Origin of the sequence: Rhizobium lentis (genome assembly GCF_014200175.1) — a bacterium.
In the GTDB taxonomy this organism is placed as follows: Bacteria; Pseudomonadota; Alphaproteobacteria; order Rhizobiales; family Rhizobiaceae; genus Rhizobium; species Rhizobium mulingense.
In genome coordinates this window covers 1-55,726 of the sequence record NZ_JACHBD010000012.1, presented here as the reverse complement: position 1 = coordinate 55,726, position 55,726 = coordinate 1, and the positions used below count along the sequence as shown (strand labels likewise).

The 55,726-nt window shown below is 61.9% G+C and carries 58 protein-coding genes, 1 tRNA gene and 1 pseudogene (1 of these 60 cut by a window edge); 26 read left to right on the top strand and 34 right to left on the bottom strand.

The window, feature by feature from the left end; all coding sequences use genetic code 11:
* The 6 genes from GGI60_RS25160 to deoA form a co-directional block, all read left to right on the top strand.
* Positions 1 to 2, top strand: partial view of an ABC transporter permease gene (locus GGI60_RS25160; RefSeq protein WP_183919214.1) — a 2-nt sliver only. Its footprint begins 1,102 nt before the window's first position; just 2 of its 1,104 coding nucleotides fall inside the window; the start codon falls outside the window, past its left edge; the stop codon is cut by the window's left edge — 2 of its three bases fall inside, at positions 1 to 2.
* A gap of 10 nt (positions 3 to 12) precedes the next feature.
* Entirely contained in the window at positions 13 to 984 is a 972-nt protein-coding gene (locus GGI60_RS25155) for an ABC transporter permease (protein ID WP_183919215.1), read from the top strand.
* A 2-nt stretch (positions 985 to 986) separates the two neighbouring features.
* Positions 987 to 1,376, top strand: coding sequence for a cytidine deaminase (locus GGI60_RS25150; RefSeq protein ID WP_183919216.1), 390 nt, complete (start codon positions 987 to 989; stop codon positions 1,374 to 1,376).
* Entirely contained in the window at positions 1,373 to 2,173 is an 801-nt protein-coding gene (locus tag GGI60_RS25145; protein WP_183919217.1) for a purine-nucleoside phosphorylase, read from the top strand. The genes GGI60_RS25150 and GGI60_RS25145 overlap by 4 nt, the downstream gene beginning before the upstream one ends.
* Positions 2,174 to 2,286: 113 nt before the next feature.
* A complete protein-coding gene (gene deoC, locus GGI60_RS25140) occupies positions 2,287 to 3,063 on the top strand; it encodes a deoxyribose-phosphate aldolase (protein ID WP_183919218.1) in 777 nt (258 codons plus the stop codon).
* Between the two features lies 1 nt (position 3,064).
* A complete protein-coding gene (gene deoA, locus GGI60_RS25135; protein ID WP_183919219.1) occupies positions 3,065 to 4,372 on the top strand; it encodes a thymidine phosphorylase in 1,308 nt (435 codons plus the stop codon).
* 6 nt (positions 4,373 to 4,378) lie between these two features.
* Here the strand turns inward: deoA and GGI60_RS25130 are convergent, their stop codons facing one another.
* The 7 genes from GGI60_RS25130 to GGI60_RS25100 all read right to left on the bottom strand — a co-directional run bounded on the left by GGI60_RS25130 (position 4,379) and on the right by GGI60_RS25100 (position 9,863).
* The gene (locus GGI60_RS25130; protein WP_183919220.1) at positions 4,379 to 4,948 is read right to left on the bottom strand and encodes a TIGR02281 family clan AA aspartic protease; all 570 of its coding nucleotides are present in this window, start codon (positions 4,946 to 4,948) and stop codon (positions 4,379 to 4,381) included.
* 127 nt (positions 4,949 to 5,075) lie between these two features.
* Positions 5,076 to 5,705, bottom strand: coding sequence for a uracil phosphoribosyltransferase (gene upp, locus GGI60_RS25125; RefSeq protein WP_097608133.1), 630 nt, complete (start codon positions 5,703 to 5,705; stop codon positions 5,076 to 5,078).
* Between the two features lie 131 nt (positions 5,706 to 5,836).
* A complete protein-coding gene (locus GGI60_RS25120; protein WP_183919221.1) occupies positions 5,837 to 6,805 on the bottom strand; it encodes an adenosine deaminase in 969 nt (322 codons plus the stop codon).
* Positions 6,802 to 8,022 (bottom strand): phosphopentomutase, encoded by a 1,221-nt coding sequence (locus GGI60_RS25115; protein WP_183919222.1) that lies wholly within the window; start codon positions 8,020 to 8,022, stop codon positions 6,802 to 6,804. Before GGI60_RS25115 ends, GGI60_RS25120 begins: the two co-directional genes overlap by 4 nt.
* A gap of 104 nt (positions 8,023 to 8,126) precedes the next feature.
* Positions 8,127 to 8,708 carry a TadE/TadG family type IV pilus assembly protein gene (locus tag GGI60_RS25110; RefSeq protein ID WP_183919223.1) on the bottom strand — a complete coding sequence of 194 codons (582 nt, stop codon included), beginning with the start codon at positions 8,706 to 8,708 and terminating at the stop codon, positions 8,127 to 8,129.
* Positions 8,708 to 9,343, bottom strand: a complete 636-nt coding sequence (locus GGI60_RS25105) for a TadE/TadG family type IV pilus assembly protein (protein ID WP_183919224.1) — start codon at positions 9,341 to 9,343, stop codon at positions 8,708 to 8,710. The genes GGI60_RS25110 and GGI60_RS25105 overlap by 1 nt, the downstream gene beginning before the upstream one ends.
* Positions 9,344 to 9,452: 109 nt before the next feature.
* Entirely contained in the window at positions 9,453 to 9,863 is a 411-nt protein-coding gene (locus GGI60_RS25100; RefSeq protein ID WP_183919225.1) for a pilus assembly protein N-terminal domain-containing protein, read from the bottom strand.
* A gap of 377 nt (positions 9,864 to 10,240) precedes the next feature.
* Here GGI60_RS25100 and GGI60_RS25095 point away from each other — a divergent pair, with 377 nt between their 5' ends.
* The 10 genes from GGI60_RS25095 to GGI60_RS25050 all read left to right on the top strand — a co-directional run bounded on the left by GGI60_RS25095 (position 10,241) and on the right by GGI60_RS25050 (position 19,873).
* Complete coding sequence (locus tag GGI60_RS25095; RefSeq protein ID WP_183919226.1) at positions 10,241 to 10,426, top strand: Flp family type IVb pilin; 186 nt, start codon at positions 10,241 to 10,243, stop codon at positions 10,424 to 10,426.
* A 108-nt stretch (positions 10,427 to 10,534) separates the two neighbouring features.
* A complete protein-coding gene (locus GGI60_RS25090; RefSeq protein WP_183919227.1) occupies positions 10,535 to 11,047 on the top strand; it encodes a prepilin peptidase in 513 nt (170 codons plus the stop codon).
* 110 nt (positions 11,048 to 11,157) lie between these two features.
* Positions 11,158 to 11,973, top strand: coding sequence for a Flp pilus assembly protein CpaB (cpaB, locus tag GGI60_RS25085; RefSeq protein ID WP_183919228.1), 816 nt, complete (start codon positions 11,158 to 11,160; stop codon positions 11,971 to 11,973).
* A gap of 12 nt (positions 11,974 to 11,985) precedes the next feature.
* Positions 11,986 to 13,485, top strand: a complete 1,500-nt coding sequence (locus tag GGI60_RS25080; protein WP_183919229.1) for a type II and III secretion system protein family protein — start codon at positions 11,986 to 11,988, stop codon at positions 13,483 to 13,485.
* Complete coding sequence (locus tag GGI60_RS25075) at positions 13,482 to 14,237, top strand: CpaD family pilus assembly protein (protein WP_183919230.1); 756 nt, start codon at positions 13,482 to 13,484, stop codon at positions 14,235 to 14,237. Before GGI60_RS25080 ends, GGI60_RS25075 begins: the two co-directional genes overlap by 4 nt.
* Before the next feature lie 14 nt (positions 14,238 to 14,251).
* Positions 14,252 to 15,529: a CpaE family protein gene (locus GGI60_RS25070; protein ID WP_183919231.1), complete on the top strand. Its 1,278-nt coding sequence runs from the start codon at positions 14,252 to 14,254 to the stop codon at positions 15,527 to 15,529.
* A gap of 89 nt (positions 15,530 to 15,618) precedes the next feature.
* A complete protein-coding gene (locus tag GGI60_RS25065; RefSeq protein WP_183919232.1) occupies positions 15,619 to 17,097 on the top strand; it encodes a CpaF family protein in 1,479 nt (492 codons plus the stop codon).
* A 4-nt stretch (positions 17,098 to 17,101) separates the two neighbouring features.
* Positions 17,102 to 18,109, top strand: coding sequence for a type II secretion system F family protein (locus GGI60_RS25060; protein ID WP_183919233.1), 1,008 nt, complete (start codon positions 17,102 to 17,104; stop codon positions 18,107 to 18,109).
* 14 nt (positions 18,110 to 18,123) lie between these two features.
* Positions 18,124 to 19,110, top strand: a complete 987-nt coding sequence (locus GGI60_RS25055; RefSeq protein WP_183919234.1) for a type II secretion system F family protein — start codon at positions 18,124 to 18,126, stop codon at positions 19,108 to 19,110.
* A gap of 130 nt (positions 19,111 to 19,240) precedes the next feature.
* A complete protein-coding gene (locus GGI60_RS25050; RefSeq protein ID WP_183919235.1) occupies positions 19,241 to 19,873 on the top strand; it encodes a LysE family translocator in 633 nt (210 codons plus the stop codon).
* 6 nt (positions 19,874 to 19,879) lie between these two features.
* Here GGI60_RS25050 and GGI60_RS25045 read toward each other — a convergent pair whose 3' ends face one another.
* Positions 19,880 to 20,719, bottom strand: a complete 840-nt coding sequence (locus GGI60_RS25045) for a tetratricopeptide repeat protein (RefSeq protein ID WP_183919236.1) — start codon at positions 20,717 to 20,719, stop codon at positions 19,880 to 19,882.
* Positions 20,720 to 20,861: 142 nt separating this feature from the next.
* Here GGI60_RS25045 and GGI60_RS25040 point away from each other — a divergent pair, with 142 nt between their 5' ends.
* The 3 genes from GGI60_RS25040 (at position 20,862) to GGI60_RS25030 (ending at position 23,628) form a co-directional block, all read left to right on the top strand.
* Entirely contained in the window at positions 20,862 to 22,253 is a 1,392-nt protein-coding gene (locus GGI60_RS25040; protein WP_183919237.1) for a leucyl aminopeptidase family protein, read from the top strand.
* Between the two features lie 142 nt (positions 22,254 to 22,395).
* Positions 22,396 to 22,746 (top strand): MarR family winged helix-turn-helix transcriptional regulator, encoded by a 351-nt coding sequence (locus GGI60_RS25035; protein WP_010032039.1) that lies wholly within the window; start codon positions 22,396 to 22,398, stop codon positions 22,744 to 22,746.
* Positions 22,747 to 22,770: 24 nt separating this feature from the next.
* A complete protein-coding gene (locus tag GGI60_RS25030; protein ID WP_183919238.1) occupies positions 22,771 to 23,628 on the top strand; it encodes an NlpC/P60 family protein in 858 nt (285 codons plus the stop codon).
* Here the strand turns inward: GGI60_RS25030 and GGI60_RS25025 are convergent.
* The 12 genes from GGI60_RS25025 to GGI60_RS24970 form a co-directional block, all read right to left on the bottom strand.
* Entirely contained in the window at positions 23,621 to 25,012 is a 1,392-nt protein-coding gene (locus GGI60_RS25025; RefSeq protein ID WP_183919239.1) for an amidase, read from the bottom strand. The two genes, GGI60_RS25030 and GGI60_RS25025, sit on opposite strands and share 8 nt — an antisense overlap.
* 35 nt (positions 25,013 to 25,047) lie before the next feature.
* Positions 25,048 to 25,911 (bottom strand): ABC transporter permease, encoded by an 864-nt coding sequence (locus tag GGI60_RS25020; protein WP_183919240.1) that lies wholly within the window; start codon positions 25,909 to 25,911, stop codon positions 25,048 to 25,050.
* A 2-nt stretch (positions 25,912 to 25,913) separates the two neighbouring features.
* Entirely contained in the window at positions 25,914 to 26,861 is a 948-nt protein-coding gene (locus GGI60_RS25015; protein WP_183919241.1) for an ABC transporter permease, read from the bottom strand.
* 358 nt (positions 26,862 to 27,219) lie between these two features.
* Entirely contained in the window at positions 27,220 to 28,749 is a 1,530-nt protein-coding gene (locus GGI60_RS25010) for an ABC transporter substrate-binding protein (RefSeq protein WP_183919266.1), read from the bottom strand.
* Between the two features lie 150 nt (positions 28,750 to 28,899).
* Positions 28,900 to 29,820 (bottom strand): LysR substrate-binding domain-containing protein, encoded by a 921-nt coding sequence (locus tag GGI60_RS25005; RefSeq protein WP_183919242.1) that lies wholly within the window; start codon positions 29,818 to 29,820, stop codon positions 28,900 to 28,902.
* Positions 29,821 to 29,864: 44 nt separating this feature from the next.
* Positions 29,865 to 30,860, bottom strand: a complete 996-nt coding sequence (locus GGI60_RS25000; protein ID WP_183919243.1) for a P1 family peptidase — start codon at positions 30,858 to 30,860, stop codon at positions 29,865 to 29,867.
* Positions 30,861 to 30,982: 122 nt separating this feature from the next.
* The gene (locus tag GGI60_RS24995; protein WP_010033580.1) at positions 30,983 to 31,177 is read right to left on the bottom strand and encodes a hypothetical protein; all 195 of its coding nucleotides are present in this window, start codon (positions 31,175 to 31,177) and stop codon (positions 30,983 to 30,985) included.
* Positions 31,178 to 31,700: 523 nt separating this feature from the next.
* Positions 31,701 to 34,640: an aminotransferase gene (locus tag GGI60_RS24990; RefSeq protein ID WP_183919244.1), complete on the bottom strand. Its 2,940-nt coding sequence runs from the start codon at positions 34,638 to 34,640 to the stop codon at positions 31,701 to 31,703.
* A 120-nt stretch (positions 34,641 to 34,760) separates the two neighbouring features.
* Positions 34,761 to 35,645 carry a formyltetrahydrofolate deformylase gene (purU, locus tag GGI60_RS24985; protein WP_183919245.1) on the bottom strand — a complete coding sequence of 295 codons (885 nt, stop codon included), beginning with the start codon at positions 35,643 to 35,645 and terminating at the stop codon, positions 34,761 to 34,763.
* Between the two features lie 308 nt (positions 35,646 to 35,953).
* The gene (locus GGI60_RS24980) at positions 35,954 to 36,970 is read right to left on the bottom strand and encodes an acyltransferase family protein (protein WP_183919246.1); all 1,017 of its coding nucleotides are present in this window, start codon (positions 36,968 to 36,970) and stop codon (positions 35,954 to 35,956) included.
* 53 nt (positions 36,971 to 37,023) lie between these two features.
* Entirely contained in the window at positions 37,024 to 38,304 is a 1,281-nt protein-coding gene (locus GGI60_RS24975) for a hypothetical protein (protein ID WP_183919247.1), read from the bottom strand.
* A 2-nt stretch (positions 38,305 to 38,306) separates the two neighbouring features.
* Positions 38,307 to 39,356: a glycoside hydrolase family 5 protein gene (locus GGI60_RS24970; RefSeq protein WP_183919248.1), complete on the bottom strand. Its 1,050-nt coding sequence runs from the start codon at positions 39,354 to 39,356 to the stop codon at positions 38,307 to 38,309.
* A gap of 136 nt (positions 39,357 to 39,492) precedes the next feature.
* On the opposite strand from GGI60_RS24970, the gene GGI60_RS24965 reads away from it, so the two are divergent.
* Positions 39,493 to 41,103 carry a GumC family protein gene (locus tag GGI60_RS24965; protein ID WP_183919249.1) on the top strand — a complete coding sequence of 537 codons (1,611 nt, stop codon included), beginning with the start codon at positions 39,493 to 39,495 and terminating at the stop codon, positions 41,101 to 41,103.
* Positions 41,104 to 41,165: 62 nt separating this feature from the next.
* Positions 41,166 to 41,498 (top strand): hypothetical protein, encoded by a 333-nt coding sequence (locus tag GGI60_RS24960; RefSeq protein ID WP_183919250.1) that lies wholly within the window; start codon positions 41,166 to 41,168, stop codon positions 41,496 to 41,498.
* Positions 41,499 to 41,529: 31 nt separating this feature from the next.
* Here the strand turns inward: GGI60_RS24960 and GGI60_RS24955 are convergent, their stop codons facing one another.
* From GGI60_RS24955 to rfbF, 11 genes are all read right to left on the bottom strand, one after another.
* On the bottom strand, positions 41,530 to 42,687 hold the full coding sequence (locus tag GGI60_RS24955) for a class I SAM-dependent methyltransferase (protein ID WP_183919251.1): 1,158 nt from the start codon (positions 42,685 to 42,687) through the stop codon (positions 41,530 to 41,532).
* Positions 42,684 to 43,538, bottom strand: a complete 855-nt coding sequence (locus GGI60_RS24950; RefSeq protein ID WP_183919252.1) for a phytanoyl-CoA dioxygenase family protein — start codon at positions 43,536 to 43,538, stop codon at positions 42,684 to 42,686. Before GGI60_RS24950 ends, GGI60_RS24955 begins: the two co-directional genes overlap by 4 nt.
* Complete coding sequence (locus GGI60_RS24945) at positions 43,535 to 44,260, bottom strand: WbqC family protein (protein ID WP_183919253.1); 726 nt, start codon at positions 44,258 to 44,260, stop codon at positions 43,535 to 43,537. The genes GGI60_RS24950 and GGI60_RS24945 overlap by 4 nt, the downstream gene beginning before the upstream one ends.
* Position 44,261: 1 nt before the next feature.
* Positions 44,262 to 44,816, bottom strand: a complete 555-nt coding sequence (locus tag GGI60_RS24940) for a GNAT family N-acetyltransferase (RefSeq protein WP_246720482.1) — start codon at positions 44,814 to 44,816, stop codon at positions 44,262 to 44,264.
* Entirely contained in the window at positions 44,801 to 45,553 is a 753-nt protein-coding gene (locus GGI60_RS24935; protein ID WP_183919254.1) for a cephalosporin hydroxylase family protein, read from the bottom strand. The genes GGI60_RS24940 and GGI60_RS24935 overlap by 16 nt, the downstream gene beginning before the upstream one ends.
* Positions 45,554 to 45,584: 31 nt before the next feature.
* Positions 45,585 to 46,733, bottom strand: coding sequence for a DegT/DnrJ/EryC1/StrS family aminotransferase (locus tag GGI60_RS24930; protein ID WP_183919255.1), 1,149 nt, complete (start codon positions 46,731 to 46,733; stop codon positions 45,585 to 45,587).
* A 115-nt stretch (positions 46,734 to 46,848) separates the two neighbouring features.
* A complete protein-coding gene (locus tag GGI60_RS24925) occupies positions 46,849 to 48,093 on the bottom strand; it encodes a glycosyltransferase family 2 protein (RefSeq protein ID WP_183919256.1) in 1,245 nt (414 codons plus the stop codon).
* Positions 48,090 to 48,632, bottom strand: a complete 543-nt coding sequence (gene rfbC / locus GGI60_RS24920) for a dTDP-4-dehydrorhamnose 3,5-epimerase (protein ID WP_183919257.1) — start codon at positions 48,630 to 48,632, stop codon at positions 48,090 to 48,092. The genes GGI60_RS24925 and rfbC overlap by 4 nt, the downstream gene beginning before the upstream one ends.
* Positions 48,629 to 49,864: a class I SAM-dependent methyltransferase gene (locus GGI60_RS24915; RefSeq protein ID WP_183919258.1), complete on the bottom strand. Its 1,236-nt coding sequence runs from the start codon at positions 49,862 to 49,864 to the stop codon at positions 48,629 to 48,631. The genes rfbC and GGI60_RS24915 overlap by 4 nt, the downstream gene beginning before the upstream one ends.
* Positions 49,861 to 50,925, bottom strand: coding sequence for a CDP-glucose 4,6-dehydratase (gene rfbG / locus GGI60_RS24910; RefSeq protein WP_183919259.1), 1,065 nt, complete (start codon positions 50,923 to 50,925; stop codon positions 49,861 to 49,863). The genes GGI60_RS24915 and rfbG overlap by 4 nt, the downstream gene beginning before the upstream one ends.
* Positions 50,916 to 51,689: a glucose-1-phosphate cytidylyltransferase gene (gene rfbF, locus GGI60_RS24905; protein ID WP_183919260.1), complete on the bottom strand. Its 774-nt coding sequence runs from the start codon at positions 51,687 to 51,689 to the stop codon at positions 50,916 to 50,918. The genes rfbG and rfbF overlap by 10 nt, the downstream gene beginning before the upstream one ends.
* A gap of 342 nt (positions 51,690 to 52,031) precedes the next feature.
* Here rfbF and GGI60_RS24900 point away from each other — a divergent pair, with 342 nt between their 5' ends.
* Positions 52,032 to 52,328, top strand: coding sequence for a DUF982 domain-containing protein (locus tag GGI60_RS24900; RefSeq protein ID WP_183919261.1), 297 nt, complete (start codon positions 52,032 to 52,034; stop codon positions 52,326 to 52,328).
* A gap of 165 nt (positions 52,329 to 52,493) precedes the next feature.
* Here GGI60_RS24900 and GGI60_RS24895 read toward each other — a convergent pair.
* Positions 52,494 to 52,578: transfer RNA gene (locus tag GGI60_RS24895), tRNA-Leu, on the bottom strand.
* A gap of 168 nt (positions 52,579 to 52,746) precedes the next feature.
* Between GGI60_RS24895 and GGI60_RS24890 the strand changes: the two genes are divergently transcribed.
* On the top strand, positions 52,747 to 53,157 hold the full coding sequence (locus tag GGI60_RS24890; protein ID WP_183919262.1) for a BA14K family protein: 411 nt from the start codon (positions 52,747 to 52,749) through the stop codon (positions 53,155 to 53,157).
* A 2-nt stretch (positions 53,158 to 53,159) separates the two neighbouring features.
* Here GGI60_RS24890 and GGI60_RS24885 read toward each other — a convergent pair whose 3' ends face one another.
* Positions 53,160 to 53,453, bottom strand: a complete 294-nt coding sequence (locus GGI60_RS24885; RefSeq protein WP_009990553.1) for a SelT/SelW/SelH family protein — start codon at positions 53,451 to 53,453, stop codon at positions 53,160 to 53,162.
* A 127-nt stretch (positions 53,454 to 53,580) separates the two neighbouring features.
* Here GGI60_RS24885 and GGI60_RS24880 point away from each other — a divergent pair, with 127 nt between their 5' ends.
* The 3 genes from GGI60_RS24880 to GGI60_RS24870 all read left to right on the top strand — a co-directional run bounded on the left by GGI60_RS24880 (position 53,581) and on the right by GGI60_RS24870 (position 55,413).
* Positions 53,581 to 54,318 carry a type 1 glutamine amidotransferase gene (locus GGI60_RS24880; RefSeq protein ID WP_183919263.1) on the top strand — a complete coding sequence of 246 codons (738 nt, stop codon included), beginning with the start codon at positions 53,581 to 53,583 and terminating at the stop codon, positions 54,316 to 54,318.
* Between the two features lie 11 nt (positions 54,319 to 54,329).
* Entirely contained in the window at positions 54,330 to 54,887 is a 558-nt protein-coding gene (locus GGI60_RS24875; RefSeq protein ID WP_183919264.1) for a sugar O-acetyltransferase, read from the top strand.
* 73 nt (positions 54,888 to 54,960) lie between these two features.
* The gene (locus tag GGI60_RS24870; protein WP_183919268.1) at positions 54,961 to 55,413 is read left to right on the top strand and encodes a GFA family protein; all 453 of its coding nucleotides are present in this window, start codon (positions 54,961 to 54,963) and stop codon (positions 55,411 to 55,413) included.
* A 3-nt stretch (positions 55,414 to 55,416) separates the two neighbouring features.
* Here GGI60_RS24870 and GGI60_RS24865 read toward each other — a convergent pair.
* Positions 55,417 to 55,521 (bottom strand): annotated as a pseudogene (locus tag GGI60_RS24865) (type II toxin-antitoxin system CcdA family antitoxin); the annotation flags it as partial.
* Positions 55,522 to 55,726: the final 205 nt, after the last annotated feature.

Sequence of the window (55,726 nt, the reverse complement as noted above, 5' to 3'; positions counted from 1 at the left end):
GAGGAGCGGACGATGGATTATTATGACATCTTCATCAACGTCCTAAGCTCGACGGTCCGTCTCTCCATTCCGCTGATCTTTACGGCGCTGGCGGGATTGTTTTCCGAGCGCGCGGGCGTTTTCGATATAGGTCTTGAAGGCAAGATGCTGGGCTCGGCCTTCGCCGCGGCCTGTGTGGCCTATCTCACCGGCTCTGCCTGGCTCGGACTCGGTGCCGGCATCGTCTGCTCCGTGGCGCTCAGCCTGGTGCACGGCTTCGCCTCGATCACCAATCGCGGCAATCAGATCGTCTCAGGTGTCGCGATCAACTTCTTCATCGCCGGCATTACCATCGTGCTCGGCCAGGCCTGGTTCGGCCAGGGCGGGCGCACGCCGCAGCTGCCGGCGGACGCACGTTTCGCACCGATCATCTTGCCGGGCGCCGATGCCCTTCGTGATGTGCCGATCCTCGGCCCGCTCTATGCCAACGTCATATCGGGCAACAATATCCTCACCTATCTCGCCTTCCTCGCCGTGCCCTTCTCCTGGTGGGTGCTTTACCGCACCCGCTTCGGCCTGCGCCTTCGCGCCGTCGGCGAAAATCCGGGTGCGGTCGATACCGCCGGCATCTCGGTCGCCTGGCTGCGTTACCGCGCCGTCATGTGCGCCGGCATCCTTTGCGGCTTTTCCGGCACCTATCTGGCGATCGCCCAGTCCGCCGCCTTCATCAAGGACATGTCGGCCGGCAAGGGCTATATCGCGCTCGCCGCCCTCGTCTTCGCCAAGTGGAAGCCGGTGCCTGTCATGTTTGCCTGCCTGCTCTTCGGCTTCCTCGATGCGCTGGCGAATTTCATGCAGGGCAAGGAGGTGCCGCTGATCGGCACCGTGCCTGTTCAGGTCTTTCAGGCACTGCCTTATGTCCTCACCTGCATTCTGCTCGCTGGCTTCATCGGCGTCGCGATCCCGCCGAAGGCCGGCGGCGTGCCCTATACGAAGGAACGTTGATCATGTCCCACGACCTGTTCGAAGCCGCGCGCGGCGCCATGGCCTTTGCTCATGCGCCCTATTCGAAATTTCCCGTCGGCGCGGCGATCCGCGCTGAGGACGGCAAGGTTTATACCGGCGCCAACATCGAAAACCTCTCTTTTCCGCAAGGATGGTGCGCCGAGCCGACGGCAATCAGCGCCATGATCATGGGCGGGGCGAAGAAGATCGTCGAAATGGCGGTCATCGCCGAGAAGCTGCCGCTCTGCCCGCCCTGCGGCGGCTGCCGCCAGAAGATTTCCGAATTCGCCGCAAAGGACACGAAGATCTATCTCTGCGATGAGGCGGGCGTGCAAAAGACCATGACGATGGAAGAGCTTCTTCCCTTCAGTTTTGAGACGGAACTCGGATGAAGGCGACGGTTGACCTGCTCGCCGCCTTGCTCGGCGCGATCAAGCCGCGCCATGGCATCGTGCTCGGCTCCGGCCTCGGCTCCCTCGTCGGTCAGCTGGACGGCGCCGTCCGTATTCCCTATCGCGACCTGCCGGGCTTTCCCGTCAGCGCCGTCTCCGGCCATGCTGGCGAAGTTGTTGCCGGCCGGCTCGGCGGCGTGCCCGTTGTCATGCTTTCCGGCCGCGTCCATTATTATGAGAAGGGCGATCCCAACGCCATGCGCCTGCCGATCGAGGTCTTGAAGGCGCTTGGCGTCGAGGCGCTGATCCTGACCAATTCGGCAGGATCGCTGCGTGACGACATGCCGCCCGGCTCAGTGATGCAGATCACCGATCACATCAACTATTCTGGCATGAACCCGCTGATCGGTGAGGAGAGCGACCATCGCTTCGTCGGCATGACCAATGCCTATGACGCCGGCCTCGCCGCGGCGATGCGGAAGGCTGCGGCAAAGCTCAAGATCGAACTCGCGCAGGGTGTCTATATGTGGTTCTCCGGTCCGAGCTTCGAAACGCCGGCCGAAATCCGCATGGCGCGCATCCTCGGCGCCGATGCCGTCGGCATGTCGACGGTGCCCGAGGTCATCATCGCAAGAATGCTCGGCCTGAGGGTTGCAGCCGCCTCCGTCATCACCAACTATGGGGCAGGCATGACCGGCAATGAGCTCAGCCATGAAGAAACCAAGGACATGGCGCCTGTCGGTGGCGCCCGTCTCGCCGCCATACTGAAAGACATGATTGCGGCCAGAACAGGATGACTTTAGGCCGGTCGGCCTAAAATCTGAATCCTGTTCTACATTAAATAGTGAGAGCATGATGTCGTCCGAAAACCGCTCACACTTTTCGGCATCATGCTGTAGAGGAAGTGAAGATGAATAGCCATTCCATCCGGGAAACGGCGGCGGTCGCCCTTTCCCTTCTCGATCTCACCAATCTGAAGGACGATTGCACCGAGGCGCAGATCGAAGCGCTCTGCGCCCGCGCGCAGACGCCCTATGGCAACAGCGCTGCGATCTGCATCTGGCCGCGCTTCGTCGGCCAGGCCCGCAATATCCTCGGCACCGGCCATGCCGTGCGGATCGCGACCGTCGTCAATTTCCCGACGGGCGAGATGGAATTGGCCGATGTCGCCGCCGAAACCCGTGAGGCGATTGCCGACGGCGCCGACGAGATCGATCTGGTCATCCCCTACCGCAAGTTCATGTCGGGCAACGAGAAGGCAGTGACCGACATGGTCAAGGCGGTGCGCGCCGAATGCGCCGACCCCGTTCTGCTGAAGGTCATTATCGAGACCGGCGAATTGAAGGAGGCGGCATTGATCCGCCGCGCCTCCGAACTTGCGATCGATGCTGGCGCCGATTTCATCAAGACCTCCACCGGCAAGGTCGCCGTCAACGCAACGCTCGAAGCCGCCGACATCATGATCCGGGCCATTCGCGAAAGCGGACGCAAGGTCGGCTTCAAACCGGCCGGCGGCATCGGCTCGGTGGCCGATGCGGCGCTCTATCTCAGCCTCGCCGAAACCATCATGGCGCCGGATTGGGCCATGCCTTCGACCTTCCGCTTCGGCGCTTCCGGCCTGCTCGACGATATACTGGCGGTTCTAAGCGGAGCGCAGCCGGCATCGGCCGCGGCGTCGGGCTATTGAGATGATCCCGCAGGAGATCATCCGGCGTAAGCGCGACGGCGGCGAACTCGACGCTGCCGATATCCGGTCTTTCATCGACGCGCTTGCCGCCGGTCGATTGTCCGAAGGCCAGATCGGCGCCTTCGCCATGGCCGTCTGGTTCAAGGGCATGTCGCGCGAGGAAATCGTGGCCTTGACGCTGGCGATGGCCGATTCCGGCAATCGGCTGCAATGGGCCGATATCGACCGTCCGATTGCCGACAAACACTCGACCGGAGGCGTCGGCGATAATGTCTCGCTGATGCTGGCGCCGATCGCTGCAGCCTGCGGCCTTGCCGTTCCGATGATATCGGGCCGCGGCCTCGGCCATACCGGCGGCACGCTCGATAAGCTCGAATCCATTCCCGGCTATATGATCACCCCGGATGCAGATCTGTTTCACCAAGTGGTCAAACAGGCAGGATGCGCCATCATCGGCCAGACCGGCGCCTTGGCGCCCGCCGACGGCAGGCTCTATGCCGTGCGCGATGTGACCGCCACCGTTGATTCCATTCCCTTGATCACCGCCTCCATCCTCTCAAAAAAACTTGCCGCCGGTCTTCAGACGCTGGTGCTCGATGTCAAGGTCGGCAACGGCGCCTTCATGGCCGACCGCGATCAGGCGGAAATTCTGGCACGGTCGCTGGTCGAAGTGGCAAATGGCGCGGGTGTGAAGACTTCGGCAATGATCACCGACATGAACGAGCCGCTCGCCGATAGCGCCGGCAATGCCGTCGAGATGCGCAACTGCCTGGATTTCCTTGCGGGCAGGAAAGGGAATACGCGGCTCGATACTGTCGTTCTTGCCTTCGCCGCCGAGATGTTGGAGAAATCGGGCATCGCCGCTTCGCTTGAGGAAGGCGAGGCAATGGCGCGCCGGGCTCTGTCGTCTGGCAAGGCAGTCGAGGCTTTTGCGCGCATGGTATCCATGCTCGGCGGCCCGGCCGATCTCGTCGAGAACCCGGACAAATACCTGGCCAGAGCGCCGGTCGAAAAGCCTGTCCCGGCGGCCCGCTCCGGCTGGCTTGCCGCCTGCGACGCCCGTGGCATCGGTGTCAGCGTCATCGATCTCGGTGGCGGAAGACGCCATCCCGCGGATCGGATCGATCACCGCGTTGGCTTCTCCGAACTCCTGCCGCTCGGCACCCGCGTGAACGCCGGCGAACCCATCGCCCTCGTTCACGCCGCCGACGAAGCTGCGGCGGAGAGGGCAGCCACAGCAATTGCCGAGCACTATCGCATCACCGAGGACGAGCCGGTGCTGAATCCCGTTATTGCGGGTCTTGTCTGACGCCGTCTATTGCTTGAGGCTGAGCGAGCCGTCAGCGACGGAATAGGAGGCGAGCTTCTGCAGGAAGCTCATGCCGACCAGCGTCGCCGTCAGCGCTTCATCCTTGAGGACAAAGGCTTCGACATCACGGACGCGGATGCCGCCGATTTCGATCCGGTCGAGCGTCACATGCGCGGCCTTGGTCTGGCCGTTCGCGGTGTTCACGCCATAGCGGAAATCGAGCTGGTTGGCGGTGAAGCCCAGCCGGCGCGCGAGCGTCTCGTTGAGTGCTACGTAGGTGGCGCCGGTATCGATCAGGCCTTGCACCGGCTTGCCGTTGATCTTGAAACTGCCGGTATAGTGGCCCTGCGCATCCGCCTGCAGCCGGATCGCATTGCTGCCGGAGACGGGTGCGGGGGCTGCGGGCGTACCGCTTTCGGTCGAGATGTAATTGGCGGAAGGAGTGTCGGCGGGCTGTTGGCCGGTGCCGGCGAAGAAGGACGGCGCCTGTGTGGCGAGCACGGCGGCGATGCTGGCGAATATGATTGTACGCACGAGCATGACACAGAAATCCTTCCTGTATAAACCCCGCTTCATGCGAGGCCTCATGCTTTCAGACTGCTAAGCGGCAAGTGCTGATAAGTTGCTAATATCGGCAGGAAAACGGCCCGGGGAGAACCGCCGGGCCGTTAAACTCTTTCGATTTGGTAAAGGAAGGCTGAAATTACTTGGTGCCGTACATGCGGTCGCCAGCGTCGCCGAGGCCGGGCACGATATAGCCCTTCTCGTTAAGGTGGCTGTCGATCGCCGCGGTGAAGACGGGAACGTCGGGATGCGCGGCGCGGAAATTGCGGATGCCTTCCGGGGCGGCAAGCAGGCAGAGGAAGCGGATATTGTGGGCGCCGCGTTCCTTCAGCTTGTCGATCGCCGCGATCGAGGAGTTGCCGGTCGCCAGCATCGGGTCGACGACGATGATCAGGCGCTCGGCCACATCTTCCGGCGCTTTGAAGTAATATTCGACCGGCTGCAGCGTTTCGTGATCGCGGTAGACGCCGATATGAGAAACGCGGGCGGAAGGCACCAGGTCGAGCATGCCCTCAAGCAGCCCGTTGCCGGCGCGCAGGATCGAGGCGAAAACCAGCTTCTTGCCTTCCAGGATCGGCGATTCCATCGTCTGCAGCGGCGTCTCTATCGTTGCCATCGTCAATTCGAGATCACGGGTAACCTCGTAACAGAGCAGCGTGGAGATTTCGCGCAGCAGCCGCCGGAAACTTCCCGTCGATGTCTCCTTGCGCCGCATGATGGTGAGCTTGTGCTGCACAAGCGGGTGATCGATGACCGTGACGCCGTCCATGGGGAAGCCTTTCATTCTTTCTATCGAATGTTTCTTTCACGGAAATCGGCCCGACCGCAAGAGTGCAGCCGAATTTGCGCCGATCTTCCCCAACCTCCGAAGCCTTACCCGGTAAGCACAGGCTCTCACCCTCAAAGGCGGGCGAGCAGAGCCCTCCGCGTCTCCTCGTCGACAAAGGCCGCTTCGATTGCGGTGCGCGTCATGGCGTCGATCTCCGCATCGCCGAAGCCGAAAGCTTCAGCGGCAAGTGCATATTCGCGCTCGAGCGACGTATGGAAGAAAGGCGGGTCATCCGAGCTGATCGTCACCTGCACGCCCGCTTCCTTCAGCCGGCGCAGCGGATGCGAAGCGAAATCGGGAAAGACCCGCAGTGCAATATTGGAGCCGGGGCAGACCTCGAGCACGGTGCCGAGATCGGCAAGCCGCTTCACCAGATCGAGATCTTCGACGGCGCGTACGCCATGACCGATGCGCGCGGGGCGCACGGCATCAAGTGCATCGGCGACGCTGAAGGCGCCGCAAACCTCGCCGGCATGGATGGTGAGCCCCAGGCCGGCATCGCGAGCGATATCGAAGGCTCTGATATAATCGGCGACGCGGCCCATGCGCTCTTCGCCGGCCAGGTTGAAGCCTGTTATCAACGGGTTGCCGGCCTTGGCCGCATATTCGGCCGCCCCGATCACGCTCTCCGGGCCGAAATGCCGCTCTCCGGTGACGATCAGCCGCGCCTCGATGCCGCTCTTTTCCCGAGCGCGCCGGATGCCTTCGCAGACACCCGCTATATAGGCATCGGCGCCGAGCCCGATGCGTTTTCCGTGATCGGGTGAGACGATGAGTTCGCTATAGATCGTGTTGATGGCGGCCAGTTCATCGAGATAGGTTTCGGTCAGAAGCGCATAGTCCTCCTCGGTCTTGTAGACCTCCGAAACCTTGTCGTAGCATTCGAGGAAACTTGCGAAATCATGCCAGATATAGGCGCCGTCGCGAAGCTGCCCGCTGATGTCGATGCCGTATTTCTGCGCCTGCGCCTCAGTCAGGGCAGGGGGTGCCGCGCCCTCCAGATGGCAGTGCAGCTCGACCTTCTTCAAATGCGATGTCACAGAAAACTCCTCCCATGCGGCCCGGCCGGAATGCCGAGATGGCGCGCAATGCTTTCGCCGATATCGGCATAGGTGCGGCGCACGCCGATCGATCGCGACCGGATGCCGGGGCCAAAGGCGATAACAGGCACGCGTTCGCGCGTATGATCGGTGCCGCGCCAGGTCGGATCGCAGCCATGATCGGCGGTAAGCACGACAAGATCGCCGGGCTTGAGCTTCTTGTGCACTTCCGGCAGGCGCGCATCGAAGGCTTCGAGGGCTGCGGCATATCCCGGCACGTCACGGCGATGGCCGTAATTCATGTCGAAATCGACGAAATTGGTGAAGACGAGATCGCCGTCGTTCGCCGCGTCGATCGCCGACAGCGACGCATCCATCAGCGCCTCGTTGCCTGTCGCCTTGATGACGCGCGAAATTCCCTGATGGGCGAAGATATCGCCGATCTTCCCGACGGCATGCACGTGTCGGCCGTTCTGGAGCAGCCTGTCCAGCAATGTCGGTTCCGGCGGCAGCACCGAGAAGTCGCGCCGGTTTCCGGTGCGCTGGAAGGTGGAAGCCGACTGGCCGATGAAGGGCCGGGCGATGACTCGGCCAATATTGTAGGGATCGAGCAGGCCGCGGGCGATGCGGCAGAAGGTGAGCAGGCGTTCGAGACCGAAATGCGCTTCGTGCGCGGCGACCTGAAAGACTGAATCCGAAGAGGTATAGCAAATCGGCTTGCCGGTGCGGATATGCTCTTCGCCGAGCCGGGCGATGATTTCGGTTCCGGAAGCATGGCAGTTGCCGAGAATGCCGAGGACATCGCCGTCTCGGCACAAGGCCTCTATCAGTTCCGGCGGGAAGGCGTCGCCCTCCGTCGGGAAATATCCCCAATCGAAATTGACCGGGGTTCCCGCGATCTCCCAATGGCCCGAGGGCGTGTCCTTGCCGCGCGAGATTTCGTTGGCGGTGCCATAAACGCCGTAGACCTTTTCCGGAAGAGACATACCGGCCGGAAACTGACCGGAGGCCGCGCGCGCAATATGCATCAGCCCAAGCTCGGACATATTCGGCAGGCAAAGCGGTCCGCTGCGCAGCCCAGCGCGATCGCCGGCTCCGGCTGCACAGAATTCGGCGATATGGCCGAGCGTATCGGCGCCCTCGTCGCCATAGGCCGCCGCGTCCGGCGCGCCGCCGACGCCGAAGGAATCCAGAACGAAAAGAAAGGCACGCGCCATGTTCCACCCGAGAGACCGATCACCCCTCCGGTAGGTCGGAAGTGGCTAAGGCCCAGGCATATAATGCCGCGGCCGGCTTGGCAAATTCGAGATCGTGAAGGCCGTCAGCAGTCGCCGCAGGGGATCGAATCGCCTTGCCGCTGGCGGTAGAAATAGCTGCGGCTGATGGTGATCGTGCGCATCCCATCCGGCATGAAGTTCGGCGCGAACAGGAACATCGTGTAGGGAATGCTGAGTTCGGTACGGACGAGGAAGCTGTTGGCCGTCTTCATGTCCGAGGGCACGTCGCTAACCGCCACGTTCTTGGCATAGGGCACGCTCCCGTCCTGCGCCCAGGACCAGAGCACCTTGGCATTGGCGCTGGCGTCGACGGTAATCCCGGTGATCTTCAGCGTCAGCGAGCTCGAGTTGTAGGGCACGAAGATCGCGGTTGCGACCGCTCGCATCTCTGCAAGCGTGCTCTTCGTGACGGATTGCTGCTGGGTGACAAGATCGGCGATCGAACCGGCGGCGCGAGTGGCACGCTTGGAGACGCTGAGGCCGATCGTGATCTCGAAAGCGCCGATATAGAGCATGACCAGCACAGGAAAGAGGATCGCAAACTCGATCGCGCCGGCACCCCTGCGCTCTCGGCTCAGCCGCCGCGCCGTCAGTGCCAGTCTGGTGAACGGGTTGCGCAATGCCATTATGGATACTGCTCGTTCTGGAAGGCCGCGGTCGCGATGATCAGATATTGTGTCGGCATCGAACCGTCGGAGGGACGGATCGTCGTGATGTAAGGCCGGACCAGATCCGTGATGATTTCCCAGCGATAGTAGGCGCGCACCATATTGATCGTGCCGGCGCCGCCGGGCGAATATTTGATAGCGGCCGTATTGATGTCGGAATATCTGTCGGCGGAGAGCTTGGGGATTGTCGTCGGAATGGCCGAGAAGGCGGCGAAGGTCTGCACATCCAGGTAGAGCTTGCTCGGCGTGCCGGCCTCGGTCGCCGAGCAGCTGATCAGGATCGCGATCTCGCCGCAGAAGGCCTGACGGAATTGCGTTTGAGTCATATCGGTCGTACGGCCGAGATTGTAAGTGATCTGCCCGGTCCGCATCCGGCGGCTCATCGTATCGACGGCGTTGGAGACGAGTTCTTCGGCGGCGAAAGCGATGAAGGTTTCGAGGATCGCGAAGATCACGACGAAATAAGGGATGGCAAGCAGGGCGAATTCGATCGCCGCTGCGCCGTCGCGCGAGCGGGCGGCAGCGCGAAACTGGGAGAAACGGAACGGCGCGAAGGCGCGCTGCTCATCCGTCTTCTGATCAACTACCGTCATTGCCTGGACCCGAGCGACATCTGCCTGCCACACTAGGGTCCGTTCGTTGATTTTCCGTTTCAGTCCGATACGACGATTTAAACGAATACGAAAATCCGAGCCGGGCCGATCAGGGTGACGTGGTGCCTCCGGCCGCTTGCTGCGCGTGCTGCTCGCAGTTCGGCGTGCAGGACAGCACGGAGCGCTCCGTCTGCCGGTAGACGCGCACCGTGTTGCCCTCGTCGATCGACACCAGGATGCGTTCGTCGAGGATGGCGTTGCCATCGGCGTCCAGCAGAACGAGATTGGTCGTGCCGAAGCTGCGTCCTGTCAGGACGATCGTCTTGGCATCGGCCACGGTCGCGTCGGCGACCTTGGCATTGCCGACGATCACCTTGCTGACCGGCCGGTCGAGCTTCAACACGCGCGCGTGATCCATATAGACGCGCAGCATGTCATCGTCTGCGGCCGCGGAAACTCCCGAAACACCGAAAACGGCGATCATGCCGGCAAAGAAAATGGTTTTGCCGCTCGATGACATTTGGTCCTCTTTCACGATCACAGCGCAATAGCGCATAGAATGGAAAAAAATGGTGAATGAAGCTTTAAACTCACCCAGTTGTTTCGAGGTGAGGCAGGATGATCCGATTTGGCACGCGCTCCGGGCGGCATACGTCTCGGTTGGGTGCGCGTCGGCACTATTTCCAGATGAAATCCGATGTTAACCCAGGAATATCGTTAAATATTGAGAGAAATAAATAAGATAATACTTGCCATGCAACGGCCTCTTATTGCCTTCACATCTCGTTAACTCTTTTTCTTAAGCCGATAGAAACGCCCATTCACTAGATTGCGGTCATCCGATCAACGGCAACAGTTGGCGGACGTGCTGAACATCAACTGGAGTTAGGAGTAACCATGACCAAGCTTTTTAGCCGTTTTCTGAAGGACGAATCCGGCGCGACCGCAATCGAATACGGCCTGATCGCTGCCCTCATTTCCGTCGCGCTCATCACCGGCGCAACGAGCCTCGGCACCAAGATCGGCACCACGTTCAATAACCTGGGCACCAAGATGCAAAACGGGGTCACCGCGTCCCAGTAAGACAGGCAGTATCCCGCACTGCCGGATTTGATCCGGCTGGTCATCGAGCGGGCTCACGCGCTGTACGGCCGTGAGCCTTTTCGTATCTTATGATGATCGGGTATACGCATGATCGCAGCTGCAGTCTTTCTAATTCTGCCACTCTGCCTCGCCATAGCGGCCTTCTCGGATCTGTTCACCATGACGATCCCGAACCGCGTTTCCCTGATCCTTATCGTCTCGTTCCTCGTGCTGGCGCCGTTCTCGGGCTTTGGGTTGCAGGCAATCGGCATGCATCTTGCCGCTGCCGCTATCGTGCTTGCCGCCTGCTTCGCGCTGTTTGCCTTCAATGTGATGGGCGGCGGAGACGCCAAGCTTCTGACCGCCACCGCGCTCTGGTTCGGCCTGAACCAGTCCCTTGCCCTGCTGATGGCCGACGTCGCCATGATCGGCGGTCTCATCACCTTGTTCATCCTTCTGGTGAGAACCCAGTCGAACGCCATTCTCGCCATCGGCCTGCCGGTCCCGCACTCGGTGCTGCTCGCCAAGAAGATCCCTTACGGCATCGCCATCGCGATCGGCGGCTTCATGGCCTTTCCGTCTTCGCCGATCTTGATCGCCGCGCTGGAAAGCCTGAAATAACGGCATTTTAAATGCCCGTTAACTTAAAATGTAAGCGTTCCATTAACCATAATTATACCAATTGCTGAGCATTCTGCAGGGCGAACATATCGTGCCTTGAGGAATGATCAATGAAACCGGCCCGCCTGATAATCCTAGCTGTCGCCCTGGTGGCAGCCGGCCTTGCCGGCTTTCTGGCGATGCAAATGGCCGGCAGTGGAAGTGTCGTCACCCAGGTCCAGTCGGTCATCGAGAAAGAACCCACCGTCAACATCCTCGTCTCGAGCGCCAATCTGCCGGTCGGCGCAAGGCTGGGCGACGACACGGTGCATTGGATGGCCTGGCCGAAGGAGGGGGTCGTCCAGGGATTCATCACCGAAGCCGACAAGCCGGATGCAATCAAGGATCTGCAGGGCGCCGTCGTGCGTCTGCCGATCTTCGAAGGCGAGCCAATCCGACCTGAAAAAGTCGCCGATTCCAGCAGCCGTATCCTGTCCTCGCTGTTGCCGGCCGGCAAACGCGCCGTCGCGACCGAGATATCCGTGGCAACGGGCGCCGGCGGCTTCATCCTGCCGAATGACCGCGTCGACGTCATCATGGTCCGCAAGGGGACTGAGGCCAACAAGCTCATCACCGAAACGGTGCTCAGCAATGTCCGCGTTCTCGCCATCGACCAGCAGATCCAGGAAAAGGACGATGGTTTGAAGTCGGTTGTGGGAACGACCGCGACGCTCGAGCTCACGCCCGATCAGACCAAGGTTCTCGCCGTCGCCCAGCAGATGGCCGACCGGCTGTCGCTCGCGCTGCGCTCGGTCGCCGATGCGCAGGAGCAGGATACCAGTGCCGCCGACTACCTGCTGAGCGGTGACAACGGCAGTGCGATCATTCAGGTCATCAAGTCGGGCTCCATCGTAACGGACGCCGGCGAAGCGCCGAAGCCGGAGTAAAGGGACGTGCAAATGGGCAATTCAACGCGGCGCGCCAAGCTTCTCCTGACGGGCAGCCTTTCGTTTGCGGTGAGCGTCACCGGCCTGGCGCCAGCCCCTTTCGGGCTGCTTCTCGCCCTCGATCAGGCGCGTGCCGATTCTGGAAATCTCATCCGCATCGCGCAGACCGGCCCCGATGCGCATCGTCGGCTGAAGCTCGGGCTGAACAAGGCCGTCGTCGTTGATCTGCCGGAGGATGCGCACGATATTCTCGTATCCGATCCGAGCATGGCCGATGCCGTTACCCGCACCTCGCGGCGCATCTATCTGTTCGGCAAGAAGGTCGGCCAGACGAATATTTTTGTCTTCGGCGCCGGCGGGCAGGAGATCATCAATCTCGACATCGAGATCGAACGCGACGTCTCCGGTCTCGAAGCCAATCTCCGCCGCTTCATTCCCGATTCCGCCATCAACGTCGAAATCGTCTCCGACAACATCGTCCTGACCGGCACCGTGCGCACCCCGCAGGACGCCACGCAGGCCGCCGACCTGGCCCAGGTCTTCCTGAAGGGCGGCGAGGCGACGACGAGAACGGAGACGGCGTCCGGTACCGGCGGCGACAGCGCCGTGGCGCTCTTTGCCGAAGGCCGGCAGACCTCCCAGGTCGTCAATCTGCTGAAGATCGAGGGTGAGGACCAGGTCACCCTCAAGGTGACGATCGCCGAGGTCCGTCGTGAAGTGCTGAAGCAGCTCGGCTTCGACAACCTCGTTTCCAACTCCTCCGGCATGACGGTTGCCCAGCTCGGCACCCCTAGCGCCGACAGCGCGACGGCGACGGTTGGCGGCGGCCTGGCGGCCCTCTTCAAGAGCTCGATCGGCAAATACGATATCTCCACCTATCTCAACGCATTGGAACAGGCCAAGGTCGTCAGGACTCTGGCCGAGCCGACATTGACGGCAATCTCGGGCCAGGCCGCGACCTTCAACTCCGGTGGCCAGCAGCTCTATTCGACGACCGATAGCAACGGCAATGTCACCGTCGTGCCCTTCAATTATGGTATCAACCTCGCCTTCAAGCCGGTTGTCCTGTCATCGGGCCGCATCAGCCTGGAGATCAAGACGAACGTTTCCGAGCCGGTGGCCGGCGCCGGCAACGCGACTTATCAGCGCCGTTCGGCAGAGACCTCGGTGGAACTGCCCTCGGGCGGCTCGATCGCGCTCGCCGGCCTCATCCGCGACAATGTCTCCCAGACGATGGGCGGCACACCCGGCGTTTCGAAAATCCCGCTGCTCGGGACGCTGTTCCGCCAGAAGGGCTTCGAACGTCAGGAAACCGAGCTCGTCATCATCGCAACGCCCTATCTGGTGCGTCCGGTGGCGCGCAATCAGCTGAACCGGCCGGACGACAATTTCAGCCCCGAGAACGACGGTGCGACCTTCTTCCTCAACCGTGTCAACAAGGTCTATGGCCGCCGCGAAGCGCCCGTCGCGGATGCACAGTTCCACGGCTCGATCGGGTTTATCTACAAATGAGTGGAGGGGCATCGGCAGCAATGGCACAGAACAGAGATCAGGCGATGGCCTTCATGACTTCGACGACACCCCGGCTCGCAATCTCCAAGGCGCTCATCACGACCGCCGTTTCGGTGGCGATCCTTTCCGGATGCGCCGGCCCGCACGACCAGCTGACAACCGGCGGCATTCCGGATGACTACCGCGCCCGTCACCCGATCATCGTCACCGAGGCCGAGCAGACGGTGGATATTCCGGTTGCTTCCACCGATCGGCGCCTGACCATCGCCCAGCGCGATCTCATCCGCGGCTTTGCCGCAAACTATATCTCCCGCGCCTCGGGCCCGGTGTATGTATTGTCGCCGGAAGGCTCGCCGAATTCGGCGGCTGCCCATCAGCTGCGCAATCAGGTCCGCGCCGAGTTGGCGTCGAGAGGGATCGCGAGCTCGAAAATCATCAATACGTCCTATGCCGCCGCCGGTGCCGGCGATGCGGCGCCGATCCGCCTGAGCTTCACCGGCACGACCGCGATCACCACGCAGTGCGGTCAGTGGCCGAAGGACATCTCGAACGATTTCGCCAATCAGAACTACTATAATTTCGGCTGCGCCACGCAGAATAACCTCGCCGCCCAGGTCGCCAATCCGGAGGACCTGGTGGCGCCTCGCGGCATGACGCCGATCGACGCCCAGCGGCGTAACAATGCGATCCAGGAATACCGCACGACGACATCGACGATCGAGGATGTCGCCGGCAGCGACAGCAGCTTCTGAGGCGAGACGGGACGATGAGCGCCATCGAATACGAAATCAAGAATCCCAGCGAGCTTCGTCACGCCGAAGAGGCGGTGCGCATGGCGGATCTGGAAGCCATGCGGCCGCTGCCGCGCATTTCCGTCCACGCCTTCTGCGAGAGCGAGACCCTGCAGCATGTCATGGAACGCTGTGCCAATGACCGGCGCATGGCGAAGGTGAGCCTGCGCATTACCAGCGGCGGCATCGCCGCTGCCGCCAATATGTTTTCCGGCGCTCCGACGCCGAACCTCATCATCCTCGAGACCAAGGCGAATGTCGGAAGCCTTCTTGCTGAACTCGCCCCGCTCGCCGCCGTCTGCGATCCGACCACCAAGGTCGTCATCGTCGGCTACTATAACGATATCGGACTGTATCGCGAGCTGATCCGCAACGGCATTTCCGAATACATGGTCCAGCCCGTGGCCATGCCCGATATCCTTGCGGCGATGGCCTCGATCTTCGTCGACCCGGAAGCCGAGCCGCTCGGCCGCAGCATCGCCTTCATCGGCTCGAAGGGGGGCACCGGCGCTTCGACCATCGCCCATAATTGCGCTTTCGGCATTTCCAATCTCTTCTCCACCGAGACGATCCTCGCCGATCTCGATCTGCCCTATGGCACGGCGAATATCGACTTCGACCAGGATCCGGCCCAGGGCATCGCCGAAGCGGTCTTCGCGCCCGAGCGTCTCGACGAGGTCTTCCTCGACCGCCTGCTGACGAAATGTTCCGAGCATCTGTCGCTGCTCGCCGCACCCTCGCTGCTCGACCGCGCCTATGATTTCGACGGACAGGCTTTCCAGCCGGTGCTCGACGTCCTGCAGCGCAGCGCCCCGGTCACCGTGCTCGACGTTCCGCATACATGGTCGGAATGGACGCGGTCGGTGCTGGCGAGCGTCGACGAGGTGGTCATCACGGCGGTTCCCGATCTTGCCAACCTGCGCAACACCAAAAACATGCTGGATGCGCTGCGCAAGATGCGGCCGAATGACAAGCCGCCGCATCTCATCCTCAATCAGGTCGGCATGCCGAAACGTCCCGAGATCTCGCCGTCGGATTTCTGTGAGCCGCTGGAGATCGACCCAATCGCGATCATCCCCTTCGACATCAACCTCTTCGGCAACGCCGCCAACAGCGGCCGGATGATCTCGGAAGTCGATCCTAGGTCGCCGACGGCTGAAACCTTTTCGCAGATATCGCACATCGTCACCGGCCGAGCTGCGATCAGGAAGGCGAAAAAGGGCGGCCTGCTGGGCCTCCTGAAGCGCAAATAGACGATGAGCAATTCCAGCAAAAGTGTGCAGCGGTTTTGCGTCCGGAATTGCGTGAAAACAAAAAGATAGAGCAGATTGGATTAAGCGGCATGTTTGGAAAACGCGGAAACGAAGGTTTCGGAAAGGCTGGAGGCGCAATCGCTCCTCCGCCGCCGGCTCCGGCCGCGGCCGCACCCGTAGCTTCCTCTCCGTCCATTCTGGTCGAACCCGCTCGCGAGAACCAGCGCCAGCAGGTGACACCGCCGCCGCTGCAGGCGCCGCAGCGCAAGCGGCCGGTCCGCACCGACGAATATTACGACACCAAACAGCAGGTCTTTTCCGCACTGATCGACACGATCGATCTCTCGCAGCTTTCCAAGCTGGACGGCGAAAGCGCGCGCGAAGAAATCCGCGACATCGTCAATGACATCATCACCATCAAGAATTTCGCGATGTCGATCTCCGAGCAGGAAGAGCTGCTCGAGGATATCTGCAACGACGTCCTCGGCTACGGCCCGCTGGAGCCGCTGCTGGCGCGCGACGACATCGCCGACATCATGGTCAACGGCGCCGGCCAGACCTTCATCGAAGTCGGCGGCAAGACGATCGAATCGGAAATCCGCTTTCGCGACAACGCACAGCTTCTCTCCATCTGCCAGCGCATTGTCAGCCAGGTCGGCCGCCGCGTCGATGAATCGAGCCCGATCTGCGACGCGCGCCTGCCCGATGGTTCGCGCGTCAACGTCATCGCGCCGCCGCTGTCGATCGACGGGCCGGCGCTCACCATCCGCAAGTTCAAGAAGGACAAGCTGACGCTCGATCAGCTCGTCCGTTTCGGCGCGATCACGCCGGAAGGCGCGACCGTGCTGCAGATCATCGGGCGGGTGCGCTGCAACGTCATCATCTCAGGCGGCACGGGTTCGGGTAAGACGACCCTCCTGAATTGCCTCACCAATTATATCGACCGCGACGAACGCGTCATTACGTGCGAGGATACGGCCGAACTGCAGCTGCAGCAGCCGCATGTCGTGCGTCTGGAAACACGGCCGCCGAATATCGAAGGCGAGGGCGAGATCACCATGCGCGATCTCGTCAAGAACTGCCTGCGTATGCGCCCCGAGCGCATCATCGTCGGCGAAGTGCGCGGACCCGAGGTTTTCGACCTGCTGCAGGCGATGAACACCGGTCACGACGGCTCGATGGGCACGATCCACGCCAACACCCCGCGCGAATGCCTGAGCCGTATCGAATCGATGATCGCCATGGGCGGCTTCACGCTGCCGGCAAAAACGGTGCGCGAGATCATTTCCACCTCCGTCGACGTCATCATCCAGGCGGCGCGCCTGCGTGACGGCTCGCGCCGCATCACCCAGATCACCGAGGTGATCGGCATGGAAGGCGACGTCATCATCACCCAGGATCTGATGCGCTACGAAATCGAAGGCGAAGATGCGGGCGGCCGATTGATCGGCCGGCACATGTCCACCGGCGTCGGCAAACCGCATTTCTGGGATCGGGCGCGTTACTTCAACGAGGAAAAGCGCCTGGCCGCCGCCCTCGACGCGATGGAAGCGAAAACCAAGGATTAGGCTGATGTTCGGGTTCGATCCGGTAGTCCTGGCAATCGTCGTCCTCGCCGCAGTTTCCGCGGCGGCGGTCGCCTATGCCCTGATGTTTTCCCGGATCGAGGCCGACAAGAAATCGGCAAGCCGCATCAATCGTGTGAAATCGGCAGAGGTTGACCGGGTCAAGGTCAAGGCTGCCCGCGACCGCGTGCAGGAACTGTCGAAGCGGCGCAAGTCGGTGCAGGACAATCTCAAGGATCTGGAAAAGCGTCAGAACGAAAAGACCAAGAAGACCCTGTCGATGAAATCGCGTCTGGTGCAGGCCGGCCTGACGGCCAGCCTGTCGCAGTTCTATCTCTTCAGCGCCGTCTTCGCCTCGGTTCTGCTGTTTGTGGCTTTCGTCCTCGGCGCATCCCTGCTGGTCATGGCCGGTGTGGCCGTCGTTGCCGGTCTCGGCCTGCCGCGCTGGGTTCTCGGCTTCCTGATCAAGCGCCGCCAGAACAAATTCCTCAACGAGCTCCCCAATGCGCTCGACGTTATCACCCGCTCGATCAAGTCAGGTTTGCCGCTCAACGATGCGATCCGGCTGATCGGAACCGAAGGCACCGAGCCGGTCAAGAGCGAGTTCCGGCGGGTCATCGAGGCGCAGCAGGTGGGCCTCAGCATTCCCGACGCCTGCGCCCGCATGACGCTCCACATGCCGCTCCAGGAAGTCAACTTCTTCGCGATCGTCATCGCCATCCAGTCGCAGGCCGGCGGCAATCTGTCGGAAGCGATCGGCAACCTCTCCAAGGTGCTACGCGAGCGCCGGAAGATGAAGGCCAAGGTGTCGGCGCTGTCGATGGAAGCCAAGGCGTCGGCCGTCATCATCGGCGCGCTGCCCTTCATCGTCGCGACCCTCGTCTACCTCACCTCGCCGAACTATATGATGATCCTTTTTACCGACCCGCGCGGTCATTTCATCATGGGTGTGTCGGCGATCTGGATGTCGATCGGCATCTTCGTCATGCGCAACATGGTCAATTTTGACATCTAGCGGAAGGAAGCACCATGTCGCAGGACCTCGCCGCAACGCTGACCAATCCAAGCATGCTGATCGCCATCTTTGTCGCGATCGCCGTCTTCGCCACTTTCTACACGATCGCCATTCCCTTTTTCGAGCGCGGCGATCTCACCAAGCGCATGAAGGCTGTTTCGACCGAGCGCGAGCAGATCCGCGCCCGCGAACGCGCCCGCATGAATACTGACCCGGGTGCCGGCAAGGCGTCGCTCCGCAGCCAGAACAACCGCTCGGTCCGCCAGATCGTCGAGCGGTTCAACCTGCGCCAGGCGCTGGTCGACGAAAATACGGTCAACAAGCTGCGTGCCGCCGGTTTCCGCTCGGAGAATGCACTGAATACCTTCCTCGTCGCGCGCTTCCTGCTGCCCTTCCTCTTCCTGGCGCTTGCCGCCTTCTGGGTCTTCGGCCTCGGCAACCTCGCCGAAAGGGGCATGCCCATCCGCCTCTTTGCCGTCATCGGCATCGGCTATGTCGGTTTCTACGCGCCCAACATCTATATCTCCAACCGCATGGGCAAGCGTCAGCATTCGATCAAGCGCGCCTGGCCGGATGCGCTGGACCTGATGCTGATCTGCGTGGAATCCGGCATCTCGATCGAGGCGGCGATGCGTCGCGTGTCGGAGGAACTTGGCGAGCAATCGCCGCCGCTCGCCGAAGAGATGGTCCTGACGACGGCAGAGCTCTCCTTCCTGCCGGATCGCCGGGTGGCGCTGGAAAACCTTGCCACGCGCACCCAGATCGAACTGGTGCGGTCGGTGACTCAGGCGCTGATCCAGGCCGATCGCTACGGCACGCCGGTCGCCCAGGCGCTGCGCGTTCTCGCTCAGGAAGGGCGCGACGAACGCATGAACGAAGCGGAAAAGAAGGCGGCCGCCCTGCCGCCGAAACTGACGGTGCCGATGATCCTGTTCTTCCTGCCGGTGCTGATCGCCGTCATCCTCGGCCCGGCCGGCATCCAGGTGGCCGACAAGTTCTGACGCCTGCGCAGACGATATGTCGTCCGTGCCCGTGACGGGCGCCGGCATAGCTGCTAAACGGGATGGACGATGATCGGCTGGCGCGGGGCCGTGCCTCTCCGACGCCTTCCATCCCGAAAGCGAGGTTCCGATGTCTTCTCAGGGCATTTTCATCAGCATCATGGCAGCCCTGGTGGTCGGCGCCATGAGCCCCGGCCCGAGCTTCGTCATCGTCTCCAGGATCGCCATTTCACGATCCCGGCTGGACGGACTTGCGGCCGCGCTGGGCATGGGTGCCGGCGGTGTCGTGTTTGCCGTGCTGGCGCTCGCCGGGCTCACGGCGCTGCTATCTCAGTTCGAATGGCTCTATATCCTGCTGAAGGTCGCAGGCGGCGCCTATCTTGTCTATATCGCCGTCAATATCTGGAAAGGCGCCGGTCGGCCGCTCGAGGTTTCCGACGCCGTCCGTGGCCGCTGCGCGCCGATGCGCAGCTTCACGACCGCGCTGCTGACCCAGCTCAGCAACCCGAAGACCATCATCGTCTATGCCAGCCTGTTTGCCGCGCTTTTGCCGAGGACGGTGCCGCTCGATCTCATCTTCGCGCTGCCGCTTGGTGTCTTTGCGGTGGAGGCGGGCTGGTATTCGATCGTGGCGTTCGCTTTTTCGGCCCGCCACCCGCGGCGGCTCTATCTCCATGCCAAGGGCTGGATCGACCGGGCCGCCGGCGCCGTCATGGGTGGCCTCGGTCTCCGTCTCATCTTTTCGGGCCTCAGCGTCCGCTGAACGCGGTTAGTTGGTATTGCTGCCGTCCGCCGCGCCCGGCGTCTTGTCCTTGGCGGCGAGCTTCTGCCAGGAATTCTGCTGAGAGAGCATGCCCCTGAGATAGGCGACATTGGCATCGGCCTGTTGCGGCGAAAGTTCGCGCCGCGCGATCTGCTCGGCTTCCGCAAAACGTCCCTGCAGGCCGACGACGAGGGCAAGGTTCTGCCTGACGCGGCTGTCGGCGTTTGGTTGGCCTGCGGCCGAGCGCAGATAGGTTTCGGCTGTGCGCAGGTCGCCGGTCAGAACGTAGGACATTCCGAGATTGGAAAGAATGGACGGTTCGTTCGGCTGAATGTCAAGCGCGTCGCGGTAGCGCTGCCTGGCCTCGCTTGCCCGGCCCATCTGATCAAGGATCGCGCCTTGGGCCGAGATCAGCCTCCAGTCCGGACGATCCGGTGTCTGGGCCCGGCCGATCGTGTCGAGCGCCTGCTGGAACTGTCCGGCTGCCGCTTGCGCCTTGCCATAGGCGGCCAGCACGTTTCGGTCGCCGGGATTGGCGATCGCCACCTGCTGCATGACGGCGAGGGCCTGCGCGTCACGGCCGTTCATGCGCAGCAGATTGGCATAGTTGACGCCGGTGACGGGGTCACGCGGGTTCTTGTCATAGGCCTGGCCGAGCCGATCCGTTGCCGAGCGCAGCTCGGTCGCGTCCATCTCTTCGACGGGCTTGGTGAGTTTCGGCACCGAGCCTGTCGTCATCCGGTCCTTCGTCGTCGTCGAGCAGCCCGCCAGCGCAAGAACGATCAGCGACGCCGCGACGCCGTGCAGGAAGCGATTGGTGGATAAGGTGGTGAGCGAGGCAGGCATGACGCGTTCCTGATTCCGAAATCGGCGCCTGACCTCGAACGCGGAACAGGGAAAGGTTTGACGCAATCTTCGCTCCAGCAATAGTCTGTTAACCCTAACAGACCGTTAAGGAGTGATTCCTGACGACCGCCGAAGGACAATCATGGCCCCCTATCAGTTCATCGAAAGACCGACCCCCTTCAACACGAAGGGCGGTTCGACGCTGCCGATCTTTGCCGTCACACCCGCCCATATCGAGACCGGCACAATCGATCCGATCGCCCTCGACTGGGCGAAAAGGGCAGGGTTCAAGGCCGAGAGCGGATCGCTGCTGCTGATCCCGACCGCCGAAGGCCATCTCGGCGGCGCCCTTTTCGGCCTCGGCACCAATCCGTCCGAACAGCCCTATATCGCCGGCAGACTCGCGCGTGCGCTGCCGGCCGGCGACTGGCACATCGAGACCGCGCCGCTGACAGCAAATCGCCTGGCTCTCGGCTTCGGGCTCGGCAGCTACCGTTTCGACCGCTATAAATCGGAAAAATCTCCCACTGCGACAATGCTCATTCCAAGCGATGCCGACGGCGCCGACATCAAGCGCCAGCTCGCCGGCGTCTTTCTCGCCCGCGATCTCATCAATACGCCGACAAACGACATGGGGCCGGACCACCTTGAGGCGGCTTTCCGCGGTCTGGCTCAGCATTACAAGGCCGAAGTATCGGTTATAACAGGTGACGCGCTGCTTGAGCAAAACTTCCCGCTCGTCCATACCGTCGGCCGCGCCAGCGCCGATGCGCCGCGCCTTCTCGAACTGCGCTGGGGCAAGAAGGGCCATCGCAAGGTGACGCTCGTCGGCAAGGGCGTCTGCTTCGATACTGGCGGTCTCGACATCAAGCCGGCTGCCTCGATGCTGCTGATGAAGAAGGACATGGGCGGCGCCGCCAACGTCATGGGGCTCGCCCTGATGATCATGGACGCCAAGCTGAAGGTCGATCTGCGTGTCATCATCCCCGTCGTCGAAAACGCGATCTCCTCCAACGCCTTCCGCCCAGGCGACATTTATCGCAGCCGCAAGGGCCTCACCGTCCAGATCGACAATACCGACGCCGAAGGCCGCCTGATCCTGGCCGATGCCCTCGCCTATGCCGACGAGGAGGAGCCCGAGCTCTTGATCGACATGGCGACGCTGACCGGTGCCGCTCGCGTTGCGCTGGGTCCGGATCTTCCGCCCTTCTTCACCGACGACGCCAATCTGGCGCATGATCTGACCGAAGCGAGCCTGGAAACGGACGATCCGATCTGGCGCCTGCCGCTCTATCCCGGCTACGAAAAAGATATCCGCGCCAAATTCGCCGATCTCACCAACGCGCCGGCCGGCGGCATGGCGGGATCGATCACCGCTGCGCTCTTCCTCAAGCGTTTCGTCAGCAAGACGCAGAGCTGGGCGCATTTCGATATTTACGGCTGGGCCCAGTCCGAACGGCCGCATTCGCCGGGCGGCGGCGAAGCACAGGCGATCCGCGCGCTCTTTCATCATATCCGCACGGGCCTGCGCTGAGGCCGAAACCGCGCCGGCGTTGGGGCGGGGCGATCGTTAAAATTTTATTCACCCTGCCGGACGGCAATTGCCGGCCGCCCTTGCATGTCCACGGCAACTGCCGGAAAATGAAACGCTAGCGTAACGATTTTCCGGAGGGGCCGTGCCGATCGAACTGACCGCGTCGCAGGCGCTGGGGCTCTGGCATGGCGTGGCGCTCGATCAGGTGCGCCTTGACGATCGCGATTTGACGTTGCGCCAGATGGCGATCCTGCTGCATATTTATCTGGTGCCGCCGCCCCACACCGTGCGCGGGCTTGCCGCCACGCTCGGTGTCACCAAGCCGGTCATCACCCGCGCCCTGGACACGATGGGCGAGATGGGCCTGGTCGATCGCGTGCGTGACGATGCCGACCGGCGCAACGTGATCATCAAGCGCACCGTCGGCGGCGCGCTTTACCTGGAAAAGCTGGGCGATCTCGTCCGGGAGCAGGGCCGCCGTCTGCCGATCTGAACGGGCGATCTGAAAGGAATGGGAATGACAATGTTCGACCGCCGCCTGCATGCCTTTAGGCCCGATCTCGCCGAAGCAGAACTCGAAGGCAAGGTGGAAGCGTCGCGCTTCGTGGAAGGCGCCCCGGCGCGCGTCGCCGTTCCCGTCATTGCCTTGCGCCCCGAGCCGGCGCTTGCGCGCGGCATCGATACGGAGCTGCTCCTTGGCGAACAGGTGACGGTTTTCGATCGCGCCGACGGCTGGTGCTGGGTGAAAGCCGCTTCGGACGGTTATGTCGGTTATGTAACCGCAGACGCGCTCTCGCAAATTGATCCGGCACCGACCCATATCGTCACCGTGGCGCGCACCTTCCTCTATCCGGAGCCCGAACTGCGCAAGCCGCACCTGACGACGCTTTCGATGGGAAGCCGCGTTCACGTCGCTGGCGAGGCGGAAGCGCGGGGCAATGATTATGTCGTGCTCGAGGATGGAACCGCGATATTCGCCAGGCACGTCCAGCCGATCGGCGCTCTCGACGGTGCCGATTATGTCGAGATCGCCGCCCGATTCCTGGAGACGCCCTATCTCTGGGGCGGGCGCTCCGGTCTCGGCATCGATTGCTCCGGCCTCGTCCAGCTTGCGATGCTGATGGCCGGCCGACCGGCGCCGCGCGATACCGACATGCAGGCAGCCGGCCTCGGCAAAGCGATCGATCGTTCTGAAATCCGTCGCGGTGACCTGGTCTTCTGGAAGGGCCATGTAGCGATTTTCGAGGATCCGCAGACCATCCTTCATGCCAATGGTTACAGCATGACGGTGGCGCGTGAGAATTTCGAGGCCGCCGTTGCGCGCATAGGCTCGCTCTACCAACAGCCGACCGGCTATCGCCGCCCATTCAAGTGACAGGTGGCCGCGGCCAGGCGCTCACGCCGCCGGTCCAATCTTCGAAGGCTTTCGACAGCCTGAGGACTCGCATGTCGTCGAAGCGTGGCCCAACGATCTGCAGCCCGATGGGCATGCCCGACCGGGAGAAGCCGCAATTGATCGAGGCGGCCGGCTGTTCCGACATGTTCCATGGCACGGTGAAGGCGATATGTTCGAACGGCTTTGCCGGATCGTTGATCGGCGATGCCCATTCGGCCGGATAGGAAATGATCGGGTTGGTCGGCGAGAGCAGCGCGTCGACCGTGGTAAACAGCTGCCCACAGCTCCTGCGCATTTCGATCGTCTGGTTGAAGCCTCTGACCGCATCGACGCCGCTGACATCGGCGCCGGCCTTCGCCCAATCACCTATATAGGGCAGGATACTGTCGCGCCGCTCTTCGTCCAGATCTGCGATTTCGCTCCACAGGCGGGCGCGCCAGAAGCTGTCGAGCCCGTCAAGCATGGCGCGCGTCAGCACCGGTTGGACGGATATGATGGTGGCGCCGGCCTTCTCGAAACCTTTTGCCGCCGCTTCGACCGCGTCTCCGATTTCGTCATCCACCGCAAGCCCGCAACCGGCATCGAGCATGAGGCCGATCTTCATGCCTGACATGTCGATGTCGAGATCCATCCAGTTGAAATCGTTCGGCGGCAGGCTGGTGCCGTCGCGCCAGTCCGGCCGTGACAGCGTCGCCATGGAAAAGGCCGCATCCTCAACCCTGCGCGTCATCGGGCCGAGGCAGCGCCCGACATAATAGGGATCGGCCGGAATGCGCCCATGGCTCGGCTTGTAGCCGAAGATGCCGGTCCAGCCGGCGGGCAGGCGCACCGAGCCGCCGATATCCGTGCCGATATGCAGCGGTCCGTAGCCGGCCGCCGCCGCGCCGGCAGCCCCGGCGCTCGATCCGCCGGGATTTTGCGTGATGTTCCAGGGATTGCGGCTGAGAGGATGAAAGCTTGAAAGGCCGGAGGAAAGCATGCCGTAATCGGGGCAGGTGGTCTTGGCGAAGATTACTGCGCCATCCTCGCGCAGCCGGGCGGCGGCTGGCGCATCGGCCTCCGCCGGTTTTAACTCCACCGCCTTGGTGCCGAACGGCACCGGCTGGCCCTTCGTGGCGATCAATTCCTTCAGCGTCACCGGAATGCCGTCGAGCGCGCCGAGCGGCCGTCCCTTCGCCCACCGCGCCGTCGATGCTTTCGCCTGCGCACGCGCCGCTTCCGGATCGTAGAGGTAGAGCGCCATAATCGACGGCTCCCAGGCGGCGATATGGTGTTCGAGCGCGAGCCAGTATTCCAGCGGCGAAAGGCTTTTGTCGGCGAAGCGCCGTCTGAGCTCGCGGATGGTCAGATTGGTGTCGCTCATCCCCTCGGTCCTGGGCTTTTTGTCTCGGGAGGACATCAGCGGCTTGCCTCGCGTGGATCGAGAAGGTCGCCCAAGCCGTCGCCGAGCATGTTGAAGCCGAGGACGGTCAGCGCGATCGCAAGGCCGGGCAGGATCGCCAGCCACGGGGCCAGAGCCAGATAGGTTTGCGCATCGGCGAGCATCCGGCCCCATGTCGGGGCCGGCGGCGCCATGCCGAGTCCGAGAAAGCTGAGACCGGCTTCGGTCAGGATCGCCAGCCCGAGCTGGATCGCCCCATGCACAATGATCTGGCTGATAATATTCGGCAGCACATGGCGCAGCGAAATGGCTAGGCGCGAATTGCCGATCGCGCGCGCCGCCGTCACATAATCCCGGCTCCAGGCCTGCAGCGAGGTCGCAAGCGTCACCCTGGCAAAGACCGGGATCATGAAGACCGCGATCGCGGCGATCGCGGTGAATCGGCCCGGCCCGAGAAAGGCGCCGAGCACCATCGCCGACAGGATCGGCGGCAAGGCAAAAATGACATCGCAGATGCGCATCAGCAGCGCTTCAAAAGGACCGCGGATCGCCGCGGCCGAAACGCCTGCGATCGAACCGAGCGTCCCGCCGATCGCAACCGCGGTGATGGCGATCGACAGCGAATTCCAGCATCCCGCCATCAGCATCGACAGGACGTCGCGGCCGAACTGATCGGTGCCGAGCAGGCCGAAGGCGAGCGGCGGCTGCAGTTTGTGGACGATCTGCATCTTTTCAGGCGGCAGCGGCGTCCAGACGAGCGACAGCAGCGCAACGGCGATCAGCAGGGCGACGATGACAGCACCGGAAATCAGGTTCCTTCGCCGGCTAAGTCTGAAAGGGCGGCGGCCCCTTGACGTGGCAATGGCTGCGATCGGCACCATCGTCAGGCCGCCTTTCTCATCCTGGGATCGATCGCCAGATAGGAGAGATCGACGATGAAATTCACCACGATGACGAGGGCGGCGAAGAACAGCACGACATCCTGCATCACGATGATGTCGCGCTGGGAAAGCGCCTGTAGCGCAAGCCGCCCGAGGCCGGGCAGGTTGAAGACGTTTTCCACCAGCACCGCGCCGGCGACGAGAAAGGTGAACTGCAGCCCGATCATGGTGAGGATCGGGATCAGCGCATTCGGCACGACGTGTCGCCATAACACGGCGCTGCGCGAAAGCCCTTTGGCCACCGCGGTGCGGGCAAAATCCTCATGCATCGTCTCGAGCACGGCCGAGCGCGCCACCCGCGTCAACACGCCCGCCTGCGGCATAGCCAGTGCGACCGCCGGTAGAACAAGCGCCTGCAATGCCGGCATAAGACCGGCGCTCCAGCCGGGGAAACCGCCGGCCGGCATCAGTCTGAGCATCGTCGAAAACAGAATGATCAGCAGCAAGGCCACCCAGAAAGCCGGCATTGCGATGCTAATCTGTGAAAACAGCGCTGCGGCGATATCGAAGACACGGCCGCGGCGCGAGGCGGCCAGTACCCCGAGCGGCAGGGCGATCGCCACTGAAAGTGCGATCGCCATCAACGCAAGCGGGAGCGTCACCGCCAGCCGCTCGACGATCAATCCCGCGACCGGGACACCATAGGTATTGGATTGGCCGAGATCGCCTGACAATACGCCGGTCAGCCATTGCCCGTAGCGCAGGATGAGCGGCTGGTCGAGCCCGAGATCATGGCGCAGCGCCGCTAAGGTCTCCGGGCTTGCCGAGGTGCCGAGCAGGATCGAGGCGGGATCGCCGGGCAGGAGATCCATGACAGTGAAGATCAGCAGTGAGACGATGAGAAGCGTGATGACAAGGCCGGCGAAGCGGCGGGCGAGGAGGGCGATCATGTGGGCCACGCAGGCGAGGTGGCACGGCGGCTCTCCCATGGGCTGGCGTTGGGTTTGGCGAAAAGCTCGACCCCACTCTCCGTCTTCCTCGGCCTTGAGCCGAGGATCCATGTCGCGGCTGCTGGTGGATGCCGTGTGGATGCTCGGCTCAAGGCCGAGCATGACGGAGTGCGGGGTGAGTGGAGGGAGCCATCCAGGGCGCTGACGCCAGGGGTGCCATCCAGCGAAATCAAACCATGTCGGCGCCAGCTGAACGGAGTTGGCGAGCCAGGGAAAGGGCTGCACGCTGCATCGGCCAAATACATCTCGGATCTGTCCAAGGCCATCCTCTTTTTCGCGTCTCCACCCGGCCCGCAGCTCACTCCTCCCAGGAAACCCCGGACAGCACGTTGGAAGGGATCGGCTCGTTCTCCCACAGCCCTTTCAACTTCCTGTCCCAGACGCCGAGTTTCGGCATGACGAAGAGGTAGAGCGCCGGCACGTCCTCGGCGAGGATCTTCTGCGCTTGCGCATAGATCGCGTTCTGCGCGGCGGGATCGGCCGTCTCCTGGACCTTCTTCATCAGCGCGTTGAAGGCCGGGTTCTTGTAGTTGAAATAATAGGGATCGCGGGCATAGATGTCGATGTCGAGCGGCTCGGCATGGGCGACGATGGTCATGTCGAAGTTGCGGTCCTTCATGATGTCCTGGACCCATTTCGCCGGAAATTCCGTCGGCTCGATATTCATCGTCACGCCGATTTCGGCAAACATCGCCTGCATCACCTGAGCGCTGCGCGGCGCATAAGCCATCTGCGGCGATTTGATCGTGAAGGTGAAGCCGTTGGGATAGCCGGCTTCGGCCAGCAGCGCCTTGGCCTTCTCGACGTCATAGGGCAGCACGCCGGTCATATCCTGATAGCCCGGATCGTTCGGCGTGTAATGGCTGCCGATCGGCGTGCCGAGGCCCGACCACGCGCCGTCGATCACCGTCTTGCGGTCGATCGCCATCATCAGCGCCTGGCGCACGCGCTTGTCGTCGAACGGCTTCCTGGCATTGTTCATGCCGGCGACGACTTTAAGCTCGGTATTACCGATCCTGGTGACGAGCCTGGCATCGCCGTCGAACGAGCTCATCAGCTCGGGTGCGGCAAATTCCGGAAAGGCATCGAGATCGCCAGATTTCAGCGCGGCCGCCTGCGCCTGCGGATCAGCGATGAAGCGGAAGGTCACCTTGTCGAGCTTGGCGGCCGCATCCTTGTTCCAGTAGTCGGCATTCCTGATGAGTTCGACCCTGTCGCCCTTTGCCCAGCTGACGAATTTGAAGGGACCGGTGCCGATCGGTGTCACTTTGTCGTCGGCGGCCGTCTTCGGCGCGACCATGACAGAGGCCGGCCAGCCGAGCCAATAGATCAGGCTGCCGGTCGGCGCTGAGAGATGTAGCACCAGCGTTTCGGCATCGGGTGTAGCGATCGAGGCGATCGAGGCGAAAAAGCGCTTCTGCGGGTTGACCGAATCGGCGCCGCGGGCGCGGTCGAGCGAAAACTTGGCGCTGGCGGCATCGAAGGCCTCACCGTCGTGGAATTTAACGCCGGTCTGCAGCTTGAACGTATAGGTCAGGCCGTCGGGCGAGACCTCCCAGCTTTTGGCCAGCTGTGGCTGAACCTTGCCGGCCTGGTCGATCCTCACCAGTCCCTCGAACACGTTCTGCCAGGTGACCTGGCCGATTGCGACGGGGGCTGCGATCGTCGGGTCGAGCCCGGTCGGCTCGACGCTCATGCCGAGGTTGAGGGTGGTGTTTGCCGCTTCCGCCGGCGTCATCGCCGCCATCACCAGGCCGGCCGAAAGCGCAGCGCCAAGGGAAAGCCGCCGGACGAAACGTCCCGAAGGCGCAAAGGAAGGCTTGATCATCATGTTCCCTTGTCTGGCCGCGCGCCGATGACGACGACCTTTTGCGAATAGAGTGGCACTAGGCCAGTGCACACACAATGACGATTTTGTGTGCTCAGTGTAGCCGAAAAAGCTACACAGCAAATTCGCGGCCAATGCAAGCACGAAGCGTCAGTCTCTCGTCTCCGCCCGACGGTTCGTGCGCTCGCGCATGAACCTCTCGAAGAAATCAAGCAGCTTCGTCGCGGCGAAGGACAGCTGCCGGTCGGGCGCGACGCAGAGATCGACATGGGTACGGATGCCGGTCTTGCCGGCAAGCGGAATGGCCAGGAGCTGACCCGCCTCGATCTCGCGGCGGACAGTCAGCGCCGGCAGCAGCGTCACCGCAGCACTGCTAAGCACCAGTTCCTTCAGCATTTCGAGCGAGCTGGTGACAAAGACGGGATCGAGGCTCAACCCCTCCTTTTCGAACAGCGCGTCGAAGGCCTGGCGGAAGCCGAAGGATTGATCCGGCAGCGCCAAGGCGTAGTCGCAAAGCGTCCTGAGCGGGATCTCGGCATGCGCTGCGGCCGGATGCTGCGGCGTGGCGATCAAATCATAGGTGATCTCGGAGCGCAGCCGTACCTTGGTGCCTGATATGACAGGTGCAAACAGCGTCACCGCAATATCCGCCTCGGCGCTGTTGACGGCATCGACCGCCTGCCGCGCGCTGGTGATCGTCACGGTAAAACGCAGCTGCGGATATTTCAGGCTGAATTCGGCCAGCGCCGGCGCCAGCAGATTGGCGACGGTGGCGCCGTTGGCATAGATGCTGACGCGACCGCGCTGCAGGCCCTTCAAATCTTCGATCAGCTGCTGCACGTGGTCGAGTTCGCGCAGCGTCCGGCCGGCGCGGGCGGCAAGCAGCTCGCCGGCCGCCGTCAGCTTGACGCCGCGGGCGCTGCGTTCGACGAGCGGCGCGCCGAAATGATATTCGAGGTTCTCGATCTGCCGGCTGATCGCCGTCGGCGCGACATTGAGGTTCTCGGCCGCCTGGCGCATCGAATTGGTCCTGACCAGCTCGTCGAAATACATCAGCGCCCGGATCTGCATTCACGTCTCTCCGCCACTCGGCATGTTCGGCTGACCCTATCCAATCAATGACCGTCAGGATAGCGGTCGCGCCACGCCTTCTGCGCGCCTTCGGCCGGAAGGGCGCTCGCCTCGTAGACGCCACGGGCGATCGCCCGCGCCATCACGATGGTAGCAAGGTGGCAAAGCTCCATCAGGCTTACCATGTCGTCTCGTCGATGCCTGCCGGTCGAAGCGGCAAAGACGGTGTCGCCGTCGAGCGGCAGGTGCGCCGGCAAAAGCGCCCGGGAGAAGCCGTCATGGCCGGAAAGCGAAAGCCGGTGCGCCTCCGCCTTCGTCAGCTGTGCATCGGTGACCACCGCACCGATCGTCGTTGCCGGCGTGTTCATCCCCTTGAGCCTCATCCTGTAGTCGGTCACGACCGGCATGCCGAGCCCGCCGAATTCGCCGTCCTTCTCGAAGGACGCTGCCCAGAAATGCGGTCCGTCGCCGATCGTTGCCGAGCCGAGCGCGTTGACGGCGACGATCGCCGCGACGCGGTGCCCGGCACTGCTGACCGCACTGGCCGAGCCGAGCCCGCCCTTGAAGGTTGCCGTTGTCGCCCCCGTCCCGGCGCCGGCGGTGCCGAGCGCGAATACGCCCTTGGCGGCCGCCTTCAACGCCGCATAGCCCATGTCGCGATAGGGTGAATGCAGCCCCCAATCCTTATCGCCGCCATTCAGCAGGTCCATCAGGATCGCCTGCGGCACGATCGGTATGCGCACCGAACCAACCGCAAAACCGCGGCCGATCTCGCGCAATCCCGCCTGCACGCCACCGGCGGCATCAAGCCCGAAAGCCGAGCCGCCGGAAAGCACGAAGGCGTCCACCGCGCTGACGGTCATCGACGGGTCGAGCAGGCCGGTATCGCGCCCGCCCGGCGCGCCGCCAAGCACCGTGCCGGATGCGACGGCCGGCTCGTCGAAGACGATGACAGTAACGCCGGAGCCGAGGGTGAGATCGGTCGCATGGCCGACGGCGACGCCGTCGATATCGGTGATCAGGTTTAGAAGCTCAGGCAAGGGCGGATCCTTGTGCACGAAGGGCCGCCGATAGGACTGCAATTGCCCTCAAAAAACAAGACCGGCCCCTAAGGACCGGTCACAACAGGAAAGCCGCCAAGCTCGGTAGCGGCCGCACGCCCTCAGGCATGAACCGGCTTCGGATGACGGCGGGTCATCAGGTCATGGATGGCCAGCCGCACCTCGTCGGGCGAGCCGAACCGCTGCTCGTCGAGGTCGTGGACATGATATTTCACGGCGATGAACTTCAGCCGGTCTTCGTCGGGAATGACGATACCGACGGGAACGCCGGCATATTCGATAACTTGCTTCTTCATGGATAGAACTCCTGCCGCGCGACATGCGCAGCCATGGCGAATTGACTTGTCTGGTACCGTTGAAAGGAGGACGAACGTCACATTCGACAGTTCGGGCGGGAGAGGGCGCCCGGACGGTCATTGCCAAGCACAGATCGCCCAAGGAGATCGGCGAGAATATCGAAGTCTGTCATGTCTCGTTCCTTGCGTTGGCGTTGCGCTTGAGTGGTCCCGGAAGAGCCCGGGGCCGGTGATGGCTATCTTCTATAATCTACTAACTTGGTAGAGATTACCCGAGAGCCTGTCGGAAACATATTCCGAAACGTGTCAAAAAATCGACGATCCGAAAAAAATCATTCCGCCTTGCCCAAAACTTACGGAAAGAACCATATCAGCTCTTCGTAAAATTCGGATGACAGAATCGAAACTCTTTCGACCGCCGCAGCAGAGATAGGAAGCCTTGCTGAATCCGGCAATGGGGCGCATCGGCAAAAATCGAAATGCCTCGAAATGACCGACTTGGTTAAGGCGGCAAGAGCTACGTTCACCAGCCTTCGTCGAGCACCTTTTCCAGCATGTCGGCGAAGAAATCCGCGCTTTCGATGCTGAGGCAGAGCGGCGGTTTGATCTTCAGCACATTTTGGTGATCGCCGGTCGGCTGCATGATGACGCCGAGATCGAGAAGCCTGTCGCAGATTGCCGTCGTCTCTTCCGTCGCCGGCTCCAGCGTCGTTCTGTCGCGGACGAATTCCAGGCCGAGATAGAGGCCCATACCGTGCACGGCGCCGGCGATCGGATGGCGGTCGATCAGCGCCGCAAGCCGCCCCTTCAGGTGTTCGCCGACCGTGCGGGCATTTTCCTGAAGTTTTTCCTCGGCCATGATGTCGAGCACCGCCAGGCCGGCGACGCAGCTGACCGGGCTGCCGCCGGTGGAGGAAAAGAAGGGCCCTTGCTTTTCCAGTGACTGTGCGATCTCGCGTGTGGTGATCACGGCGCCGAGCGGATGGCCGTTGCCCATGCCCTTGGCGACGGTGATAATATCGGGCATGACCCGTTGTTGTTCGAAACCCCAGAAATAATGACCGAGTCTGGAATAACCGACCTGCACCTCGTCGGCGATGCAGAGGCCGCCGCGGGCCCGTACCTGCGCGTAGATTTCCCGGAGATAACCATCCGGCAACGGAATGCCGCCGGCATTGCCGTAGACCGATTCGCAGATGAAGCCGGCCAGGCCTTCGCCGCCGGCGTCGATTGTCTCCAGCATCGGCACGACGGCGCTGAGATAGCTCGCTGCCGTATCGGGCCCGCGAAACGCGCCGCGATAGGTATTCGGCGAAACGGCCGCATGCACCCAGTCCGGCCGGGTGGTCAGCGCCTGCGGATTGTCGGCGATCGAGGTGGAGACGGCGTCACTCGCCGCCGACCAGCCGTGATAGGCTTCGAGCAGGCAGAGCATATTGCGCGCGCCGCTATGGGCTTGCGCCAGCCGGATCGCCAGATCGTTCGCCTCCGAGCCGCTGTTGACCAGAAAGACGGTATCGAGCCCCTCCGGCGAGAGAGCGGCGAGCCGTTCGGAAAATTCCGCGATCGCGGCATAGTGGAAGCGCGAATTCGTATTGAGTAGCAGCCATTGGGCGTTGATCGCCGCCGCCAGCTTGGGATGGCCGTGGCCGAGAATCGTTACATTGTTGACCATGTCGAGATAGGCGCGGCCCTCGACATCGAACAGGTGCTCCCTCCAGCCGCGCTCGATCTGCGGCGGCGCGGCATAATAGTGCTTCTGTGGGTCTGCGAGATGCGCCTGCCGCGTGACGAGCAGTTCTGCAGTTTTCGATTGCGGCGCATCCGCTCCCGGGCTGAGAAGGGGCGATGGCGAAGGGCAGAGCACAGACCAGGCGGCCGCCTCCCGCGGCGTGGCAAAGAGCGGCGGTTCGAGACCGGCGACGCTGCAGAGCTGGAGGCGCAGCCCGCCGAGCGATGACGCCTCTCCGGAAACCGAACCCAGCGGATCGCCGGCGGCAAGCGCGGCGCCATCCTCGACCCCACCCTCGATCGAAGGGGTGAGCCCATCGAGGTGCAGGGTCATCGTCCCGGAGGTCAGGGTCAGATGCTGATCCTTCCAGCCGATGCGTCCGGCAAACGGTGCTGTGACCGCGCTTCCCGCGGCAAGGCATATGTCGACATGCAGGGCGCAGGTCGCCTGTTCCTTGGTGTTTCCGAGGGCCGCGCGGGAGAGCCGATATTCGCCGTAGCGCGTTGCCGCCGTACCGTTTTCGGCTGCAGCCCTGGCCAGTAGCCTCCAGTCCATATCGGCATTCAGCCAGTTGCCGGCGGAAAAATGCGGGCTTTGCACGCCAAGGTCGATATAGGTGATTGCGGCGGGATCGAAGTCCGGCAACAGCGGCAGCCATTCCGATGTTTGCGGAGCGGCGACGTCCGCACCTGCTGCCTTGAGGATGGCGGCTTCCATGAGTTCGAACGGAACCGACATTGCCGTATCGAAGATCGCCCGCTCGCGCTCGAGATTGCCGCGGACGTAATCATTGTCGGGATCGATTGAAATCTGCTGCTCGCTGCTGGCGACGAGGATGACGGCGCGGGCGACGATCAGTGGCCACAGCGCCTTCAGTTCGTCGTCGCTCAGCGGGTAGATCGCCTGATAGGCGGTGACGGCAGGCAGGATATGAAAGGGATCGCCATTTGCCTGATGCAGCAATGAGGCGCAGGTGACGGCGAGGTCGCCGACCAGCCAGCCGCGGATGGTGTCGCCGAAATCGATCACCCCATCGGGGATCGTATGGCCGCGTGCGTCACGGTGGCCGACGACATTGTCGCCGGTGACATCGTGATGGACAGCCTGCAGCCGGAGCGACGCAGCCAGGGGCTGGATGCGGCGAACGGCCAGCACCATGGTCTTGGCGATCCGGTCGCGGGCAGCGCTGTCGGTGATGGCGGAAAGCAACTGCACGGCGACCGGCCCGGCGCGCCTCAGATCCCATTGCAGGCTGCGGTCGAGGCCCGGATGGTCGAAATCGGCAAGTGCTTGCGCCAGCCTCGCGCAGAGGGCGCCAAGCGCCGCAACGGAAGCCGGCGCGACATATGTCAGTTCCGTCAGCCCCCGACCTTCGAGATATTCCAGCAGCCGGACCTGGTAGCCCTGTCCACGCAAGGTGAGAACAAGGATCTCTCGCCCGTCATTCGTGGCAACGACGTTCGGAACACGCGGCGCGTCCGACTTGCTTTTGAGGTGATGGATCGCCGCATTCTGCGCTTCGAGTTCGCGGGTCTCGTAGGCGGCATGGCAGATCTTCAGCACATAACGGCCGCGATCGCTGTCGACGCGGTAGTTTCGATCCTGCTGGCTGCCGAGTTCGGCAAGCGTGCCTGACAGGCCGTAATGATCAAGCAGGATCTCTTCCGCGTCCGCGACTGTGACGTCGGGACGCGGCAGCGCCATGCGATCAACAAGCGCCTCGTCGGTCATGACACCCCCTCCCGCAGCATGATTCGATTACCCGTTGAACGAGATAATCAAATACTTGCTGCCGGCAGGCAACGGGTGATTGTCGTTTGCCAGCAAAAGAGATGCGGGTCCTGACCAGCCTCAGCCCATGCGTTCGGAGGCGTAGCTTCCGGGGCTTGCTGGGAAGACGACGGTGCGGTTGCCGTTGATGAAGGTGCGGTGGTGGATATGGGCGTGAATGGCCCGCGCCAGCACCTGGCTTTCGACGTCGCGGCCGATCGATACATAGTCGTCGGCGCTCTGGGCATGGGTGATGCGGGCCGTGTCCTGCTCGATGATCGGGCCTTCGTCGAGATCGGCGGTGACGTAATGGGCGGTCGCGCCGATCAGCTTGACGCCGCGCTCATAGGCCTGCTTGTAAGGGTTGGCGCCCTTGAAGGACGGCAGGAAGGAATGGTGGATGTTGATGATCTTGCCCGACATCTGCTTGCAGAGCTGGTCGGAGAGAACCTGCATGTAGCGGGCGAGCACGATCAGCTCGGTGCGGGTCTGATTGACGAGCTCGACGAGCTGGGCTTCGGCCTGCGGCTTGTTCTCCTTGGTCACCTTGATGTGGTGGAAGGGGATGTCGTGATTGACCACGACCTTCTGGTAGTCGAAATGGTTGGAGACGACACCGACGATGTCGATCGGTAGCGCCCCGATCTTCCAGCGGTAGAGCAGGTCGTTGAGGCAATGGCCGAAGCGCGACACCATCAGCAGCACCTTCATGCGCTTGTCGCTGTCGTGGAATTCGTAGTCCATCGCGAAGGGAGCGGCGACGGCGGAAAAATCGGCGCTGATCTCGGGGCCGGACAGACCTTCTTCCGAAATGAAGCTGACGCGCATGAAGAACTTGCCGGTATCGAGATCGTCGAACTGCGAGCTGTCGACGATGTTGCAGCCCTTGTCGGCCAGATAGCTCGAAATAGCCGCCACAATGCCGCGCGTCGATTTGCAGGATACCGTCAATACATAGCTTTTCATGTTTCTTCCTCTTCCCTCTTGGAGGCCGCAGTCCGTGCTTAGATCAAAGCCCGAGCCGCGAATAGGCCGGCGCACTTTCATTTATGCGACAAATTGCAAGATAAACCATCACGTTCCTGCATGTTCTCTCATCGCGACATCAGCTTAGGAGAAGTTGCTCGAAACGCTGTGCCGCCAGCGCCACCCGGATGTGTATTCTCGCCTTCAGTGAGGGAAGTTAAAGCATGCCGCTGAAAGCTGATGAGCAATTTGCGACATCGAGAGGCGGGAAACCAAGGATATGAAGGGCGGAAGTGAATCCGAAGGATCTAGACTGGCGGACGGCCTGCGACCGCCACCTTCCGGCGCGGCGTGGTGATTTCGTGGACGATTGCGCCGCCGATTGACGAAAGCACCAGCGACAGGATCACGAAGAGCACCGGCTGCTGCAGGATGCCGATCGGCAGGCGGTCCGAAGCCACCCTCAGGAAAGCGAGCGTGAAGGCATGGGTGATATAGATGCTGTAGGAGCAGTCGCCGAGATAGTTCAGCCATCCCAGAACCGGCAGCCGGGAAAAGTCGATTGAAACTGCCCCGTAGATAATGAAGATCGCCGGGATTCCCCAGGCATAGAACCGGCTCTCCGGCGCCATCAGCGCTTCGTTGACGAAGAGGAACACAAAGCCGGCGGCCAGTGCCGCCCATGCCCAGCGGTTCGGCAGAAGCACCTTTTGCCCGTAAAGCCAGCCGAGCACGACGCCGGCGAGAAACTCCAGCATGATCGGTTCGCCGTAGAACCGGGTGACCGTTGTTTCCGGCAGCAACCTGCTGGCAATCAGGATCACGGCAAAGACGGCAAACATCGCCGGAATCCGGCGGGCCTCCGAAAGCGGCAGCAGCAGCGCAAACACGAAATAAAAGAACATTTCGTAATTCAGCGTCCAGCCGGGCACGACGACGGGGGTGATCGTGCTTGGATCGGCGGCATTGGCCCATGGCAGAAACAGCAGCGAAGCGATGAGGTGCGGAAGGTCGAACACTGTGGATTTGAGCAGTGAGGGGGCAACCAGTGCCACGACAGCCGAAAACAAGGTTGCCAGCCAATAGAGCGGGACGATCCTCTTGATGCGGCGGCGGGCGAAATGGACGGGGGTGATCGCGCGCCCGCTCGTCGTCAGCCACATCACGAAACCGCTCAGGACGAAGAAGATATCGACGCCGGTTTCGCCATAAAGAAAAGCCGTGGCGTCGACGGCGGGATTGACCTTGGCAAGCTGCAATATCGCATGGAAATAAACGACCATCAGCGCCGCAACGGCGCGCAGATATTGAAGCTGGACAAGCATCTGATGTCTTGCTCCTCGGGCTCGCGCGGTCGCCGTTTACCGTGCCGCTGCGGTCAACTCAGTACATCTGCCGCACGACCCTGCCGGATGCGCGGGCTGTCGTGGAAGCGCATATATCCGACGACGAACCACAAGAGGCCGGCAATCTTCATCGAGAAAACGGCGGTCCCTCCAATCATCATATTCAGAAAAATGAAAAGAGAAAGTGAATGGGCGCATCGCCGCTGCGCCGCCGTACGCCCGGCAGGGAAGAGGCAGACGAACAGCCAGAGGGCGATGACGCCGAAGATCGTCGCCGCATAGATCAGGTAGACGTAGCCGCTGTCGGCGAACTCGGCGACCCTGTCGACCGAAAGCCCGAGAACGGCAAGAGGATCGAGCTCCATGATCTTCTTCATCGTTAGGTTGATGCGGCCGGTGAAATTGTCACCCGTGGCATTGGGTTTGAGGGTGTAGACGACGAAACCCGCGGCGACGATCAGCGGCATCAGCGTCAGATTGAAATTCCGCGGGATCTTCGGAAAGACGAAATAGCCGACGAGACAGGCAAAACAGAAGATCAGCATTGTGCGCGTATCGTTCGTCACCAGGATCAGCACCGCCGTGCTGATGAAGAGCAGCCGGTCCCAGCTCCCCAATCTCTCCCACATGGAAATCAGGTAGATCGCGATCACGCCGCAGAAATTGGCAAGCGACACCTGTTCGAGGAAGATCGAGGAGGAGCGATGGTCGATGATGCCGAATGAAAAGCGTTCGGGAAAGCCGAGCGCGTTCTGGAACAGGCCTGTCGTGTTGTAGCTGAGCGGCAGCAGCCCGCGCGTATTGGCGAAATAATCGGACGGATGCACGATGCTGACATAGAAGGGCACGCTGACGATCTCGAAGATCAGGAAGATCAGCACCGTAAGGCTTGCCCAGCGGAAGACCAGCTTCATCGTTCTCTCGTTGCTCCAGCCGCCGATGCCGGAAAAGCAGAAGATGATCAGCACGTTGCGGAAATGATCGACGAACGGCATGCGATTGAGCACGCTTACATAGATGGTCACTACAAGCGTGAACAGCAGGAACAGGAAGGCCGGCAGATCCGTCTCGTAGATCCCCTTGTGAAGGATGTAGATGATGGCGCCTGCCAGAATCAGGCCTTCGCTGGCGGCGACATGCGTCATCGACAGCGGCATGATGTTGTGGTTGATGAAGGCAAGAATGCCGTTATAGAGCATCGAAAGCAGGCCGAGCCAGAGCACCGGATGGTCGATGCGCGACGTTCCCCCGGCCGCATCGAGGCGGGTGCCCGCCACGGTGAAAGTCGCTGCCTTCTGATCGACTGTCGCCAAGGTCAATTCCCCGCAGGCTTGACAGCGGTGCAGGCGCCGGCGTCCGCTTTCGCCGACGCGGCGAGAAGCCGCATCTGCGGTCGCTCAGGGTCCTTGCCCGGCTGAACGTTGAAAGGTTCGTCCGCCGGCCACCATTCGCCGGCGGCCCAATAGGACCAGCCGAGCCAGACGTCGCTATTCCCGGACATGGTGGCGTAGATCTTGGTCAGGCCGTTCATGCAGTCCTTGTCGGCGGAGCCGCCGAATTCGCCAAGAAAACCGCGCTTATGGTTCCGCTTCAGCCAGGCGGTGACGCCGGCGATGGCCTCGACCGCGGTGGCGGCGCCTTCGCAGGTAGCATGGGTTCCCGACGAATCGACATCGAGATACTGGTGGACCTCGTAAGCGTAGAAATCGAGCGGATCGCGCACGCCGAGCATCACCGTGCCGTTGGCGCCGCCGATCACGTCTTTTTCCCAGCTGTGGGCGCCGCTCCAGGCGGTGCCCGGTACGAGGATGAGGTTGCGTGCGCCGACGGCCCGGATGCTGCGGATCGCAGCGTTGGCGGCATCGAGCCAGTCCGTTGCCTTGATGTCATGCGGTTCGTTCATCAGGCCGAAGAGCACGCCGCTCTCATTGGCGAATTCGACCGCGAGCCTCGCCCAGAAGTCGGCGAATGCGGCGTCCGTCGCCGGCGCAGTGCCGATCTGGACCTTGTCGTAATAGCCGAAATTATGCGGGTCGAGCAGGACAGCCATGCCGTGTTTGCGGATCAAAGCAGCGGTATCTTTGATCCGCTTGATTTCGTCCTCATCGAGCCGGCCGCCGAGCGCCGGCTGCAGCCGCTCCCAGCGGAAGGGCAGCCGGATGATCGTCATGCCTTTCCTAGCGAAATAGCCGATCGTCTCCTCGCTCGGATAGATGTAGTTCGTGCCGTAGGTGGCGCCGCGCTCGCCATATTCGCCGCCGGACAGATTGACGCCGCGATAGCATGGCTTGTCGGTCGCAAGCGCCGGCGACGGGATGAGGGCGGCCGCAAGCAGCAGTGCCGCCAGATGTCGTGTCGTCCTCATGGCAATCCCTCGCAGTCGCGGCAAACGGCAACATCTCTATGGCCGCCAGTATCTTAACGGTCCGTTAGCTAAGAATTTCTAAAGTCTCGGCACCTCGGCTTCAGTCTTTCACGCTGGGCGGGACACGAGTGCGCGTATGAGCCAGTATGACAGGAATAGAGTAAGCCGGCTGCCCGGCTGGCGCAGTTACGAGCCGCCTCAGACTGCGCCGGAAGGCGTGCGCCTGCGCAGTCCTGTCATCCGCCCGGATGATTTCGCCCGCCCGACGCCCGAACCCTCTCCGCCGCCTTTCGTGCCGCCGCCGCCCAACGTTGCGCAAACGCGCCGATACGAGCAGGCGTCGCCGCCCGCCGAGCGACCTGCGGCCGATCTACCGCCGCCGACCGCATCGGACCCACCCGCCGCCCCGCTTCTTGATCTCCGCTCCAGCATCGCGGCGATCTGGAGCCGCCGGCTGGTGGTGCTTACCCTGGCCCTTATCGGCGCCTTCGCTGGCGGTGCGGTGGCCCCGTTCGTCGGCCAGAAATACACCGCCGTCAGCAGCCTTTATTTCGATCCGCGCCAGATCGGCCTTGCCGAGGCAGGTGCGCAATCTTCCGGTCCGTCGCCGGAAATGATCTCGGCGCTGATCGACAGCCAGGTGCAGATCCTGACCTCGGGCAACGTGCTGCGCCGCGTCGTCGAGGCGATGAAGCTCGATCAGGATCCGGAATTCACCGGCGGCCGGACCGATGGCGCTGCCGTCATCGGCACCCTGCAGAAGGCGCTTGTCATCACCCGCCAGGCCAGCACCTATGTCGTTTCGCTTGCCGCCACGACCAATGATCCGGAAAAATCGGCAAGGCTTGCCAACCAGGTCGTCACCGCCTTCACCGAAGAGGAAAACAGCGCCTCGAACGGCCTCTACGAAAATACCTCCTCGACGCTCGACGGACGCCTCGACGACCTGCGCCAGAAGGTGCTGGAGGCCGAGCAGGCGGTCGAGACCTTCCGCGCCGACAACGACATGGCCGCGACCGAGGGCAATCTGATTTCCGATCAGCGGCTCGGCTCGCTGAACACGCTGCTGGTGACGGCGCAGGAAAAGACCATCCAGGCGAAGGCACGCGCCGACGCAATTGCCAATCTGCGCGTCGAAGACATCGTCGCCGGCAACCAGACCGAGGGCGGCGTCACTTCACCACTGGTCAGCCTGCGCCAGCAATATGCCACCCAGGCCGCCGCAGTCGGAAGCCTCGAAAGCCAGATGGGCACGCGTCATCCGCGCCTGCAGGCGGCCCGCTCCTCGCTGCAGAGCATATCAGGCGAAATCAAGGGTGAATTGCAGCGCCTCGCCACTTCGGCACGGGGCGAATATGAACAGGCGAAGGCGGCCGAAGACAGCATCGCCAAGGAGCTTGCCGTCCAGAAGGCGCTGCAGGCGACGACCTCGGACAAGCAGGTGGAGCTGAACGAATTGCAGCGCAAGGCGACGGCGGCGCGCGATATCTACGAGACGGTGCTGAAGCGGTCGAGCCAGACGAGCGAGGAGCAGAACCTCAGCCAGAGCAACATTCGCGTCATCTCGCCGGCCGAACCGCCCGTCAAGGCCGATGGTCCTGGAAAGAAGATCCTGCTGGTCGCCGGCATCATCGGCGGTCTGCTTGCCGGTTTCGTCGTCGGCGCCGGCTTTGCGATCCTCGCCGGCCTTTTCAGCCATCCCATCATCAGAAGCTATTTCAGGAAATCGCCCGCTGCGGCTGCTTGATCAGGATCTCGGGTTTTCCTACATCCTATGAGCGGCGCAACGATGCCGGCAGGAGAGTTTCCATGCGGCTTGTGATGATGTTTCCGATATTGCTCGTTGCCCTATCAGGCCTTGCGCCGGCGTCCGCCTCTGCCGTCGATTGGTCAAAACCGGTGAATTCGGACGTTCAAGCCCTCTATCCCTACAAGGGCCTGCCCGGCGTCAAGGCGCAGCCGGACAAAAAGGAAGAGGAATCCTATAATTGCCGTACTGAAACCGTCCAGATCCGTCGCCGCTACGACGAGATCTTCCGCTCCGGCGGCATGCCGACGCTGATGTATGTCTGCGAACGCGACGGCTTCGTCACCATGGGCGGCAAGGTGCCGCTGCGCGGCCATTATCAGCCGGTGCGGTAAAGGTCGGCGGCGCAAGCCGCTACCGGCCTCCTTAAGCTTCCAACCAGATCAATTCCAGGCCAGGCCTCTGCAGATAGGGCATGCTGCCGATCGCAGCGCGAGCCTTCAGCGGGTTGAGGCCGATGAACAGCGCCTCTGCATCGTCGGCGATATCAACCGGCGCGATTACAGGATGGCCGAAATGTTCGGTGTTCTGCAGGCCAGGATTCTGGTCAAGGAAGGCCGTCAGCTCGATATCGCTGGCGATACGGCTGAAGATCCAGCTTCCATAAAAGCCCGCACCATAGATCGCGGCCTTGCGTCCGCGGAAGGTGGCAGCCTGCTTTTCCAGTCCACCGGCCGAAGCCCGCCAGAAATCGCAGATTTCCAGTCCGCGATCGACAGCCTGCCGAACGAGAGCTGCATCCTGCTCTTCCTTTACCGGCGTTTCGCTGCGGACAGCGACCACGAAGAAAGCGCCGGGGAAGGATGTCGTGTCGAGCACCGAAACTTCGAAGCCGCCGGCGGCAAGAGCCCGACGTAGCGAGGCTTCGCTGAAATGATTGACATGGTCCGCCACCGTCATGTCGCCCGGATTGGCCGAAACGTCAGGCATCGAAAGCAGCAGCGTGCCGTGCGGCTTCAGGAGCTTATGTATCTCCCGAATGAAACTGACCGGATCGGCTACGTGCTCGATCACGAAATGGCTCATCACTGCATCGAAGCGGCCGTCCCATGCGGGAGGAACCTCGTAGGTTGCTTGCGCGTGCGGCGCGATCCAGCCACTCCAAGCTGGTGCATAATCGGTGGAAACATCGAAAACGTGAGGCTCGATATCCGGCCTTGCGGCGATGATCTTGCGTAGCGTATCGGCCTTTGCCGCGCCGTAGTCCAGAAGCTTGTTCCCCTGCGGAAGGTCGAGCAATCGGCATGCAATCTGGGCCTGATGATCCGTTCGGTAAAGAATGGTGCCGTCGGACTTGACCGCAAAGATCTGGTCATGGCCTTCGCTATTCAGCGAAATGCGATAGCCGGTATCGTAGAAGGTTTCGATATCGGGAATTTCGTCGCATTGCGCATGGCCGCATCCGTCGCAGACATAGACGCGCGTCGGAATGTCAAGAAGGGTCATGATGGAGGTTAGAGCAGGCGCCGGTGTTTCGTAGGCCGGCGCCGCAATCTTACCACCGCAGACGCGGCAAGTCGTCATTCGGCCGCCTCACGCTGAACGGAAAGTTCGGGTAGGACGTCGGCGAATTTTACGCCGGCGGCAAACGAACCCTTCCAGCCGATGCGAATGCCGACCGGCTCGAGGTAGTTGAAATAACGGAACTGAATGCTCCAGCGCGGCGTCGTCGAGACGTTGTGGCCCGACTGGTGCAGCGTCAGGAAGTCCATCAGCACGAGATCGCCGGGGTTCGTCAGCGGAGCGACATGCTTGTAACGGGAAAGGCGCTCTTCGGCGCGGTCGAGATGCAGCGCATAAGCGCCCGTCTTGCCGGCGCCGGCATCATCCTCGTAAACCGGAACCAGACCTTCGGCATGCGAACCTTCGGCAATCTGTACGGGTCCCATTTCCTGCGTGACGGGCAAAAGCGGTGTCCAGAAGACGACGCCATCGACACTTCGCAGCTGGCCGGGAAATTCCTGATGCCATTGAGCCCGGAACTTTTCTTCGCCCGGATTGTCGATGCGGATGCCGTAGCCGCCAGCGGCAATACCCGGGACGCTCTCAGGACGTAGTGCCTTGAAGGCTTGGTCATTGGCGCCGTTGGTGACCAGGCGCATGAAGGCCGGGATCTGCTTGACCGCGTCATAGACCTCGCCACCCCATGAGCGGTTCGTGGCGATCAGCTTCGGATAGGCAATGGTCATTGCCTCATGCGTGGTTTCGGTCGGGGCCTCGACGCCATATTTCCTGCAGATGACTTCAAGGATCTGGCGGATCCTCTCCTGTATGGGGGCGATATCAGCGGCCGAATCATAGAAACCCGGAACGACCAGGTACCCCTTGGTGCCGAAATCAGCGCGCAGGCTGTCGGTGATTTTTGCGTGTGTCATGGTGTGACCGTTTCCTCCTTCAGGAAGTCTTGCCACGCTACGGTGGCTGGGATGAGACAGTTACGCGCCTCCGGGCCCATTCGGGCGATAAGATCGAGTACAGAAACATAGGGCGTGAACGCAGCGACGGTCTGAGGCCAGGGGGTACGGCTGTAATTCATGTATTCCACTTGCACGCCGGCCTGTTCGAAGGCCTCATGGTCGAGATAGTTCGCCGCGCCGTGGCCCGTCAGATACCGGGTGCCGCCGGCCTCCAGCACTATATCGAGTACACGCTGCCAGGATGTGCCCTCGACATCCATCTCGCTTGTTTTCTCGATCTTCCGGTTCGCACCGATGCCAAGATAGCGTGCGGGTTCCTCGATGCTGGCGATCAGCAACGCCAGCAGGGAGGAATGGCGATAGACATTGTCGAAGATCGAAAGCGCATCGTCGATGAAGGGAGCGCCGAGCAGCGATTGGCGCAGAAGCGCGCGATGGCTTGCCTTCCAGTCATCGCCCGCAGCGGTGAGTTCGGAGATCTTTTGGAAACTGCCCTTTCCGGCAAGTGGAATCGTCATCCAGCAGCGGTCGTTGCCACGCAGAAGCTGGATACGGTTGGTGAAGCTGCCCTTCGAGAATTGGGTGTCATCCAGATAAATATAGCTGTCAGCGAGCATCAATTGCTCGAAGAAGCCAGGCCAGGGAAAGAGCATCGGTTGGGTAATGACGACGGCGGTCAAATTAATTGTCCTCCAATCGCCGCTCGAAAAGCATCACATCGCGCGGGACGCCGTTGGCGTCGGTGAAATGGGCTTCGAGAAGGCCAACCTTGCGATAGCCGAGCGACAGATGCAGCCGGATGGAGGCAGCGTTGTCGATATCGATTTCAGCCATCAGTTTGCGAAGACCGAGCATACGGGAAGCATGGAGCATAAGTCCGGCGAGTGCTGCGCGTCCCAAGCCGAGGCCGCGCGCCTCCTCCGCCAGGACGATGCCGCCGTAGCCGTTCGCATTCCGGCGATGTACCTGGGTGATCTGGGTATAACCGGCAGCCTTGCCGCTGGCCCGATCTTCGATGATGAGAAATGCCCCGCCCATCTCATTGCACCGCCGTTCGATCCAGGCGCTGAGCGCCGCATCATCGGTCGCATCGGGCACTGTCAGCAGGAGCGATTGGAGCGCGCGATCGCGGCGGAGGGAAAAGAGCAGCGGCCGGTCGCCATCCTCCACCCCACGCAGTCTGACCGACGCCTGATGTGGAAAGTCGCGATGACTCCCCATCATTTGCGGATGCATTTGAGATATCCTCCCGGCGAGCTGGATAGCACCAGCTTGCCGTTCAGGGCCTCGTCAGTCTCGAAACGATCGGTTTCCTTGAGATAGGCGTTGAGCGCCGCATAGGGCTCGTCACCGGGATACCAGATCTTCGAGCGTTTGGTCGGCGTCTGCGACATGTCTCCGCGGCCGAGCAGGGTATCTGCGACGACGACATACTGGCCTTCGGTGACCAGTGGGCCGTAGCTGCGCAGCTCGTCGAGAACGTGATCGCGGCTGTGATCGCTGTCGAGGACAATCATGACGGAGGCGCCGGCTGGGATCTCGGCCTTGACCTTGGCGAGCGTCTCGGCTGTCGTCGATGGGCCTTCGATGAGCGTGATCAACGGCGAGAGTGGGTGAGTCTCGATCGAATCGCGGTTATGGGCGCGGATATCGATATCGACGCCGATCACCTTGCCCTTGCCGATCACCTTTAGCAGCGAAGCCATGAAGATCATCGAGCCGCCACGCGCTACGCCGGTTTCGATGATGATGTCGGGCTTGGTGTCCCAGATCACTTCCTGGGTGGCCATCACGTCGGCCGGCATCTGGATGATCGGAACGCCCATCCAGGACCAGAGATAGGCGTAGTCATATTTGTCCAGCGCTACCAACGTGTTCAACGACTGCTGGAAAGCTTCCTCGTCCTTACCGAGTGCAAGCGCCATCGCGCGCTTGTTGGCTTCAAATTCGAGGCGATCGTCCTTGGTGGTCATAACTGTCTGAAACCTTCTCTATATTCTGCACTCAGGCCGACTGGCGGAGGTGAACGGCGCTGTTGTCCTGATGGCTGCGGACGATTGAAATCAGTGTTTCCGCCACGCGATCGATATCGGCCTCGCTCATGTCGTGGTAGCTCGGCAGGTTGATCGCCCGCTCCGGGATGCTCCAAGCATTGATATTGGCCGGTTTGTCCTCGAACATCGAAAGGCTGGAAAGCGGGTGGAAGAAGACGCGCGCATCGATATCGGCGGCTTCGAAAACCTGCTGCAGCATTTCGCGGGTGATGCCGGTAGCGGGATGGAAGACGGCAGTCGGCATCCAGGCGCCGTTGATCGTGCCGGTATATTCCGGGTTCATGCTGATGCCGTTGAGCGTCGAGAGGCGCACCATATAGGCCGCGAGAATTTCCCGCTTGCGGGCGACAAGTTCCTCGATGCGCTCCAGCTGGGCGCAGCCGATGGCCGCCTGGATGTTGGACATCTTGTATTTGAAACCGATCGCATCCGGCCAGAACTGTTTCTTCTGGCTGCGGGCACGGCCGTGGTTGCTAAGCGTCAGCACCTTTTCATAGAGATCGGCATTGCTAGTGACCAACATGCCGCCTTCACCCGTGGTCAGCGTCTTGGTGCCGTGGAAGGAGAATGTGCCGAAGGTACCGATCGAGCCGGCGCGGCGGCCGTGCCAGACCGAGCCGATCGCCTCGGCAGCGTCTTCGATCACGGCGATGCCGCTTCGCTTGCCGATCTCGATCAGGGCATCCATGTCGCAGAGATTGCCATAGATGTGAGTGGCGATGATCGCCTTAGTGCGCGGTGTGATAGAGCGCTCAACTGCGGCGGGATCGATGCACCATGTATCGGGCAGTACGTCGACGAAGACGGGGCTCGCGCCGAGATGCATGACAGGCGCTACGGTCGCCACCCAGTTCGTATCCGCAAGGATCACTTCGTCACCGGGGCCGATGCCGAGTGCGGTAAGCCCCATATGCATCGCGCCGGTGCAGCTCGATGTCGCGATCGCAAAGCCGCTACCGAGATGGGTGGCGAAATCGCGTTCGAAGCGGTTGATGTAATCGTAGCAGCGCGCGCCCCAGCCGTTCGCGGCGGCATCGGCGGCATAACCGATTTCCAGCTCGGTGATCGATGGTTTGGTGTAGAATATCCTGTTCGTCATGCCTTATTCTCTTGGGATGAGGGCCTGGAACTCGCAAAGCCGGGGCACATTAAAACTGACTAACGCATGAAACTGGCGCGAGGCTTAGCGTAGGCCGCATCGCGCCGCATCCGCCTCAGATGATCACGTGCTGGATAAGATCCTGCTCGCTGAAAATCAGGTTCGGCTTGTAGCCGAGTGCAACGAATTCGCCATGGCGCACAGCGTCGGCGATGAAAACCGCCGTGTGTTTCGCAAGGCCCATATCATGGCCCACTGTCTCCTCGACGACATCGACCCCCGCTGGCAGGCCGAGATCACGCAACAATTCCTCGATAGAGCGTCGGTCAGCGATGCCGCTGAGCATCAGCCGACTGATGCCCTCGGTCGCCCCCACCTGATAGGCAAGCGTCTGAATCGCCACCATCAGCGGGAGCGCGTTGCGGAAATGCATGACTTCGGGGTGATCGGGCATGCCGCCGATCGCCAGGCGCGTGTAGAGTTCATAGGCCTTGATGAAGTCTTTGCGTTGCGCCCAGAAACGGAACGCAACGGCCATGCGGTTGAGTGTAAAGACCTTGCAAAGTTCCTCGAACACGACGCGGGCTTCGCGCGTCGTGGCGAGATTGCCGCGCTTGGAGCCGATATAGAGGAAATATTCGAGGCCGCCGCGGTATTTGTCCCACGAGGTCATGACGTCGTCGTTGCCTGCCTGCTGGCGGTTCGGGGCGATCTTTGAGACGGCAACCGAGCGGTAGAAAGGCTGTTTCAGGAAGGCAACGGCTCCTTGGTCGAGGAAATGCGCAAGATAGGAGAAAGCCCAGAAGCAAAAATCGCGGGGAACCCAGGAGGAGCGCAGAGCCGAGGCGCGATAGATGCCGATCTCAGGGAAGATATGGCGCTCGCAGATGAACTGAAATACCGCTGCAAAATTACGCTGCTCGAACTTGATGTTCTCGTCGATCGCATAGAATTGAGACAGGTCGCGATCGGCCACTTCGTCGTAGAAATACCAGGGCGCGTGGCAGGCGGCGACGTCGGGGTTGGCGTCCAAATAGGCCATTGCCGCTTCGACGCCGCTTGGCACCAGGAAATCGTCGTCGGCAAGATAAATCGAATATTCCCCGACGGCATGATGGAAGGCGCAAGCGAGGTTCGGGCCCGAACCGCCGTTGACGGGGCGGCGGTGATAGTGGATCGGCAGTCCCTTGGCGATGAATTCTTCGACGAGCTGGGTCGTATTGTCCGTCGAAGCGTTGTCAGAAACGACGATCTCGTAGGGAAAGCTGAAACTGTATTTCTCGCAGTGCTCGAGCGCGCTTCGCAAATAGGCTTCGCGGTTGTAGGTCGGAATGCAGATACTGAGTTTGATGCCGCTCAAAGACTTCTCTCCTGGCTGTAGCTGTCAAGCGCGGCGTCGCGCTCGCTGATGACGCTCGGCGCGAAAGGCCAGGCGATGGCAAAGCCGGGGTCGTCCCAGCGGACGCCACGGGCAAGTTCCGGTACGTAGACTTCCGACATCTGGTAGAAGAGTTCGCAGTCATCCTCGAGCGTGAGGAAGCCATGTGCGCATCCGGCAGGTATGTAGAAGGCGTTGCGCCGGGCCGCATCGAGCTCCACAGCGGCCCAGGTAAGATAACTCGGCGAATCCGGCCTCAGATCCAGTGCCACGTCGAATACCCTGCCGCGGATGGCGCGTACCAGTTTCACCTCCGGCCGCGGGTCGGCCTGGTAGTGCATTCCGCGCAGCGTCCCGCGCCTGTGGTTCTGCGAGACGTTGCATTGCGGGTAGACCGGCACCAAACCCTGCGCCGCGAAGGTCTGCGCGTCGAAGGTTCGTGCGAACATTCCCCGGTCGTCGGAGCGCGCATCGACTTCCACGGCAAAGGCGCCCAACACCGCGGTCGGAAGGAATTTCATCCGAGCACCGTCAGCTCAGGCACCGCGACGGCGAAGCGGCCGCCCCAGGTGGCCACCTTGCTGTTGCCGGAAATAACCTCGTTCTTGATGTTCCAGGGCAGGATCAACACGTAGTCGGGCCTGGTTTCTTCCATCTTCTCCGGCGCATAGATCGGCAGCCTGCTGCCCGGCAGGTAATGGCCCTGCTTGTGCGGGTTGCGATCGACGACATAGTCGATGAGATCGGTGCCGACGCCGCAGAAGTTCAGCAGCGTATTGCCCTTGGCGGCGGCGCCATAGGCGGCCACCCTCTTGCCGTTCCGCTTTGCCTCCTCGAGGAAGGAGAGCAGCCCATCCTTGATCGGCGCCACACGGCTCTGGAATGCCTCGTATGTTTCCGTCCTATCGAAGGCGGCGGCCTTTTCGTCGGCTCGCACCTTGGCTAGGCCGGCGCCTGTCGCATGGGCGGTCGAGCCCGTGCGGCAGGCGAGGATGCGCAGGCTGCCGCCATGAGTCGGCAGTTCCTCGACGTCGAACACCTTCAGGCCGTGGGCGGCAAAGACCTTTTCTACGGCGAGCAGCGACAGATAGTAGAAATGTTCGTGATAGACGGTGTCGAACTGGATGCTTTCCATCAGCCGCAGGAGATGCGGAAATTCGACGCTGACAACACCATCCGGCTTCAGCACCGCTGAAAGCCCGCCGACGAAGTCGTTGATATCAGGCACGTGCGCCAGCACATTGTTGCCGATGACAATGTCGGCGGCAAGGCCGCGGGAAACGAGATCTGCCGCCGTTTCCTTGCCGAAGAATCGAGCCTCCGTCGGAACTCCTATACCGCGAGCCACTTCAGCGACGTTTTCGGCCGGCTCGATACCGAGCACCGGCACGCCGGCCTTGACGAAATGCTTCAGCAGATAACCATCATTGCTCGCCACTTCGATGACTTGCGATGTCGCGCCAAGGCCGAAGCGCTCGCGGGCCATGATGGTGAAGCGGCGCGCATGCTCCACCCAGCTGTCGCTGTAGGAGGAGAAATAGGCGTAGTGGCTGAAAATGTCCTCCGGCGGCACGAAGGCATCGGCCTGAACCAGCCAGCATTGCGAGCACACGAAGGCGCGCAGCGGATAGGATGGTTCCGGCTGTGTGAGCTGCTCTGCCGTCAGATAGGCATTGGCGAGCGGGGTCGAGCCGAGATCGACGAAACGATGCTTCAACGGAGCGTCGCAAAATCGGCAATTATGCGCTGTCATGATAGTGCTTCCTCATAGGCCGTTATCTGACCGAGCGAGAAGGCGCGCATGTCTTCGCCCTCGCGGTTGGCCCGGTACCAGGCGGCAGTCCAGTCGATAGTCTGTTGCAGGCTGAGGCGCGGCTGCCAGCCGATGGTGTCGAAAGCAAGCGCCGAACTCAGCGTCAGGGCCGGCGCTTCCGCCAGATGTTCGCCCGGCGCAAGCCGCCACACGTCTTCGACGCGGTGCGCGCGCCCGAGCGCTTCGGCAAGTTCGGAAACCGTCGCGAAGCTCTCGGGATGCGGGCCGAAATTCAAGGCATCGGGCAGCTTCCTGTCACTGCCAAGCGTCAGTGCTTCGGCGTAGGCGAGATAACCGCCCAATGGCTCCAGCACATGCTGCCAGGGACGGACCGCCTCGGGATAACGCAACAGGATCGGCTGGTTGCTCTCGAAAGCACGAATGAAATCCGGGATCAGCCGATCTTTCGACCAGTCGCCGCCGCCGATCACATTGCCGGCGCGCACCGTGGCGAGCTGTATGCCGCGCGCCTTGAAGAAACTGTCGCGGTAGCTCTGGCAGACGAGTTCCGTGCAGGCCTTGGAGTTGCTGTAGGGATCTTTGCCGCCGAGCGTATCCGTCTCGACGAATGGTATGCCGCTGCCATTGTTGGCATAGACCTTGTCGGAAGTAATGACGAGCACGGTTTTGACCGAGGGCGCCTGCCTGACCGCGTCGAGAATATTCGCCGTTCCCATGACATTGGTCGAGAAGGTTTCGGCCGGGTTCTCATAGGAGCGCCGCACCAGTGCCTGCGCCGCCATATGAATGACGATCTCCGGCTCGAAGCCTTGAAGGACGTCAAGAAGTGCGCCGGCATCACGGATGTCGATGATATGGTGGCCGCGATCGTCCCAGGGAGCAAGTTTCCGGTAGAGCGACGGTTCGGTCTCCGGCGCCAGCGAAACCGCGGCGACATCGGCGCCGAGGCGCTCCAGCCAAAGGGAGAGCCAGGATCCCTTGAAGCCGGTATGTCCGGTCAGGAAGACCCGCCGCCCTTTCCAGAAGTCGGTCAAGCCCATAGCTTCCACGGCGCCTGTCCGGAATTCCAGAGTTCCTCCAGATGGGTGCGCTCGCGAAGCGTATCCATCGGCTGCCAGAAGCCGTCATGCTTGAAGGCGGCGAGCTGGTTGTTGGCGGCGAGCCACTCCAGCGGTCCGGCTTCCCAGATCGTGTCGTCGCTCGGGATGAGATCGATCACCGACGGATCGAGTACGAAGAAGCCGCCGTTGATACGCTGGCCGTCGCCTCTCGGTTTCTCCACGAAAGAGGTGATGAACTGACCCTCGATGTTAGTGGCGCCGTAACGTCCCGGCGGGGTTACCGCGCACATCGTCGCCTTCAGACCATGATCGCGATGGAAGGCGACTTCGGCGGCAATATCGATGTCGCCGACGCCGTCGCCATAAGTCATGCAGAAGGGTTCGCCTGGCGTCAGATGCTCGCGAATGCGCCCGAGACGGCCGCCGGTCATCGAATGCATGCCGGTATCGACCACGGTCACGCGCCAATCCGGTCTTTTGCCGCCGTGATAGTTGATGCTGTTGGCGCCGAGGTCGACGGTGATGTCGCTGTGGTGCAGAACAAGGTTTACGAAGTATTCCTTGATCATGTAGCCCTTGTAGCCGGCGCAGATGATGAAATCATTGAGGCCGTGATGGGCATAGATGTTCATGATGTGCCAGAGGATCGGCATGCCGCCGATTTCGACCAGGGGCTTGGGCCGAACGCTGGTCTCTTCGGCAAGACGCGAGCCAAGGCCACCGGCGAGAATTACGACTTTCATCCCAAGCGAACTCCAGAGTGGCTAGCAATCGGCTTTCCGCGGAAGTTCGCTGAGATCCCGACAGGCGGGATGGCTCTCCTCGGGCGGAACGGCCGGATGTTTATCCTTCTCTCGGTATCCGATTTCGTTCTTGTGCGAGGCTTGCGAGGGGATGGGACGGGGAGCGGCGCTTTCCGCAAGAACTTGAGCAATGGAACAGCTGAGCTGCCGCACCAGTCATGTAGGTCGTTGCCGGAGGGATCAGAAGAAAATGGCTCGATCGGGCAACAAAGTCGCTTTCCACCTTGCCCGGCACGCTCCTTGCATTATTACTAATATTCTAATCCTTGGGGAGAAAGTGCAATGCAATGGAACACATCGGCGGATTTTTCGCCTCTTGTTCTTTTTATTGGCGCCCGGCACCGGCGTAGGATCGTGAGAACGCTCCGCGACGCAGCCGAGGTTTTAATGACGGAATGGCCGCTTGAGGACGGAGAGGAATACGTCGCGGCCGTGAAGGCTTGCGCTGATGCCATTACGGGGCAAGCGGGGACGGATCAGCTTAGGGATTTGCTTTTGAGCGCCGCGAGGGAGGCCGGCATCGCCGTTTTGTCAGTGATTCCCGACAGCAGGCAGACAACGCCGCACATGGCGGCGTAGAGGCCGACATCCGCGCCATCATTCTTCCTGGCCCGACCTCCAGAGTCGGCATCATGCAACCACACGCGTAGGCAAACACAATGCTAGTGGCCTTCGTTGGAAGATGCCAACCTGCAATTTTGGAAGGTTTGATTATCTGATCTCGGTAGCGATCAAGATTGGAAATGGTGCCCAGAAGAGGACTCGAACCTCCACGCCTCGCGGCACAGGTACCTGAAACCTGCGCGTCTACCAATTCCGCCATCTGGGCGACGGAGAGCGATGTAAGGGGGTGGCTCGTGCCTGTCAACTGGGTTTTTGAAGTTTTCCTGACAGTCGGCAAAAATCTGCCTTTCACATGCGGGAGAGCCGCCGGAGGGTGGGCATAGCGCTTCGCTCGCGACGCCCTATATTGAGGGAGTATCGAAAGGAATGCCTCATGGCTGCTGCCCGCACGCTTCTGTTCGCCGGTCTTCTCGCCGTTTTCGCGCCTGCCATGGCCAGCGCTGATTCGCCGAAGCCGGGTGTCGGGCCGCTCAACACGGGGTCGACCCTCTGCGATTTCCGCGGCTGTTTCGGTTTCGGGCCGCAGCAATGGCATCGGCCCGCCTATGTCCAGCCGAATTACCGTCCGCGTGGCGCCGGGCCGACCTATTATCTGCCGGGTGCGGCCGGGCGGCCGCAGCTGACCTATGATCCGCCGCCGGTGCGCCGCGCGCACCCGGCGGCGCGCGATATGAACAAGCATATCGCCTGGTGCACCAACGAATACCGCTCCTATAATCCGCGGACGGATCACTTCCTTACCTACGAGGGCGTCTACCGGGTCTGCCGCTCGCCCTATCGCTGAGATCAGCTCTCGAGCGAGGCGCGGTCGACATGGCCGAGATCCCGGCCGGGCTCGACGATGTCGCGAACCCGCTGCTTCAGTTCCTTCGGCCCGGGAAAACCGCCGTCGCGCTTGCGCTCCCAGATGAGATCGCCATTGACGCGGATTTCGAAATTGCCGCCGGTACCGGGGATCAGCGCCACCTCGCCTAGGCTGTCGGAAAAGGTGTGCAGCAGCTCCTGCGCCATCCAGGCGGAGCGCAGCAGCCAATTGCACTGGGTGCAGTAGAGAATCGAGACGCGGGCTTTTTCGGTCATGGCGATTTCCTTTCGTTCCGGCAGGTTTAAGCCTTGCCGCCTGCATGCGCAATCGGCCTTGCACAAGCGTCTTGCGCGCTGCATCCGGGCATGATCTCCTCCCGCCATCGGCCAGATCGGGAAAGCCATGCGAGTCGCTGTCGTCGAAAATATGAGGAATATCGGGCTCGGCGCGCTTGCCACAGCGCTCGAGGAGGCGGGAGCGGAGATCGAGTGGTTCCGCGTGTGGCGGGACGGCAGTCTGCCGCAAGATATAGCCGGCCATGACGCGCTCGTCGTTCTCGGCGGCGAACAGAGCGCGCTGGATGACGAGACGCACCCCTATCTACCAGAACTCGTGCGGCTAACGCGCCGTTTCGGAGATGCCGGCAAAGCCGTGCTCGGCATCTGCCTCGGCAGCCAAATTCTCGCCCGCGCCTATGGCGCCGACAATCTGTTGGGGGCCGCTCGTGAGTTCGGCTGGCACAGCATTGGCGTCACGGGTGAAGGCCGGTCCGATCCGCTGCTGTCAGATGTCGGCGGCGAATTCACCATCTTTCAATGGCACGCCGATACGTTTTCGTTGCCCCAAGGTGCGGTGTGTCTTGCGACGAGTCCCGTAGCCAAGAACCAGGCCTTCCGCATCGGCCGCGCCGTCTACGGAACGCAGTTTCACTTCGAGGCCGACACTGAGGTCGTCAGGCAGTGGAAAGGCGAATTTCCCGGCACGATCGAGCGTATCGCTCCCGGTTGGCTGGAGAATTATGACGAATTGGCAGCACGCCATGGCGCCGCCGCCGATGCCGCAGGCCTTGCCATAGCGCGCGCCTGGGTCAGCCTCATCGAGCGGCAAGAGGTCGGACTGCTGTCGCAGGCGACCGCGTGAGGAACGAGACGATGCCGGTCAGCGAACGCGAAAAGATGGCGGCCGGGGAATGGTATTGCTGCCTCGACGACGAACTCGATCGCCTGCGCCAGCAGGCGCGTGTGGCCGTCCACGCCCACAACTCCCTGCCGCCCGACGAGCGCGGCGCCGCGGCGCCTGCCTTGAGGGCTCTCTTTGCGCAGGCCGCGCCCGATATCTTCATCGAAGCGCCGTTTCACTGCTCTTACGGTATTAACATCATTCTCGGCGAGCGCGTCTATTTCAATGCCGGCTGCACCATTCTCGATTCCGGCCGGGTGACGATTGGCGATCGCACCATGTTTGGCCCGGGCGTGCAGATCTATTGTGCCGAACATCACAAGGATCCCGCACTTCGCAGCCAGGGCATCGAGATCGCCCGGCCGGTTTCGATCGGCAGCGACGTTTGGATCGGCGGCGCTGCCGTCATCCTCGGTGGCGTCACCCTCGGCGATGGCGCGATCGTCGGCGCCGGCGCGGTGGTGACGAAGGATGTGCTGGCGGGTGCAACCGTGGTCGGCAATCCCGCGCGCCCGATAAGCCGTCTCTGAGATTCTTAGCCGCGGGCTCCCTCGACAATGGCGCCGGCTCCGCTAAATCAGGTGGCGGAAGGGGGAAGTAATGATGAGAGCAAAGAACCTACCCATGGAAGGCGGCTGCCGTTGCGGCCGGGTGCGATTGAAGATCAGCGCGCCGCCGCTGCTGACCATGGCCTGCCATTGCACAGGCTGCCAGAGGATGACCGCGAGCGCCTATTCGCTGAGTGCCGCCATCCCCAGCGAAGGCTTCGAGGTGACGAAGGGCGAGCCCGTCATCGGCGGCCTGCACGGCACGACGAAACATTATTTCTGCCCGCATTGCATGAGCTGGATGTTCACCCGTCCGGAAGGCATGGACTGGTTCGTCAATCTGCGCGTGACCATGCTCGATGATCCCAGCTGGTTCACACCGTTCATCGAAACATGGACGAGCGAGAAGCTGGCCTTTGCCGAGACGGGCGCGGTGCACAGCTACGCGGCACTGCCGGAGATGGCGGCCTATGAGGGGCTGGTCAAGGAGTATATGGGCAAGGGATGAGTCAAACTGCCTGTATTTCGCGAACGGCGGGCCGTGCTTCGCGACATACTCATTTTGCTCCGCGATCGCCTCGGCGTTTTCAATTCGCCAGAGTCTTTCGCGTTCTTCTCTATCTCCTTGGACGACTGATAGTGCGTGACCACTTCTCCTCCGTCATGCCCGGGCCGGGCCCACTGCTGTCCGGTTTAAATTTTGTCACCATTGGAGGCTCATCTGGCCGGGATTGCCGGGGGGACGTTGGCTTGGTTTTAGCAGCCGGTCGATCCTTTTGCGATGCATCAGGTTGGTGCGCACCAGGCGAGCGAAGGCCAGC

Coding starts and splice junctions, on each gene's coding strand:
- GGI60_RS25130 (WP_183919220.1), bottom strand. CDS start 4,948: ATGAAGCGGGGTTTATACAGGAAGGATTTCTGTGTCATGCTCGTGCGT.
- GGI60_RS24995 (WP_010033580.1), bottom strand. CDS start 31,177: ATGAAGAAGCAAGTTATCGAATATGCCGGCGTTCCCGTCGGTATCGTC.
- GGI60_RS24935 (WP_183919254.1), bottom strand. CDS start 45,553: ATGACCACCAAGGACGATCGCCTCGAATTTGAAGCCAACAAGCGCGCG.
- GGI60_RS25110 (WP_183919223.1), bottom strand. CDS start 8,708: ATGGCATTGCGCAACCCGTTCACCAGACTGGCACTGACGGCGCGGCGG.
- GGI60_RS24875 (WP_183919264.1), top strand. CDS start 54,330: ATGCCGGTCAGCGAACGCGAAAAGATGGCGGCCGGGGAATGGTATTGC.
- GGI60_RS24965 (WP_183919249.1), top strand. CDS start 39,493: ATGAGCCAGTATGACAGGAATAGAGTAAGCCGGCTGCCCGGCTGGCGC.
- GGI60_RS25010 (WP_183919266.1), bottom strand. CDS start 28,749: ATGATCAAGCCTTCCTTTGCGCCTTCGGGACGTTTCGTCCGGCGGCTT.
- GGI60_RS24915 (WP_183919258.1), bottom strand. CDS start 49,864: ATGACAGCGCATAATTGCCGATTTTGCGACGCTCCGTTGAAGCATCGT.
- GGI60_RS25060 (WP_183919233.1), top strand. CDS start 17,102: ATGTTCGGGTTCGATCCGGTAGTCCTGGCAATCGTCGTCCTCGCCGCA.
- GGI60_RS25145 (WP_183919217.1), top strand. CDS start 1,373: ATGAAGGCGACGGTTGACCTGCTCGCCGCCTTGCTCGGCGCGATCAAG.
- GGI60_RS25065 (WP_183919232.1), top strand. CDS start 15,619: ATGTTTGGAAAACGCGGAAACGAAGGTTTCGGAAAGGCTGGAGGCGCA.
- GGI60_RS25095 (WP_183919226.1), top strand. CDS start 10,241: ATGACCAAGCTTTTTAGCCGTTTTCTGAAGGACGAATCCGGCGCGACC.
- GGI60_RS25115 (WP_183919222.1), bottom strand. CDS start 8,022: ATGGCGCGTGCCTTTCTTTTCGTTCTGGATTCCTTCGGCGTCGGCGGC.
- deoC (WP_183919218.1), top strand. CDS start 2,287: ATGAATAGCCATTCCATCCGGGAAACGGCGGCGGTCGCCCTTTCCCTT.
- GGI60_RS24870 (WP_183919268.1), top strand. CDS start 54,961: ATGAGAGCAAAGAACCTACCCATGGAAGGCGGCTGCCGTTGCGGCCGG.
- GGI60_RS25100 (WP_183919225.1), bottom strand. CDS start 9,863: ATGTCATCGAGCGGCAAAACCATTTTCTTTGCCGGCATGATCGCCGTT.
- GGI60_RS25070 (WP_183919231.1), top strand. CDS start 14,252: ATGAGCGCCATCGAATACGAAATCAAGAATCCCAGCGAGCTTCGTCAC.
- rfbF (WP_183919260.1), bottom strand. CDS start 51,689: ATGAAAGTCGTAATTCTCGCCGGTGGCCTTGGCTCGCGTCTTGCCGAA.
- GGI60_RS24950 (WP_183919252.1), bottom strand. CDS start 43,538: ATGACACACGCAAAAATCACCGACAGCCTGCGCGCTGATTTCGGCACC.
- GGI60_RS24990 (WP_183919244.1), bottom strand. CDS start 34,640: ATGACCGACGAGGCGCTTGTTGATCGCATGGCGCTGCCGCGTCCCGAC.
- GGI60_RS24940 (WP_246720482.1), bottom strand. CDS start 44,816: ATGCATCCGCAAATGATGGGGAGTCATCGCGACTTTCCACATCAGGCG.
- GGI60_RS25090 (WP_183919227.1), top strand. CDS start 10,535: ATGATCGCAGCTGCAGTCTTTCTAATTCTGCCACTCTGCCTCGCCATA.
- deoA (WP_183919219.1), top strand. CDS start 3,065: ATGATCCCGCAGGAGATCATCCGGCGTAAGCGCGACGGCGGCGAACTC.
- GGI60_RS25050 (WP_183919235.1), top strand. CDS start 19,241: ATGTCTTCTCAGGGCATTTTCATCAGCATCATGGCAGCCCTGGTGGTC.
- GGI60_RS25025 (WP_183919239.1), bottom strand. CDS start 25,012: ATGAGCGACACCAATCTGACCATCCGCGAGCTCAGACGGCGCTTCGCC.
- rfbC (WP_183919257.1), bottom strand. CDS start 48,632: ATGAAATTCCTTCCGACCGCGGTGTTGGGCGCCTTTGCCGTGGAAGTC.
- upp (WP_097608133.1), bottom strand. CDS start 5,705: ATGGACGGCGTCACGGTCATCGATCACCCGCTTGTGCAGCACAAGCTC.
- purU (WP_183919245.1), bottom strand. CDS start 35,645: ATGAAAAGCTATGTATTGACGGTATCCTGCAAATCGACGCGCGGCATT.
- GGI60_RS25040 (WP_183919237.1), top strand. CDS start 20,862: ATGGCCCCCTATCAGTTCATCGAAAGACCGACCCCCTTCAACACGAAG.
- GGI60_RS24885 (WP_009990553.1), bottom strand. CDS start 53,453: ATGACCGAAAAAGCCCGCGTCTCGATTCTCTACTGCACCCAGTGCAAT.
- GGI60_RS25005 (WP_183919242.1), bottom strand. CDS start 29,820: ATGCAGATCCGGGCGCTGATGTATTTCGACGAGCTGGTCAGGACCAAT.
- GGI60_RS24980 (WP_183919246.1), bottom strand. CDS start 36,970: ATGCTTGTCCAGCTTCAATATCTGCGCGCCGTTGCGGCGCTGATGGTC.
- GGI60_RS25155 (WP_183919215.1), top strand. CDS start 13: ATGGATTATTATGACATCTTCATCAACGTCCTAAGCTCGACGGTCCGT.
- GGI60_RS25055 (WP_183919234.1), top strand. CDS start 18,124: ATGTCGCAGGACCTCGCCGCAACGCTGACCAATCCAAGCATGCTGATC.
- GGI60_RS25030 (WP_183919238.1), top strand. CDS start 22,771: ATGACAATGTTCGACCGCCGCCTGCATGCCTTTAGGCCCGATCTCGCC.
- GGI60_RS25080 (WP_183919229.1), top strand. CDS start 11,986: ATGGGCAATTCAACGCGGCGCGCCAAGCTTCTCCTGACGGGCAGCCTT.
- GGI60_RS25015 (WP_183919241.1), bottom strand. CDS start 26,861: ATGATCGCCCTCCTCGCCCGCCGCTTCGCCGGCCTTGTCATCACGCTT.
- GGI60_RS25075 (WP_183919230.1), top strand. CDS start 13,482: ATGAGTGGAGGGGCATCGGCAGCAATGGCACAGAACAGAGATCAGGCG.
- GGI60_RS24970 (WP_183919248.1), bottom strand. CDS start 39,356: ATGAGGACGACACGACATCTGGCGGCACTGCTGCTTGCGGCCGCCCTC.
- GGI60_RS24960 (WP_183919250.1), top strand. CDS start 41,166: ATGCGGCTTGTGATGATGTTTCCGATATTGCTCGTTGCCCTATCAGGC.
- GGI60_RS24880 (WP_183919263.1), top strand. CDS start 53,581: ATGCGAGTCGCTGTCGTCGAAAATATGAGGAATATCGGGCTCGGCGCG.
- GGI60_RS25020 (WP_183919240.1), bottom strand. CDS start 25,911: ATGGTGCCGATCGCAGCCATTGCCACGTCAAGGGGCCGCCGCCCTTTC.
- GGI60_RS25045 (WP_183919236.1), bottom strand. CDS start 20,719: ATGCCTGCCTCGCTCACCACCTTATCCACCAATCGCTTCCTGCACGGC.
- GGI60_RS25105 (WP_183919224.1), bottom strand. CDS start 9,343: ATGACGGTAGTTGATCAGAAGACGGATGAGCAGCGCGCCTTCGCGCCG.
- GGI60_RS24930 (WP_183919255.1), bottom strand. CDS start 46,733: ATGACGAACAGGATATTCTACACCAAACCATCGATCACCGAGCTGGAA.
- cpaB (WP_183919228.1), top strand. CDS start 11,158: ATGAAACCGGCCCGCCTGATAATCCTAGCTGTCGCCCTGGTGGCAGCC.
- GGI60_RS24955 (WP_183919251.1), bottom strand. CDS start 42,687: ATGACGACTTGCCGCGTCTGCGGTGGTAAGATTGCGGCGCCGGCCTAC.
- GGI60_RS24890 (WP_183919262.1), top strand. CDS start 52,747: ATGGCTGCTGCCCGCACGCTTCTGTTCGCCGGTCTTCTCGCCGTTTTC.
- GGI60_RS25150 (WP_183919216.1), top strand. CDS start 987: ATGTCCCACGACCTGTTCGAAGCCGCGCGCGGCGCCATGGCCTTTGCT.
- rfbG (WP_183919259.1), bottom strand. CDS start 50,925: ATGGGCTTGACCGACTTCTGGAAAGGGCGGCGGGTCTTCCTGACCGGA.
- GGI60_RS24900 (WP_183919261.1), top strand. CDS start 52,032: ATGCAATGGAACACATCGGCGGATTTTTCGCCTCTTGTTCTTTTTATT.